The sequence below is a fragment of the Bacteroides sp. OM05-12 genome, assembly GCF_003438995.1.
In the GTDB taxonomy this organism is placed as follows: domain Bacteria; phylum Bacteroidota; class Bacteroidia; order Bacteroidales; family Bacteroidaceae; genus Bacteroides.
Genome location: NZ_QSUN01000020.1, coordinates 1 through 57671, shown reverse-complemented (window position 1 = coordinate 57671; position 57671 = coordinate 1). Strand labels below are relative to the sequence as shown.

46 protein-coding genes and 1 tRNA gene (1 of these 47 running past the window's edge) are annotated in these 57671 nt (G+C 41.3%); 23 read left to right on the top strand and 24 right to left on the bottom strand.

Annotated elements, in window-relative coordinates:
* The 4 genes from hflX to DXB63_RS13660 all read left to right on the top strand — a co-directional run.
* Nucleotides 1–898 carry the 3' portion of a GTPase HflX gene (gene hflX / locus DXB63_RS13675; RefSeq protein WP_122126971.1) on the top strand. 356 nt of this gene lie to the left of the window's left edge, so only the last 898 of its 1254 coding nucleotides appear in the window; its start codon lies beyond the left edge, outside the window; the stop codon is at nucleotides 896–898.
* A 3-nt stretch (nucleotides 899–901) separates the two neighbouring features.
* Nucleotides 902–2899, top strand: coding sequence for a DUF4954 family protein (locus DXB63_RS13670; protein WP_122126970.1), 1998 nt, complete (start codon nucleotides 902–904; stop codon nucleotides 2897–2899).
* A gap of 6 nt (nucleotides 2900–2905) precedes the next feature.
* Nucleotides 2906–3298: a DUF2721 domain-containing protein gene (locus DXB63_RS13665; protein ID WP_122126969.1), complete on the top strand. Its 393-nt coding sequence runs from the start codon at nucleotides 2906–2908 to the stop codon at nucleotides 3296–3298.
* A 94-nt stretch (nucleotides 3299–3392) separates the two neighbouring features.
* Nucleotides 3393–5027: a fumarate hydratase gene (locus tag DXB63_RS13660; RefSeq protein ID WP_122126968.1), complete on the top strand. Its 1635-nt coding sequence runs from the start codon at nucleotides 3393–3395 to the stop codon at nucleotides 5025–5027.
* Nucleotides 5028–5566: 539 nt separating this feature from the next.
* On the opposite strand, the gene DXB63_RS13655 is transcribed toward DXB63_RS13660, so the two are convergent.
* The 6 genes from DXB63_RS13655 to pyrH form a co-directional block, all read right to left on the bottom strand.
* Complete coding sequence (locus tag DXB63_RS13655) at nucleotides 5567–6880, bottom strand: TolC family protein (protein ID WP_122126990.1); 1314 nt, start codon at nucleotides 6878–6880, stop codon at nucleotides 5567–5569.
* A 14-nt stretch (nucleotides 6881–6894) separates the two neighbouring features.
* Nucleotides 6895–9927, bottom strand: coding sequence for an efflux RND transporter permease subunit (locus DXB63_RS13650; protein ID WP_122126967.1), 3033 nt, complete (start codon nucleotides 9925–9927; stop codon nucleotides 6895–6897).
* A gap of 13 nt (nucleotides 9928–9940) precedes the next feature.
* On the bottom strand, nucleotides 9941–11032 hold the full coding sequence (locus tag DXB63_RS13645) for an efflux RND transporter periplasmic adaptor subunit (protein WP_122126966.1): 1092 nt from the start codon (nucleotides 11030–11032) through the stop codon (nucleotides 9941–9943).
* A gap of 107 nt (nucleotides 11033–11139) precedes the next feature.
* Nucleotides 11140–12072, bottom strand: a complete 933-nt coding sequence (rsgA, locus tag DXB63_RS13640) for a ribosome small subunit-dependent GTPase A (RefSeq protein WP_122126965.1) — start codon at nucleotides 12070–12072, stop codon at nucleotides 11140–11142.
* Between the two features lie 68 nt (nucleotides 12073–12140).
* Nucleotides 12141–12701, bottom strand: a complete 561-nt coding sequence (frr, locus tag DXB63_RS13635; RefSeq protein ID WP_122126964.1) for a ribosome recycling factor — start codon at nucleotides 12699–12701, stop codon at nucleotides 12141–12143.
* A gap of 132 nt (nucleotides 12702–12833) precedes the next feature.
* Nucleotides 12834–13544 (bottom strand): UMP kinase, encoded by a 711-nt coding sequence (gene pyrH, locus DXB63_RS13630; RefSeq protein ID WP_122126989.1) that lies wholly within the window; start codon nucleotides 13542–13544, stop codon nucleotides 12834–12836.
* A 414-nt stretch (nucleotides 13545–13958) separates the two neighbouring features.
* Between pyrH and DXB63_RS13625 the strand changes: the two genes are divergently transcribed.
* The 8 genes from DXB63_RS13625 to DXB63_RS13585 all read left to right on the top strand — a co-directional run bounded on the left by DXB63_RS13625 (nucleotide 13959) and on the right by DXB63_RS13585 (nucleotide 21472).
* Nucleotides 13959–14663: a hypothetical protein gene (locus DXB63_RS13625; protein WP_122126963.1), complete on the top strand. Its 705-nt coding sequence runs from the start codon at nucleotides 13959–13961 to the stop codon at nucleotides 14661–14663.
* A 17-nt stretch (nucleotides 14664–14680) separates the two neighbouring features.
* Nucleotides 14681–15520, top strand: a complete 840-nt coding sequence (locus DXB63_RS13620) for a hypothetical protein (RefSeq protein ID WP_122348277.1) — start codon at nucleotides 14681–14683, stop codon at nucleotides 15518–15520.
* Between the two features lie 11 nt (nucleotides 15521–15531).
* A complete protein-coding gene (locus DXB63_RS13615) occupies nucleotides 15532–16002 on the top strand; it encodes a hypothetical protein (protein WP_178300668.1) in 471 nt (156 codons plus the stop codon).
* Between the two features lie 98 nt (nucleotides 16003–16100).
* Nucleotides 16101–17006, top strand: coding sequence for a DUF6175 family protein (locus tag DXB63_RS13610; protein WP_122126961.1), 906 nt, complete (start codon nucleotides 16101–16103; stop codon nucleotides 17004–17006).
* Nucleotides 17007–17018: 12 nt separating this feature from the next.
* The gene (locus tag DXB63_RS13605; RefSeq protein WP_122126960.1) at nucleotides 17019–18305 is read left to right on the top strand and encodes a tetratricopeptide repeat protein; all 1287 of its coding nucleotides are present in this window, start codon (nucleotides 17019–17021) and stop codon (nucleotides 18303–18305) included.
* 15 nt (nucleotides 18306–18320) lie between these two features.
* Nucleotides 18321–19628, top strand: coding sequence for a hypothetical protein (locus DXB63_RS13600; protein ID WP_122126959.1), 1308 nt, complete (start codon nucleotides 18321–18323; stop codon nucleotides 19626–19628).
* 28 nt (nucleotides 19629–19656) lie between these two features.
* On the top strand, nucleotides 19657–20262 hold the full coding sequence (locus tag DXB63_RS13595) for a hypothetical protein (RefSeq protein WP_122348275.1): 606 nt from the start codon (nucleotides 19657–19659) through the stop codon (nucleotides 20260–20262).
* 526 nt (nucleotides 20263–20788) lie between these two features.
* A complete protein-coding gene (locus DXB63_RS13585; protein ID WP_122126956.1) occupies nucleotides 20789–21472 on the top strand; it encodes a hypothetical protein in 684 nt (227 codons plus the stop codon).
* Between the two features lie 8 nt (nucleotides 21473–21480).
* On the opposite strand, the gene DXB63_RS13580 is transcribed toward DXB63_RS13585, so the two are convergent.
* From DXB63_RS13580 to DXB63_RS13570, 3 genes are read right to left on the bottom strand one after another with little or no spacing between them, the layout of a single operon-like run.
* Nucleotides 21481–22230 (bottom strand): biotin--[acetyl-CoA-carboxylase] ligase, encoded by a 750-nt coding sequence (locus DXB63_RS13580; protein ID WP_122126955.1) that lies wholly within the window; start codon nucleotides 22228–22230, stop codon nucleotides 21481–21483.
* On the bottom strand, nucleotides 22217–22573 hold the full coding sequence (locus DXB63_RS13575; protein ID WP_122126954.1) for an MmcQ/YjbR family DNA-binding protein: 357 nt from the start codon (nucleotides 22571–22573) through the stop codon (nucleotides 22217–22219). Before DXB63_RS13575 ends, DXB63_RS13580 begins: the two co-directional genes overlap by 14 nt.
* Before the next feature lie 14 nt (nucleotides 22574–22587).
* Nucleotides 22588–22953 (bottom strand): YraN family protein, encoded by a 366-nt coding sequence (locus tag DXB63_RS13570; RefSeq protein WP_122126953.1) that lies wholly within the window; start codon nucleotides 22951–22953, stop codon nucleotides 22588–22590.
* Nucleotides 22954–23023: 70 nt separating this feature from the next.
* On the opposite strand from DXB63_RS13570, the gene DXB63_RS13565 reads away from it, so the two are divergent.
* Both DXB63_RS13565 and DXB63_RS13560 read left to right on the top strand, forming a co-directional pair.
* Nucleotides 23024–23257 (top strand): hypothetical protein, encoded by a 234-nt coding sequence (locus tag DXB63_RS13565; RefSeq protein ID WP_122126952.1) that lies wholly within the window; start codon nucleotides 23024–23026, stop codon nucleotides 23255–23257.
* Nucleotides 23258–23260: 3 nt separating this feature from the next.
* The gene (locus DXB63_RS13560) at nucleotides 23261–23695 is read left to right on the top strand and encodes a nucleoside deaminase (protein WP_122126951.1); all 435 of its coding nucleotides are present in this window, start codon (nucleotides 23261–23263) and stop codon (nucleotides 23693–23695) included.
* Between the two features lie 25 nt (nucleotides 23696–23720).
* Here DXB63_RS13560 and DXB63_RS13555 read toward each other — a convergent pair whose 3' ends face one another.
* The 3 genes from DXB63_RS13555 to DXB63_RS13545 all read right to left on the bottom strand — a co-directional run bounded on the left by DXB63_RS13555 (nucleotide 23721) and on the right by DXB63_RS13545 (nucleotide 25470).
* Nucleotides 23721–24002, bottom strand: coding sequence for a DUF4834 family protein (locus DXB63_RS13555; RefSeq protein WP_122126950.1), 282 nt, complete (start codon nucleotides 24000–24002; stop codon nucleotides 23721–23723).
* Nucleotides 24003–24065: 63 nt separating this feature from the next.
* A complete protein-coding gene (gene pssA, locus DXB63_RS13550) occupies nucleotides 24066–24773 on the bottom strand; it encodes a CDP-diacylglycerol--serine O-phosphatidyltransferase (RefSeq protein ID WP_122126949.1) in 708 nt (235 codons plus the stop codon).
* Between the two features lie 10 nt (nucleotides 24774–24783).
* Nucleotides 24784–25470 (bottom strand): phosphatidylserine decarboxylase family protein, encoded by a 687-nt coding sequence (locus DXB63_RS13545; RefSeq protein ID WP_122126948.1) that lies wholly within the window; start codon nucleotides 25468–25470, stop codon nucleotides 24784–24786.
* A 214-nt stretch (nucleotides 25471–25684) separates the two neighbouring features.
* Here DXB63_RS13545 and dnaE point away from each other — a divergent pair, with 214 nt between their 5' ends.
* From dnaE to DXB63_RS13530, 3 genes are read left to right on the top strand one after another with little or no spacing between them, the layout of a single operon-like run.
* The gene (gene dnaE, locus DXB63_RS13540; protein WP_122126947.1) at nucleotides 25685–29479 is read left to right on the top strand and encodes a DNA polymerase III subunit alpha; all 3795 of its coding nucleotides are present in this window, start codon (nucleotides 25685–25687) and stop codon (nucleotides 29477–29479) included.
* Between the two features lie 43 nt (nucleotides 29480–29522).
* Entirely contained in the window at nucleotides 29523–29843 is a 321-nt protein-coding gene (trxA, locus tag DXB63_RS13535; RefSeq protein WP_122126946.1) for a thioredoxin, read from the top strand.
* A 33-nt stretch (nucleotides 29844–29876) separates the two neighbouring features.
* Nucleotides 29877–30212, top strand: a complete 336-nt coding sequence (locus tag DXB63_RS13530; RefSeq protein ID WP_122126945.1) for a hypothetical protein — start codon at nucleotides 29877–29879, stop codon at nucleotides 30210–30212.
* A gap of 6 nt (nucleotides 30213–30218) precedes the next feature.
* On the opposite strand, the gene DXB63_RS13525 is transcribed toward DXB63_RS13530, so the two are convergent.
* The 6 genes from DXB63_RS13525 to DXB63_RS13500 form a co-directional block, all read right to left on the bottom strand.
* The gene (locus DXB63_RS13525) at nucleotides 30219–30428 is read right to left on the bottom strand and encodes an immunity 17 family protein (protein ID WP_122126944.1); all 210 of its coding nucleotides are present in this window, start codon (nucleotides 30426–30428) and stop codon (nucleotides 30219–30221) included.
* A gap of 186 nt (nucleotides 30429–30614) precedes the next feature.
* Complete coding sequence (gene tsaE / locus DXB63_RS13520; RefSeq protein ID WP_122126943.1) at nucleotides 30615–31028, bottom strand: tRNA (adenosine(37)-N6)-threonylcarbamoyltransferase complex ATPase subunit type 1 TsaE; 414 nt, start codon at nucleotides 31026–31028, stop codon at nucleotides 30615–30617.
* Between the two features lie 16 nt (nucleotides 31029–31044).
* A complete protein-coding gene (locus DXB63_RS13515) occupies nucleotides 31045–32598 on the bottom strand; it encodes a bifunctional response regulator/alkaline phosphatase family protein (protein ID WP_122126942.1) in 1554 nt (517 codons plus the stop codon).
* 19 nt (nucleotides 32599–32617) lie between these two features.
* A complete protein-coding gene (locus DXB63_RS13510) occupies nucleotides 32618–35461 on the bottom strand; it encodes a tetratricopeptide repeat protein (RefSeq protein ID WP_233522862.1) in 2844 nt (947 codons plus the stop codon).
* Between the two features lie 53 nt (nucleotides 35462–35514).
* Nucleotides 35515–36330 (bottom strand): metal ABC transporter permease, encoded by an 816-nt coding sequence (locus DXB63_RS13505; RefSeq protein WP_122126941.1) that lies wholly within the window; start codon nucleotides 36328–36330, stop codon nucleotides 35515–35517.
* A 20-nt stretch (nucleotides 36331–36350) separates the two neighbouring features.
* Nucleotides 36351–36770 carry a phospholipase gene (locus DXB63_RS13500; protein WP_122126940.1) on the bottom strand — a complete coding sequence of 140 codons (420 nt, stop codon included), beginning with the start codon at nucleotides 36768–36770 and terminating at the stop codon, nucleotides 36351–36353.
* 76 nt (nucleotides 36771–36846) lie between these two features.
* Here DXB63_RS13500 and surE point away from each other — a divergent pair, with 76 nt between their 5' ends.
* The 4 genes from surE (at nucleotide 36847) to DXB63_RS13480 (ending at nucleotide 41121) form a co-directional block, all read left to right on the top strand.
* The gene (surE, locus tag DXB63_RS13495) at nucleotides 36847–37617 is read left to right on the top strand and encodes a 5'/3'-nucleotidase SurE (protein ID WP_122126939.1); all 771 of its coding nucleotides are present in this window, start codon (nucleotides 36847–36849) and stop codon (nucleotides 37615–37617) included.
* A gap of 10 nt (nucleotides 37618–37627) precedes the next feature.
* Nucleotides 37628–38758, top strand: a complete 1131-nt coding sequence (gene lpxB, locus DXB63_RS13490; RefSeq protein ID WP_122126938.1) for a lipid-A-disaccharide synthase — start codon at nucleotides 37628–37630, stop codon at nucleotides 38756–38758.
* Between the two features lie 104 nt (nucleotides 38759–38862).
* Nucleotides 38863–40644, top strand: a complete 1782-nt coding sequence (locus tag DXB63_RS13485) for a helix-turn-helix domain-containing protein (protein WP_122126937.1) — start codon at nucleotides 38863–38865, stop codon at nucleotides 40642–40644.
* A gap of 168 nt (nucleotides 40645–40812) precedes the next feature.
* Nucleotides 40813–41121, top strand: coding sequence for a hypothetical protein (locus DXB63_RS13480; RefSeq protein WP_122126987.1), 309 nt, complete (start codon nucleotides 40813–40815; stop codon nucleotides 41119–41121).
* Nucleotides 41122–41307: 186 nt separating this feature from the next.
* On the opposite strand, the gene DXB63_RS13475 is transcribed toward DXB63_RS13480, so the two are convergent.
* From DXB63_RS13475 to DXB63_RS13465, 3 genes are all read right to left on the bottom strand, one after another.
* Nucleotides 41308–42483, bottom strand: coding sequence for an OmpA family protein (locus tag DXB63_RS13475; RefSeq protein ID WP_122126936.1), 1176 nt, complete (start codon nucleotides 42481–42483; stop codon nucleotides 41308–41310).
* Nucleotides 42484–42497: 14 nt separating this feature from the next.
* Nucleotides 42498–42935, bottom strand: a complete 438-nt coding sequence (locus tag DXB63_RS13470) for a hypothetical protein (RefSeq protein WP_122348273.1) — start codon at nucleotides 42933–42935, stop codon at nucleotides 42498–42500.
* Between the two features lie 66 nt (nucleotides 42936–43001).
* Complete coding sequence (locus tag DXB63_RS13465; RefSeq protein ID WP_122126934.1) at nucleotides 43002–52796, bottom strand: LamG-like jellyroll fold domain-containing protein; 9795 nt, start codon at nucleotides 52794–52796, stop codon at nucleotides 43002–43004.
* Nucleotides 52797–53096: 300 nt separating this feature from the next.
* Here DXB63_RS13465 and DXB63_RS13460 point away from each other — a divergent pair, with 300 nt between their 5' ends.
* Nucleotides 53097–53846: a NigD-like protein gene (locus tag DXB63_RS13460; protein ID WP_158563688.1), complete on the top strand. Its 750-nt coding sequence runs from the start codon at nucleotides 53097–53099 to the stop codon at nucleotides 53844–53846.
* Nucleotides 53847–53897: 51 nt separating this feature from the next.
* Here the strand turns inward: DXB63_RS13460 and DXB63_RS13455 are convergent, their stop codons facing one another.
* The 3 genes from DXB63_RS13455 to rsfS form a co-directional block, all read right to left on the bottom strand.
* A complete protein-coding gene (locus tag DXB63_RS13455; protein ID WP_122126932.1) occupies nucleotides 53898–54734 on the bottom strand; it encodes a phosphatidate cytidylyltransferase in 837 nt (278 codons plus the stop codon).
* A gap of 79 nt (nucleotides 54735–54813) precedes the next feature.
* Complete coding sequence (gene ftsH, locus DXB63_RS13450; protein WP_122126931.1) at nucleotides 54814–56826, bottom strand: ATP-dependent zinc metalloprotease FtsH; 2013 nt, start codon at nucleotides 56824–56826, stop codon at nucleotides 54814–54816.
* Between the two features lie 15 nt (nucleotides 56827–56841).
* Complete coding sequence (rsfS, locus tag DXB63_RS13445; protein ID WP_122126986.1) at nucleotides 56842–57201, bottom strand: ribosome silencing factor; 360 nt, start codon at nucleotides 57199–57201, stop codon at nucleotides 56842–56844.
* Nucleotides 57202–57478: 277 nt separating this feature from the next.
* On the opposite strand from rsfS, the gene DXB63_RS13440 reads away from it, so the two are divergent.
* Nucleotides 57479–57549, top strand: a tRNA-Gln gene (locus DXB63_RS13440).
* Nucleotides 57550–57671: the final 122 nt, after the last annotated feature.

The following is a 57671-nucleotide window of genomic DNA, read 5'->3' as shown; positions in this document are numbered from 1 at the left end:
TCTCGATATATTCGCTATGCGCGCACAGACGGCTAATGCCAAAACACAAGTGGAATTAGCGCAAAATAAATATATGTTGCCGCGTTTGCAACGTTTATGGACGCACCTTGAAAGACAGGGAGGCGGTTCCGGTAGCGGTAAAGGCGGTTCTGTAGGATTACGCGGACCGGGTGAAACTCAGTTGGAGATGGACCGCCGTATTATCCTTAACCGTATGGCATTGTTGAAAGAACGTTTGGCTGAAATTGATAAACAGAAAGCTACGCAGCGAAAGAATCGGGGAAGGATGATTCGTGTTGCTTTAGTAGGATATACGAATGTCGGTAAATCTACTCTGATGAATCTGCTTTCTAAAAGCGAGGTCTTTGCCGAAAATAAATTATTTGCGACTTTGGATACTACGGTACGGAAAGTAATCATAGAGAATCTTCCTTTTTTACTTTCTGATACGGTAGGGTTTATCCGTAAACTTCCTACGGATCTGGTAGAGTCCTTCAAATCAACATTGGATGAGGTGAGAGAAGCCGATCTATTGCTTCATGTAGTGGATATTTCTCATCCGCAGTTTGAAGAGCAGATTGATGTGGTGGAGAAAACTCTTACGGAGATCGGTGCCAGTGGAAAGCCCAGTATGATTGTATTTAATAAAATAGATGCTTATACTTATGTGCGAAAGGATGAGGATGATCTCAGTCCCCGTACTAAAGAAAATTGGACGCTGGAAGAATTGATGCGTACATGGATGGCGAAGATGAATGATAACTGCATCTTTATTTCCGCTAAGGAAAAGATAAATATCGAAGAGCTTAGAGATATAGTGTATAAAAAAGTAAAGGAATTGCATGTACAGAAGTATCCTTATAATGATTTCCTTTATCAAAACTATGAAGAAGAATAAAAGATGAAAGCATACCGTTCGCTTACCGAAGATGAAATCTTCAAATTGAAAAGTCAGTCTTGCTTGGCTGATGACTGGAGTAATGTATTGGTAGATGTGGAGTTTACTACCGAATATGTTTATCACACTCGTTTCTCGGGAAATGTGAGGCTGGGAGTGTTTAACGGGGAGTTTGTTCTTCCGGGAGGTATTAAGAAGCACGCCGGGCTCCGGCATGTTACGTTGCACAATGTGACAGTGGGAGATAATTGCTGCATTGAGAATATACAGAATTATATTGCTAATTATACGATAGGAAACGATGCGTTTATTGAGAATGTAGATGTTATTCTGGTAGATGGGGTAAGTAAATTCGGTAATGGAGTAGAGGCTTCTGTCTTGAATGAAACGGGAGGCAGGGAAGTGCTTATCAATGATAAACTTTCGGCCCATCTTGCTTATATTCTGGCGCTTTACAGACATCGACCGGAATTGATCAACCGTTTAAAGGAGATTACGGACTTTTATTCTAATAAGCATGCTTCGGATGTAGGTACTATCGGCAGTCACGTAAGGATTATCAATACCGGTTCTATCAAAAATGTTCGGATAGGAGATTTTACCCATATCGAAGGTACTTGCCGTTTGTTGAATGGTAGCATAAATAGTAATAAGAAAGCTTCGGTTCATGTGGGGTATGGTGTTATCTGTGAGGATTTTATCATTTCATCCGGCTCACATGTGGATGACGGTTCCATGTTGGCGCGCTGCTTTGTGGGACAGGCTTGCCAGTTAGGACATAATTATTCGGCTTCAGACTCTCTCTTTTTTAGTAATTGTCAGGGAGAGAATGGTGAGGCTTGCGCTATTTTTGCAGGACCTTACACGGTGACACATCATAAGTCTACATTACTTATAGCCGGTATGTTTTCGTTCATGAATGCAGGTTCGGGTTCGAATCAAAGTAATCATATGTATAAGCTTGGGCCTATTCATCAAGGGACTTTGGAGCGTGGGGCAAAAACAACTTCAGACTCTTATATCTTGTGGCCGGCGCGTGTGGGAGCATTCTCTTTGGTAATGGGACGCCATGTCAATCATGCGGATACGTCCAATCTGCCTTTCTCTTATTTGATAGAGCAAAAAAATACGACTTATCTTGTTCCCGGAGTCAATTTGAGAAGTGTAGGTACTATTCGTGATGCACAGAAATGGCCGAAGCGTGACAAGCGTACGGACGAGAATCAGTTGGATTATATCAATTATAATTTGCTTAGCCCTTATACGGTACAGAAGATGTTTAAAGGGCGTGATATGCTGATGGCGCTCCGTCAGGCATCCGGTGAGCTTTCTGATACCTATTCCTATCAAAGTGCGAAGATCAAGAACTCTTCTTTGAAGAATGGCATCCGTTTTTATGAAATAGCGATTCATAAGTTTTTGGGTAATTCAATTATCAAACGTTTGGAAGGCATTGACTTCCGGAATGATGATGAAATACGTTCCCGTTTACGCCCGGATACGGAAGTCGGAGCGGGAGAGTGGGTGGATATTTCCGGTTTGATAGCCCCTAAAAGTGAAGTGGACAGGCTCATTACTGCCATTGAATCCGGTGAAGTAAATCGCCTGAAAGATATAAACGCCTGTTTTGCGGAAATGCACAGTAAATATTATACGTATGAATGGACATGGGCATATCAGAAAATAGAGGAGTTTTATGGTGTGAAACCGGAAGAAATGACAGCTCAGGATGTGATAGATATTGTACTCATGTGGAAAGATGCTGTCATTGGGTTGGATAAGATGGTATACGAAGATGCTAAAAAAGAATTTTCTTTATCGTCCATGACGGGATTTGGTGCTGACGGTTCACGCAGGGAGAAGAAACAGGATTTTGAACAGGTGAGAGGTGACTTTGAAAGTAATCCTTTTGTTACCGCCGTTTTAAAGCACATTGAAACGAAGTCGGCTTTAGGTGATGAGTTAATAAACCGTATGAAGAAACTGATTGATAAAGCATAGAACAAGATGGAAGAATTGACCCTGACAACACCCGCCTTACTCTTTTCTGCCGTGTCACTTATCTTATTGGCGTATACCAACCGCTTTTTGTCGTATGCCCAGTTGGTACGTACATTAAAGGAGCAATATGTGAAAGACCATTCGGAGGTTGCAGCCGCCCAGATAGATAATCTGCGTAAACGTTTATACTTAACCCGTAGTATGCAGATACTTGGCATTTCGAGCTTATTCTTCTGTGTCATCACCATGTTCCTTATCTATGTGGGTTTCTATCTATGTTCGGTTTATGTGTTTGGGTTAGCCCTGTTACTATTGATTGGTTCTCTTGGTGTTTCGATATGGGAAATTCAGATTTCCGTCAAAGCATTGGAGATACATTTAAGGGATATGGAGAAGTGAAAGCCGATGCCTTTTTGTTCTGATTAAGGAAATATTTCAATAATTGTTTGTACCTTTGGCATCACTAACTAACATTCATTAAAGTAATAAAGATATGGCAACACCAGAGTTTAAGTATCAGCCTATGTTTGAACATGGGAAAGATGACACAGAGTATTATTTACTCACGAAAGACTATGTTTCTGTAAGCGAATTTGAAGGGAAACCGATCCTTAAAGTTGCTAAAGAAGGTTTGACTGCAATGGCAAATGCTGCTTTCCGTGATGTTTCGTTTATGCTTCGCCCTGCGCATAACGAGCAGGTTGCTAAGATTTTGAGCGATCCGGAAGCCAGTGATAACGATAAATATGTAGCATTGACATTCTTGCGTAATGCGGAAGTGTCGGCAAAAGGTAAACTTCCTTTCTGCCAAGATACAGGTACGGCCATCATCCATGGAGAAAAAGGCCAGCAGGTATGGACGGGATACTCTGACGAAGAGGCTTTGTCGTTAGGCGTTTATAAGACATATACGGAAGAAAATCTTCGCTATTCTCAGAATGCTCCGCTGACAATGTACGATGAAGTGAATACAAAATGTAACTTGCCTGCCCAGATTGATTTGGAAGCAACGGAAGGTATGGAGTATAATTTCCTTTGCGTAACAAAAGGAGGTGGTTCTGCGAATAAGACTTATTTATATCAGGAGACGAAAGCAATCCTGAATCCGGAAACATTGGTTCCGTTCTTGGTTGAGAAGATGAAGACATTAGGTACGGCAGCTTGTCCTCCTTATCATATCGCATTTGTCATTGGCGGAACTTCTGCCGAGAAGAATCTTTTGACGGTGAAACTTGCTTCTACTCATTATTACGACAATCTTCCTACTACGGGTAATGAGTATGGACGCGCTTTCCGTGATATTGAACTGGAAAAGAAAGTTCTTGAAGAAGCGCATAAGATTGGTTTGGGCGCACAGTTCGGAGGTAAATATTATGCTCATGATGTACGCATTATCCGTTTGCCCCGTCACGGAGCTTCTTGTCCGGTAGGTTTGGGCGTATCTTGTTCTGCCGACCGTAATATCAAATGTAAAATCAATAAGGATGGTATCTGGATTGAAAAGCTGGATGAACATCCGGGACGTTTAATCCCTGAAGAACTTCGTCAGGCAGGTGAGGGTGATGCCGTTAAGATTGATTTGAATCGTCCGATGGCTGAAATCTTGAAAGAATTGAGCAAGTACCCGGTAGCTACCCGTTTATCATTGAACGGTACTATTATTGTAGGTCGCGATATTGCTCATGCAAAACTGAAAGAACGTTTGGATCGTGGTGAGGATCTTCCGCAATATGTTAAGGATCATCCTATTTACTATGCAGGTCCGGCAAAGACTCCGGCAGGTATGGCATGCGGTTCTATGGGCCCGACTACAGCCGGACGTATGGACCCATACGTAGATCTGTTCCAAAGTCATGGCGGTAGCATGATTATGTTGGCAAAAGGTAACCGTAGCCAGCAAGTGACAGATGCTTGTAAGAAGCATGGAGGTTTCTATCTGGGTTCTATCGGCGGACCGGCTGCTATTCTTGCTCAGAACAATATAAAGAGCATTGAATGTGTGGAATATCCGGAACTGGGTATGGAAGCTATATGGAAGATTGAAGTAGAAGATTTTCCTGCATTTATTCTTGTTGATGATAAGGGAAATGATTTCTTCAAACAGATTAAACCTTGCAGCTGTAAATAACAGAATAGGGAAAAAAGACTGAATAAGCAAGCTATAATCGAGGTTGTCAAAACTATCTCAATTCCCCTGCTTGAGCGGGGGTAGGGTGTGTGTGACTTTTCTAACGGTTTAATAATCAAAGAAAAATCACACACCCCTTAATCCCCGCTCAAGCGGGGAAACTTGGATGCTTTGACTTTTGACACATTCCGGTGTCTTTTTATCATAAGGAGGATTACCCGATAACTCTTGGGGATAGTAAAACCTGTTTTTCAACATACGGTCCTTTGTTTGCAAACGATAGGAGTTTGTGAACAAAGGACCGTATGTTTATTTTCAGAGGACCGTATGCTTGTCTACAAATGTCCTTAATGTTTTTTTCAATCAACCTAATGCTTTTTTTCAATCAACCTTATGTCTTTAAAAAAATATTAAGGTGTTTGTAGGTAAAAAACAGTATAAAAAACAAATCAAAAAAGGGATATCTGTGTTCCTCTTCCCTACAAGTATCGGGTGAACCTATAAGGACGATTGAAGTTGTACTTATATCTCCTGTTGGTTTATTGATTCAGGTAATTCAATACTTTACCGCTGATTTGCATCAAGGAGATTTCGCAAAGCTTCGTGTCATATTCTGCTGTAAGAATACGTTCTTCGGCATCTAGCAAACTCTTTTGAGCTTCACGCATTTCAATACCGGATAGATTTCCCAGTAAATAACGTTCCATTGCTATGTCATGATTCTCTTTGGCGGCTATAATATTTTCCCGTTCCAGCTTCAACATTTCTATATTGTTGCGGTATGCTTGCCAAAGGTTATACAGATCGGCTTTTAAACTCTGTTCTATTTGTTGCTGTTCCAAACGCATATTGTTGATTAGGACTCGGGCATTTCTCTTTTCCCTGCGGCGGTTACCATCGAAAATATTAAATCCGAGTGTGACTCCGAAGTCAAGTCCCAGATTCTGTTTCCTGTCCGTAGCTCCTAATTCGTATTTGTTGAAAGTGTATCCGTATCCGGAGTTCAGTTTCAGGTATGGGTAGTTGCGTGAATTGACTGCTTTAAGGTCAAGACGGGCCAATGTCTTGTTTTGTTCGGCTTTGATGAGATTTGCATTGGTCTGCATCATTGATTCCATCAGGTTGGCGAATGCCAGTTTCTCATTCACATCGATAAGTGAATCTCTGATAACAAGATGCTGGTCTACATCCGTATTTGCCATCAATTCATTTAGACGTATTCGTGAAGTGTGCAATAGTTCTTGTTGTTTCATGTATTGCGCGCTGTCGGCATTGAAATCTACCCGTGCCTGCTGCAAGTCGAGGCGTGAGAAGCTTCCGATATTGTAACGTTCCTCCACAATGCGAAGTCGCTCTTTAGATAAGGACACGGCATAGCGGAAGTTTTTCAGTCGTATTTTTTGCTGGATGAAGTTGTAATATTCGGCTGTTAGTTCCGCAACGAAATCTTCGATACTGATTCGTGTATTTGTTTCGCCCTGCTTCTCTAGTTCTTTCAGACGCTGGTAGTTTGTTACAATATTGAAACCGTCAAAGATAGTCCAGTTTAGTCTCACTCCTACATTGACCGTTTGGTCGTAAACGCCATTGTCTGTACTTGTTGCCTCTCCTCTGGGCGTGCTTGAACGTACATTGTCAAGATTGCCGTTGTAACCTGCGGAAAGGTCGAGTGTGGGAAGGTAGCCGGCATTTCCGATGGTTGCGTTATTTTTGCTGATTTGTTCCTCGTTGCGTGCAATGAGAATAGAATAATTATTCTTCAACCCGATATCCAGACATGACTCGAGGGTCAAAACCTTTTGTGCCTGAGCATGCATACACAAAAGTAAGAAACAAGACAACAGATATTTCATATTTTGCATAGGTATCATGATTTTAGCTTCTTTTTACGGTTGGTTGATATATAGCTGTACATGGCCGGTACGATGAAGAGTGTGAGGAAAGTAGATACTAACATTCCCCCTACAACGGCAACTCCCATGGCAACACGTCCGTTGCTGCCTTCTCCCGTGGCAAGAGCCAATGGTAATAATCCCAAAACAGTGGAAGCACTGGTCATCAGAATAGGACGGAGACGTTGCAGAGATGCTTCGATGATGGAATCTTTCTTGCTTTCTCCCGCCTCTTGTTTTTGATTGGCAAACTCGACAATAAGAATACCGTTCTTGGCAACCAACCCGATAAGCATAATGATACCGATTTGGCTGAAAATATTCATTGTCTGCCCTGAAAAGTACATAAATACCAATGCACCGGCTACTGCCAGCGGTACGGTGAGCATGACAACCAAAGGATCTTTGAAACTCTCGAATTGTGCCGCCAGAATAAGGTATATGAGGAATATAGCCAAGCCGAAAGCAAATAACAAACTCGATGAACTCTCACGGAATTCTTTTGAGTCTCCCGATAAGGCTGTACGGAACGTTTCATCCAATGTCTCTTTTGCTATCTTATCCATCTCATCCAAACCCTGTCCTATTGTTTTTCCTTCTGCAAGCCCTGCCGATATGGTTGCGGAAACGAAACGGTTATAACGATAAAGTTTTGGCGGGGCAGTGCTTTCTTCCAACTCAATGAGGTTGTCCAATTGAATCATTTCTCCTTTATCACTTCTTACGTAAATAGACTTGACATCGGTCGGAGTATTGCGTTGCTGGCGATTTATTTCACCCAATATTTGATATTGCTTACCATTCATATAGAAATAACCCATACGTTGACCGCTTAATCCGTATTGAAGTGTTTGGGCGATATCTCTGGTAGAAATGCCTAAAGAGCTGGCTTTATCACGGTTAATATTGAGCCGCGCTTCCGGTGAACTGAATTTTAAATCCACATCCGCCATCTGGAAAGTCGGATTCGCATTTACTTTCGCCATAAAATCGGGTAGCACTTCTTCTAGCTTTTCTATGTTAGTGGCTTGTAATACATACTGGATCGGCATACCGCTTCTACGGCCTCCAAAGGTACTTTGTTGCTGTACGAAAGCTCTTGCCATTGTTTTCGTTTTAACGGCACGTGACAGTTGCTCGGCAATATCCATCTGGCTTCTATGGCGTTCCATGATGTCTATTAATGAAATTCTCACATTACCGCTTCCGCTGGATACGCGGGCTGTCGTTGCTCGGGATTCGGGCACTAAGGAGTCTACCAGTTGATTGATGTCTTCCGTATAGTCTCGGATATATTCGTATGTTGCTCCTTCAGCTGCCCTTGTGTTTATGCTGATTGAGGAACGGTCTTCCAGTGGAGCCATTTCTGAAGGAATTTGATTCCAAAGTAAATAGATGATGACGAGAGTTAGTAATACTAAAGGAATGGCAATCACTCTTTTGTTTAGAAAAGATGTTAGTCCTCTTTTATAATATTTATTCATTCCTTCAAAAAACGGTTCTGTTTTTCGGTAAAACCAATTTTGTTTTTCCCGTCTGATCAGCAGTTTGGTTGCAAGCATTGGGGTAAACGTCAATGCTGCAAAAGTAGAAATAATGACAGCTCCCGAAATAACGAATGCAAACTCACGGAAAAGCCGTCCGGTCATACCACTCATGAAGATGATCGGAAAGAATACGGCTATTAACGTAATGGAAGTTGAAACAACGGCAAAAAAGATTTCCTTTGCACCTTCAATTCCCGCTTCTTTGGGTTTCATTCCTTTTTCGATTCGAATGTAGATATTCTCGGTCATTACAATGGCATCATCCACCACCAAACCTACGGCTAATACGACTGCTAACATTGACAGTACATTGATGGAGAACCCACAAACATACATGACAAAGAATGACCCGATTAATGAAACAGGAATAACAATGCAAGGTACAAGAGTGACGCGCCAGTCGCGTAAGAATAAAAATATGATAATGATTACGAGAACAAATGCTTCATATACCGTGTCCTTTACTTCTGTTATGGAAGCCCGGATGAATTTAGTGTTATCAAATCCGAAATTGGTGATGACATCTTCGGGTAAATCTTTCTTCATGGCCTCAAGACGTTCATATACGGCATCGGCAATTTCTATATGATTGGCTCCCGGCTGAGGAATTACAACCACGCCGACCATCGGTACACCGTTCATCTTCATATAGCTTCGCACATCTTCCGGTCCGAGTTCTGCACGCCCTATATCACTGAAACGAATCGCTTTACCATCAACTTCTTTGATGATGAGGCGGTTGAACTCTTCGGCTGTGTGCATTAAACCCATTGTGCGGATGGTAAGCTCTGTATTGTTACCCTCAATACTTCCGGATGGAAGCTCTATGTTTTCTTTATCGACAGCATTTTTTACATCAATCGGTGTAATGCCGTAACCGGACATCTTTATAGGATCAAGCCACAAACGCATGGAGTATTTCTTCTCTCCCCAAATCGAGACGCTACTTACGTCCTTAATCGTTTGTAACTGCTCTTTTACAGTAAGGTCTGCTATTTCGCTTAGTTCCAATAAGGAACGTTTGTCACTTTGGATAGATACCATTAGAATAGGAGTAGCGTCCGCATCAGCTTTGGAAACAGTAGGAGGGTCACAGTCTCTAGGCAAGTAACGTTGTGCGCGGGATACCTTGTCGCGAACATCATTGGCGGCAGTCTCCAAATCAACGGATAGTTCAAATTCAACGGTTATACGGCTTTGTCCTTCCTGACTGACGCTGGAGAGGGAACGTATCCCCGGTATACCGTTAATATTTTGCTCCAATGGTTCGGTAATCTGATTTACTATAACTTCCGCATTTGCACCCGGATAACTACAGTTCACTGAGATAATGGGATTGTCTACAGAAGGATATTCCCGGACACCGAGATAAGTGTATCCGATGAAACCGAAGAGTAGTATAATCAAAGTGAGTACAGTTGCCAATACCGGTCTGCGTATGCTTAATTCGGATATATTCATAAGTCAGATGGCATTATTTAATATTGTCAAGCGTTATATTCAATCCGGTCCGGAGTTGTAATGTTCCGGAAGTGATGATAGTATCTCCAACGTGCAACCCATTGATGATTTGCACTTGTGTGTCTGTTCTCAATCCGGTTTTTACTTCTACCGGCATTGATTTGCCGTTTTTGTATAGGTAGACTTTGCTTTTACCCATTTCCGGAACGATAGCTTCCGAAGGAATGGCGATTGCGTTCGGTATCTCATGCATTTTTATTTTAATGCTGGCAAAACGGCCCGGCAATAGCTTGGTTCCTGTATTGGGATAAAGTGCCCGGACGGAAAGTGTACGGCTCGCAGGGTCTACTTTGGATTCTGTGGCATAGACAGTTGCATCAAAATCTTTTAGATAACCGTCTAAGGAGAATGTCAGCCTTGTCCCTTTTTTTATTTCTTTGGCATATCTTTCCGGTACGGAGAAGTTTATTTTAAGAGGTGATATTTTGGTTAGTTTGGCTACGATGGTAGTGGGAGAGGCGTATGAACCGACACTGACTTGCCGTAAACCGATGATGCCATCGAACGGGGCTCGTAGTTCGGTTTGTTGTATATTGGCTTTTATAAGGTCAATATCTGCGTTAAGTGAAGCAAGATCGGTTTTTACTTGTTCATAGGCTTCCTTGCTGACCGCATCTTTCACTAAGAGGGCATTTTGGCGGAACACGCGGTCTTCTGCCAATTTCAACTGGGCTTGTAGTTTCTTTAATTGCGCTTGTAAGGGGCGGTCGTTGATTTTTGCCAGTAATTGCCCTTTTTGCACGGTAGAGCCTTCCGTGAAGTTTATGTCCGTTATCTTACCGGATGTCTCGAATGATAAATCCACCTCTTCATCAGGAATAAGGTCACCATTTGTGTAGATGTCATCGGTCATAGCTTGTGTGCTGATGATTAAAGCATTTACATTTAGTGCTTTATTTCCGTTCTTATTGGATTTGTTTACTACTTTTTCAGGAGAGGCTGCCGAATCATTTCGGGTAGGTTGTATGATGAATGCATAAATACCCCATCCCGTTAAACCGATGCAGATGAAAGCAATAAGTCCCCATTTTGTTTTCTTGTTCATCTTTGATATTAAATTATAGATTCAGTATCATTACTGGAAAAATAACAATTAATAAATTTTAGACCGTTTCAATGATAAAAGGTTTATTCGAACAAGGCAAAATAATGTTAATAGGCGGCCCGGTATTTGCCTTCTTCTTTATCTTCCAACATATTTAAATAAGAAGAGTATCGGGATTCACTTATCAGATGTTCCTCTACGGCCTTTCTTACGGCACATCCCGGCTCATGAGTATGCGTGCAGTTATTGTATTTGCAGTCTTTGGAAAATTGAAATATTTCTTTGAAATAATGTCCTACTTCTTCTTCTTCCATATCGAATGTGCCGAAGCCTTTGATGCCGGGAGTATCGATTATGTATCCGTCTCCATCTATAGGGAACATCTCTGAAAAGGTGGTTGTATGCATCCCTTTATTATGGTAAGTCGAGATAGCTCCTGTTTTTATGTTTTGTTCCGGTAGTATGGCATTGATTAGGGTGGATTTCCCTACTCCGGAATGACCGGCAAACAATGTTACTTTGCCTTGCAAATCTTTTTTTACCGCGTCAATTCCTTCACCGTTTAGTGCTGAGATCTTAAAACAAGGATAGCCAATGTAGGTATATAAAGAAATAAGATTATCCAAATAATGAAGTTCTTCTTCGCTATAAGAGTCTATTTTGTTGAATATTAATTTTACAGGTACTCGGTATGCTTCTGCGGAAGCGAGGAAACGGTCGATGAAGATGGTTGAAGTTTCCGGATAGTTGATTGTTACGACCAACATACATTGATCAAGATTGGCAGCAAGAATATGTGATTGTTTGGAGAGATTGGAGGCCCGTCGAATAATATAGTTCTTTCTGTCTTCTATTTCAGTAATGAAAGCAGTTCCTTCATTGTTAGCTATAATCTGTACATGGTCGCCCACCGCAATAGGATTTGTACTCCGAATTCCTTTTAAACGGAAGTTACCTTTTATCTTACATTCAATTTCTTTACCTTCTTCAGTCTTTACAAGATACCAGCTACCGGTACTTCTTATAACTAATCCTTTCATTAATTGCGTATTGGGAAAATGATTAAGGATGTAGCAGAATACTTTTGCCACATCCTTGTCATTACTTATTAAACAGTCATAATCTCTTTATCTTTTTCTGCAAGCATTTCATCAATTTTCTTGATGTACTTATCATGAATCTTTTGCAATTTGGCTTCTGCGTCTTTCTCGCTATCTTCGGGCAGACCGTCTTTCAATCCCTTCTTTAATGCATCTATACCATCTCGGCGGGCATTTCGAACACTGATTTTAGCCGTTTCACCTTCACCTTTGCACTGTTTTGACAGTTGTTTACGGCGCTCTTCTGTCAGAGGAGGAATCCCAATACGGATAATTTCGCCATTATTTTCGGGAGTGATACCTAAATCGGAATCAATGATTGCCTTTTCTATGGCACGAAACATACTTTTATCCCAAGGTTTGATGGCGATACTACGTGCATCCGGAGTTGTTACCGCTGCGACATTACTGATGGGAACCAAGCTTCCATAAGAGTCTACTCTGATTCCATCTAATAGTCTGGTACTTGCTTTTCCTGCACGGATATGAGCCAATGCTTCTTCCAAGTACATGATGGCCATATCCATCTTCTCTTGTGCTTCGTTGATGCAAACGTTTACGTCAATCATAATTTATGCTTTTTATTAGTTATTCTTTCTATCTTCAATGGAACAAAAATAAATGATTTTTTGGTCTTCTGCAAATACTTAGACGTATTTCATGTTTATTTTCATGCTTAAAGATATGCGAATGTTTGTCTTTTAATTATGAACTAATGTACCGATTTCTTCTCCGAGGATAACTTTTTTGAGATTGCCTACTGTATCCATGTCGAATACGACTATGGGTAGATTATTCTCTTTGCACATGGTGGTAGCCGTCAAGTCCATAACCTTTAACCCGCGATGGTAAATTTCATCGTAAGTGATTTCTTTGAACTTGGTCGCGGTTTTGTCTTTTTCGGGATCTGCCGTATAAATTCCGTCTACGCGCGTACCTTTTAACATAACATCGGCTTCAATTTCTATGCCTCTTAATGAAGAACCGGTATCCGTCGTGAAAAAAGGGTTGCCTGTTCCAGCGGACATAATAACGATTTCTCCGTTTTCCATGCATTCGATAGCTTTCCACTTGTTGTAAAACTCTCCGATGGGTTCCATACGTACCGCAGTAAGTACTTTGGATTTAACTCCGGTAGAACCGAGTGCGGAACTTAATGCCAGGCTGTTAATAACGGTTGCAAGCATTCCCATTTGGTCTCCTTTTACGCGGTCGAAACCTTTGGATGCTCCGCTAAGCCCACGAAATATATTTCCTCCTCCGATGACGATACCTATTTGTACGCCCAATTCATGGATTTCTTTGATTTGTGCAGCGTATTCCGCTAAGCGTTTTTCGTCGATTCCGTATTGTTTTTCTCCCATCAGGCTTTCCCCGCTTAATTTCAGGAGAATTCTTTTGTATTTTACCATAATAGTTTTGAATTTATTGGTTACAAACATACGAATTTCTTATTTAATAATCGGTGTAAATGTTTTGCTTTTTGTTGTCTGTTGATTTTTCTTCCAAATAGAATTTTAACTCGTTCTTTATACGTTGTTACATTTCTAATAAATATGCTAACTGTTTATTATTTTTCCGCATCACCGTTTTCAGTGATTATTTTCATATATTAAAAAATATTATGATATAAATGATAAAAACTTCTTCTTTTTTATTCCCAAAATATAAAATAATTAAAAAGTAATAATTATATTTGTCCCGACGAACAAGCTACTATGCTCTGAATGAACTTTTATTTGTTAAAAAAAGAGCAGTATGTTTAACGATTTCCTCGGGGATTATAACACATTTAATATTTAAAATTTAAAAGTTGATTTATTATTATGAAAAAGTTTTTATTTATTTTGGTAGGAATGTTTTTATTGCAAACAACCTATGTTGCAGCACAAGAAATGACAAAAGAGGAAAAGAAAGCTGCTAAAATGGAAGCAAAAGAGGCAAAGAGAAAAGCGAAAGAAGAAGCAAAGGAAATGAAAGAACTGGAAAGTGCGGAAAAAGCAGAGGCCAAAGCAGAAGCTAAGGATATGAAAATTGCTAAATTGCGCGCTGACTATGAGAAATTCATGGAGAACTATAAGCCGATTGAACCTAATTCAGGTTTGGCAAATGTAGATAGCTTCTTCGTTCATACGAACGAACTTTTTGCAAGAATGAAAGGTGTTGAGGAAAATATAGGTTTTATTGAAATTAATACCCGTTACGAAGCTGATGAGGACGGTGATACAATTACGATAATGGATATAAAGAACAAGCAGACAGGTGAGGAAATTAAAAAAGCAGATGCGTTGAAGACATATAGCATGGCTTCTTTGGAATTGACGACAGCTTCGCTTCAAGCAACAAATCTGGCTTTGGAAGGCCCGCTTGCTTTAACTGATTTGGCTTCCGACCCGTTAAAGGCAATGACTTTAGGTAAGAAAATTAAATCATCAATGAAAGCTATTAAAATGTCTGCTCAATTGATTCCATTGATTCAAAGAGGAATTAAGGAAAATTCTGAGGCATTGAAGCAAGCTAAAAATAACTAATAGATTATTATTAAGTGATGAAAAGAATATTAGGAGCTTTTTTGTATTTGGTCTGTGGCGTTTTTGTTGCGTTACAAGCTCAAGATTTAAATAAAACATCCTTAGTTTTACGTATGGGTGATTTTAAATCTGTAGAACCTCTCCATGAGAGGTTCTTGGATATGATTAAGGCCAAAGTTGGTGAGGTTGCTACAGCATCCGGTCGATTCACGGTTTTGGATGATGAAATGGCAAGTGCAGAAAGCCAATATATGATGCGTGAAGATTTTATGGACCTCCCGGATGAAAAAAGAAGAGAAATTTTGGAAGGTTTATTAAATGATTATACATTGCATTGTAATATTACCAAATGTAAATTTACAAAGAAAACAGGTGGTGCAAACGGCTATACTTGTGTGGTAACCTTAAAGCTATCTGTGGTAAATGCTGCTTCTGATAAGGCTGAGGTTGCCGATGAAAGGTCTTTTGTCAGCAACTTTAAGAATATGATTGTGAAAAACACAAAAGATGCAGCATTGGACGACGCTCTGCAATCCATGACTGAAAAAATGACGAATTACTTCGTTAATAATTTTGCAGTATATGGTACCATAACAAAGTATGATGGAAATGAAGTTGTTATTAATTGCGGACAGAATCAAGGAATAAAGAAAGGCGATACTTTCCAAGTGAAATATGTTACAATGGCAAAAGACGGGACGCAGACAAATGTTCCTGTGGGTATCATTAAAGTAAAGGAAATGATGCCGGACGGTACATCCACATGTGGCATTAGTGATGGAAAGGATGGAATAATCGAAAAATTCCAAAATTCGTCCAGTACTAGCTGGTTGCAATGTAAATTGATTCTTAAATAAAGTAGTAAGCTATGAAACTGAAAATTTTATTTCTCTTTTTTGCTTTATTCTCAACAGGTTATCTGTGTGCTCAGAAAGTGAAGCCGGTAAACTATGGTGGTTCTGTCAATCTGGTGAAAGAGATTGATGCGAATAATGTAGTGATTCGTGCTTTAGGTTATGGAAAAAAAGAAGCAAATGCCCGTGAAGATGCTGAGATCAGAGTAATGCGTGCGGTTTTATACGTAGGGTTTCCCGGTCATAACAAAATGATTAGTGAGCCGGAGTCTTCCGTAGAAGCTAAGCATGCGGATTTTCTTTCAAATTTCTTTGAAGGAAAACGCTACAAAGATTTTATTACGAGTGTTGTATCTGTCGGTAGTTTGGCAAAAGTGAAGGGACAGAAAGTGAAAAGTATGCCGTTTGACATAACTGTAAACTTAAAAGCTCTGCGACAGAACCTGATCGAAAATAAAGTAGGAGGAGGACTAGGATTTAGATAATTTTCCTTTGATATAAATGTTTGGGAGTCTTGTCTTACATAGAGTTTTTTATGCAAGACAGGACTTTTTATTCTTTTTTAATCAATAAAATATAAGATATGAAGAAACTTATTTGGTTAGTGTTTGCATGTATGTTGGCTTTGCCCGGATATTCACAGGAATCTGCAACACGCGGTACGGCTAATAATGTGAGACAACCTAATGTTATTGTTGTTCCTTATGCAAAAGAGGGACAAGATGTGCGTCAGCTAATAGAGAATAATCCGTTGGTCAGTAGGGCTGTTAGTAAAGTGAAAGAAGAATTCGGCAACCGTGGGTTTACGACGAAGGATTTCGTTACTCTGCTGAAAGCAAGTAAAAGAAATGATATAATTTCTGCAACGACGGGTGCGAAGAGTGACCCGGTTAAAGATGTCGTGTTAGAATCAAAAGCAGATATATCTGTAGAGGTGAAAATCTTTGTGAACAAGCACGCGAATGGTTCTTCGGAAGTTAGTCTGGAACTGCAGGCTGCAGAAGCTATTAGTGGTGAATCTTTTGCTAATGCAAGTTATACGAGCGATAAGTTCATAACGCAGGATTCTTTGAAATTAGCGGAGAGAGCTTTGGGTAAGGTGAACGATGACTTTTTCACTCAACTTCAAAACGGTTTCAATGAGATGATGGAAAAAGGACGTAATTTGAATGTAAGAATCGAATTGGGTCCTAATAGCGGCATTGATCCGTATACGGAAATGAAGACGGGAAATGATTTGGAAACGGAACTTCAGGATTGGCTTTCCAATAATTCTTATGGAGGCAATTATGATATTAACAGTTCTGATATGGTGATTGACATTTCCATGAAAGTGCCTATTTATGACCAGGTAAGTGGAAAACCTTACAATGTAACGAAAGTGAGAGGACCATTGATCTCTTTCTTAAAAGGATTGCTCACTTCCGAAGAACATGAACCTAAAACAAAAGCTAGCTCCGGTCAGCAAATTTGGATTGTTATTCAATAATACTGGTAGAGTATGAAGAAAATAAAGATTTTATTTATCCTGATATTGGGATTATCTGTACATATCCACGCTCAAGATGCGATTAATTTTACTGCGGTAGAACCTGTTGAGGGCGATATGAGTCAGCAAGTGGCGAACGCTTTAAAACTGAAAGTGGAGCAAATCCTTTCTCGCAATGGTGCCGGAGCTACGTCTATGTACAATGCCTTCGTGGTTGAACCTCAATTGAACCTTTTAGAGGAGATGAGTACAGAAGGATTAATCCGTAATGTATCTCTGATTAAGGCAGAGTTGACTTTGTTGGCGAAGAATGCATTGGATGGTAGTTTGTATGGTAGTATAGTTGTCCCCATCAGTGGTAACGGTAAAGGCTCAAAGGACGAAACATTACGTGCGCTCATAGCCAATGTTAAGGCTACGGATTCGCAGTATGCCCGTTTTATCCGTAACGCCCGTCAAAAGGTTATTGATCATTATACACAGAACTGTGGAACAATTGTTCAGAAAGCTCAGGTGATGATTAATACGGGAAAATGTAATGAAGCGATAGCTTATTTAGGTTGTGTTCCGGAAACAGTACCTTGCTATGAACAGGCTTCCGAAGCATTGGTTCAGGCATATGGACTTGCGAAGAACACGGAATGTGAGTCGCAAATATTAATGGCCCGTAACTATTTGATCCGTCATAAATATGATGAGGCGTTAGATGTCTTGACAAAGATTCCTCAAAGCAGTAATTGTAATGCAGAGGCACGTGCCTTGACAGACTCCGTTCAGAAATATATCAATATTCCTCCGGAAGTAATTGAGGTGGAAAAGGAAGTCATCAAAGAGGTCCCCGTAGAGAAGGTTGTAGAGAAAGAAGTTATCAAAGAAGTTCCGGTAGAAAAGATTGTTGTTAAAGAAGTACCGGTTGCTGCTCCTGCGGCTTCTGCTCCGGCTCTTAATGCCAAGATTAATATTTCTTGTCCGGATTTGGAATTTGTACTTTTGTCTTGTACAGGCAGTGAAAGTCAGCAACGGATTACAATAACGGGGCGTATCACTAATAAATCACGCGATAGAGACGGTGGAGAAGTCCGTATTATGAGTGCCATAGATTCGGATGGAAACACTTATTCCGATTGCAGCTCTACCGTTGGGTATTACAATACCAAGAAAATGCCTTATGGTATACCTTTGAAAGAATCTTTCTATGTAAATAAAGTATTTGACCGACTTGGATCTTTGGTACATGTCGAATTAAGGATTCGTGGATGCGAGGTTATTATCAAGGATTTGCCGGTAGTGTGGAAATAATAAAAAAGAAAGATTATGAATAAAAGAATAACGATAACGTCATTTTTGCTGGTAGTGCTTTTGTCTTCTGTCTCCGCCCAATTTAAAGTGGTGGAGAAGAGTGCAAAGAAAGCTCCTGTCTGGTATCAGAAGATGGTAGAAGACTATTTGATCGTTTCTGCTCACGAACCGACTTTGGAGGCTGCTCAGGCTGCTTGTTTGCAGGAAGTTAAGAAGCAAATAATCCAGGCTGTCGCTCAAAACATTACTTTTGCGGAGTCAAGTAATATGAATCAGAAGCTTGAGAATGATGAAATAACCGAGTTTGTTGATACTTATAGCTCCAGTACGGATGTAAAAGCAGCAACAGTTCCTTTTGTGCAAGGTATTTCATTGTCTAAAGTCGAAGAGTTTTATTGGGAGAAGTTGCAGGATAAAAAGACGAAGCAAGTGTACTATGATTACTCTATCAAATATCCTTTTACTCGTTTGGAACTAAAGAAGTTGGTGAAAGATTTTGAAACAAGAGACAAGAAATATGAAGCTCAATTGGTGGAATTGGAAAATCATTTGAACGAAATAGAATCCTTAGAGGATATTCAGGCTTCTATTTTGAAGATTGATCCCTTGGACGAGTATTTCTTTGATTCTATGCGTAAGAAACGGGTTTCTTCTTTGCGCCAGTCTTACAAGCAGTTGTATAATATGATTTCGATTCAAGGCAATACGACAAGGTTTGGAGAATATGAGTGTCATTTGGTTTTGCAGGGCAATCCTATTGCCATCTCTACAATGCCGAAATTGAAGTCCAACTGTGCTTCACAATTGGCAGCCCGCAGTGAAGATGGTGGCAAGACCATCCGTATTCTTTATGATGCGGCCGATTGTTTGGAAACCGAAGAGAATTTCGTTGAGGCTACTTTCCGATTGAACAACAAGCCGGTCAGTCATAAATTCTATATTGACGTGAAAGGTCAGAAGATGACGGTAATGCCCGAAGGTAAGGTTTATCTGACGGCAGAAGCAGAGACGGACTCAACTTTGACCAATGTAAAAGTCCGTATGACTTTAAATTCCCGCTATGCCAACTCTTTTACTGTTCAAAATATCGCTCTTGAGGTTCCGGGACTTGTCAATACTTTAATCAAAAATGATATAAATGTTCCTTATCAGGGTGTCGGTACATATGTTTTTGAAACAACCGCCGAAGGTGATTGGAAAAGAGCTCCTATTAACGCCTATCGTATAGCCTTCATTAAAGGTTCTATGGAAATAAGAAATGATCAAAGCGGGGAAGTTTCCCGTATTCAAATTAATTTGCCGTATGTGGCGAATTGGAAATAGAAGTATTAATTATAAAATCGGAAGAAGTATGAAGACAATGAAGTTTATTTTATCTTTGACAGTCGCAGTTTTGTTGATGGCAACTCCTGCTTTTGCACAGCAAACAACGAAAGAACTTAAAAAGGAATTGAAAGCAAAAGCCAGCAAAGATATTCGTAAAGAAGCTAAACAATACGAAAAAGATGGTTGGCGTTCGGTTGCCGGAAGCTTGCCTGTCGCAAAACAATTAGAACTGGCTCAAATGGCTGCAATTGAAAAAGATGAAGATGGTGGTAATCGTTATTACATCGGTCGTGGAAAAGGTATCGGCGGTAACTATAAAGCAGCAAAGGCTGTGGCATATAATCAGGCAAAGATAGACTTGGTGACGAGTGCGATAAGTGATGTTGAAGCCAGCGAGAAAAGCGATATGTCAAATGAAGATCTCGGTGAAGGAGATGTTATCTCATCAGACGATATGGATAAGAGCAATAAGATTCAGTCTGAATTTTCTATTAAGGATATCATTCCGGTAGTAGAAATTTATCGTGAGTTAAGCAAAGGACGTTATGAAGTGGAAATGACAGTGAAGATGGATGCTGCCGACGCAAGAAAACGTACTAAGCAAGCTCTGTATTCTAAAAAGAATAAGTAATCTTTTCAAGATTAGAGAGGAAAAGGGAATGCTCATTTATTCGGCATTCCCTTTTCGGTTTTATCAGGTTATATGATTTCTGTTAGCGGATATTTTAGCATACGGTCCGTTGTTGACAAACGATAGGAGTTTGTCAACAACGGACCGTATCTTTGTTATCAATCGACCTGATGTTTTTTTTAATCATCTCGGTAATTTTAAAAAACATCGGGATGTTTGTAGAAAAGTATCCGGGTAGATTTTTACAGACTTTACCGGTGCTTTTCTGCTTGTTGACGCAATTTTAAATTGGTTTTATTTGCCTTCACCTCTTCACTATTTGTAGATAAGGGACTGACTTGCAGTTGATAAAAGTGAAGGTACTTTTTTGTTGGGAATAGAGGGATGAAAATTGATGTTTTCTTCTTTTTTTTGTAATAAGTATAAACAACTGCATACATTCATTAAAAGAAATAAAGATGCAAATGATTCCTCTGTTTTTATACTTATCTTTGTAGGACTAAAAATTAGACTAAAGGAGGTTTAAATGAAGTTTCGTTACATTTTATTGGTGTTATTGATGCTGATGCCGGTTTTCGTACAGGCTATGTCTGACAAAGACATTATGGAGCAGGTAGAGTATGCTATTGCCAATGAAGATTGGGAGGTAGCGGAAGAAAATTATCGTATAGCCGTATCGGAAAATACGGAAGAAGCTGAGCTTTTCTTTTGGAAACATACAGCGAATGATACCCTTTTTAGCAGTAAGATGGCACTTATATTGGGAGACCATTATAAGCGGGCATGCAATTATAATAAAGCTCATGTATTTTATGACGAACTGATAAAGCTTCAACCGGATGATATAGACGCTCTTTTGGCTTGTGCCGACTTGAAAGCGCAAAGCGGAAAAGAAAAAGAGGCTTTGGAGCTTTATGAAAGAGTGTTGTCTTTGGATGTGAATAATTTGCCGGCTAATATCTTTATCGGGAATTATTATTATTACTATGCGGAAAAGGAGCGGGCGGAAATAGAACATTCCTATTCAAAACTTCGTGTGCCCACTAAGATGCAATATGCACGTTATCGTGAGCATATCAATGATTTGGTAAATTCCGACTATGCAAAAGCAAAAGGGTATTTGCAGCGCGTGATTGCTCTGTTCCCCTCTTTTGAAGTAAAGAAAGTGCTCGATAAGATTCGTATGGTTGAAATGGAAAATGCGCGATAACTTTCCTCTTATAAGATGTAACTGATTTCCTTGAAAGCATAAGAGCGCTCCATGCCGTCTTTATCGGCAACGACCAATAGTCCGGATGGCTCAACCCTGATGATACGTGCGGTGAATTTACCGTTTTTATCTGAAAACCCTGCGAATACCTCTTTGCGGAATAATGCGTTGTAATATGTTTGGGATATGCTTTCCATATATCCGGATTGTATCTTCTTGTAATATGAATCCAAACGGCAAAGAATGTTTTCAAGGATGGAATTGAGATCATGCTCTTTTCCGGTTATTTGTTTGAGTGATACTGGGTTGGGGGCAGAACTGTGGAAAGCTTCCTGATTAATGTTAATGCCTATACCTGCAATACTTTGAGATAGGTAACTGCCTTGTAAATCGTTCTCTATCAATATTCCGCATATCTTTTTGTCATTCCAGTAAATATCATTCGGCCATTTGATGCTGAAACCACTGCCGTACGTATCCAATTCTTCTTTTATGCTTAAAGATACAACCTGGGATAAGATAAACTGTTCGTTGGCTGGTAGGAAAGACGGAGTCAGCAGTAGGCTGAATAGCAAGTTTTTCTTCTCTTCGGATTCCCATGAATTACCCCGTTGCCCTCTGCCTGCTGTCTGAAAGTCTGTGGATATCACAGTGAACTCTTCCGTAGCCTGTGTGTTGCATAATGTCCGCAAGTAACTGCTGGTAGAGTTCGTCTCTTTTAAATGTATCCGTTTAAAAGGAAAATCAGGATAGTGCATCGTATTCGGCTTTTAGTTTTTTCGTGAATTTCTTTATTACTTCTTCGTAAGAATGGTCTATCAAATGTTTGATGAGCGTTTCATTCACATCACTGTTCAGTGAAACTTGGTTCCAGTATTTTTTATTGAAATGAAAAGCACCGTCTATCCCGTTATAACGTTCCCGAAGCTCTATGGCATATTCTGGTTCGCATTTCAGGCAGATATGGTTACTTCCTTCCAGGTCAATCAGAATGAACATTTTCCCCATCACCTTGATTACAAGAGTCGTATCATCAAAAGGCAGACATTCTTCCGTACCTTTCTTCTGCAAACAGTATTCTCTTACGGTTTCTATATCCATCGTTAAATTCTTTATTACCAAATGGGCGGATAAAACGCTTCTTTGATATGCTCTATTTTAAAATTATTTTTATCTCCTACTACTGTTATAATGTCAAAACGAACTTGGCAGTCCAGGCTGAAACACCTGAGATAAGCATCCGTCGCCGATACGATTCTTCTGATTTTCTTTGTGTCGACAGCATCCTCCGGCATTGCGTATGCCGTATCTTTACGGCTTTTTACTTCCACAATAATAAGATTATTTCCTTTTTCTGCCACAATGTCCAGTTCTTTGCGTCCACTTCGCCAATTACGGTGCCGGATGTGATAGCCGTGTTCAATTAGAAATTCGGCAGCGGCGTTTTCCCCTTCATTTCCGAATGTATTGTGTTCTGCCATAAAATGTTTTTGCAAAAATAAGCTTTTTATCTTTTGAAATTACAGAAGTAAAACTAAATTTGCAGAGAATATGAGAAAGAGTGTGAAGAAACGTGTTAAAGTGACACCTGCAGAGCCCCGTCGGCATACAAGGATGGTATGTTTGATGAGTGAGGAAGAACAGCAGATTGTGGATCGTTATCTGGAAAAATATAAGATAACGAATAAGTCGCGTTGGCTTCGCGAGACTATTTTGATGTTTGTCTACAAGAATATGGAAGAAGACTATCCGACACTTTTCGGAGAACATGATATGCGTCGTTGAATTATGCTGGATGATACTTATTTTATGAAACAGGCGTTGATGGAGGCTGATAAGGCTTTTGCGCGTGGCGAGGTTCCTGTCGGGGCTGTTGTTGTGTGCAGGGAACGCATCATTGCCCGGGCGCACAACCTGACGGAAACGTTGAATGACGTCACCGCTCATGCCGAAATGCAGGCTATTACTGCTGCTGCCGATGTGCTTGGCGGAAAATACCTGAATGAATGTACCCTTTATGTCACGGTAGAACCATGTGTGATGTGTGCCGGTGCTATTGCTTGGGCGCAGACCGGTAAACTGGTATTTGGTGCTGCGGATGAAAAACGGGGATACCGTCGGTATGCTCCGGAGGCTTTGCATCCTAAAACAGTTGTGGTGGATGGTGTCTTGGAGTCTGAATGCGCCGATATGATGAAGAACTTCTTTCGAAATAAACGTTAGCCGTGTTGTTTAACCATCTTATAGGTTATTTCCGATCATCTTTTACTTCTTCAAAATCTACATATTCTCCTTCATCGTCATCGAATATTTTCTTACGATTGTGTGCTTGGGAGGATGAGTCATTATTGTAACTTTCCTTTTCATTCCGGCGATAAGAGTCTTGATAAGTACGGTTTTGTTGACTGTTCTGTGAAGTCGTTCTGCGTCCAAAGCCGAAAATCAGTCTTAGCACGCCTCTTATGAGAGACAAGCCGATGACGAGCACTATTATAATGATGAAAAAGAAAAGTCCCAATATCGTTGACATAAGTTTATTCGTTTAATCGTTTCTTCTGATGATGGTAATACAACAAGTATGCCATAGTTTTGTTTATCCTTTCTTTATTGTCACAACAGAAAGGAAGATATACCATGCTATAACCGCCGCAAAGCCACTTACTCCAAAAAATACGAGCAACGGGATACAAACGAGAAGAAATATGAAGCTGACTTTATTATCTTTCCATGTCAGGTTTTTGAACTTTAAAGAGAACATGGGTATTTCTGAAATGAGAAGATAGGAGAATAAAACCACCAGAATGAAAAGATAGATGGCATTGAAAAAGTCGGATATAAGAACATCATGCGTTCCGGCTATCAGTGCTCCCCAAAACAAAGCATTGGCAGGGACCGGCAGTCCGATGAAAGAACTGGTTTGTCGGGTATCGATATTGAATTTGGCCAGTCTTAATGCTGAGAATACCGCAATAAGGAAAGCAGTGTAGGGCATGAAGTCTTTAATTCCCATAAGCATTTCCGGATAATGTACCTCTTTAAATAAAGAGAATACCATTAACGCAGGTGCAATACCGAAACTGATATCATCTGCCAATGAATCCAGATCCTTTCCGATGGGCGATTTGGCATCCAATAAACGGGCAAGCATTCCGTCGAAGAAGTCGAATACGGCGCTTAGTATAATAAAACCGATTGCTAATTCGTATTTAGCTTCAAAAGCCATTACGCTGGCAATGCATCCCGAAAACAAATTCAGGCAGGTAACCGTGTTTGGTATGTGGCGGGTGATACAATTTGCCATGATCTTTTCTTTATTTCAGTTTTGCAATGACGGTTTGATTACCGATTGTCAGTTGTCCCATACGGACACATATTTCAGTACCTAAAGGTAAATATACATCCACTCGCGAACCGAATTTAATGAATCCCATGTGTTCGTCGATATAACATTCTTCTCCGGGTTCGGCGTATGTCACGATTCTTCTTGCCATTGCTCCTGCTATCTGGCGTGCCATAATCTCTACACCTTCGGGAGTTTCGATAATAACCGTTGAACGTTCATTTTCCGTACTGGCTTTAGGCAACCACGCTTTCATGAATTTTCCGTTCTGATGAGAAACGTGTTTAACTGTGCCGTCTACCGGATACCAGTTGGCATGCACGTTGAGAATACTCATAAAAATAGAAACCATTATGCGTTTGTCATGAAAATATTCATGCTCTTCCACTTCCTCGATAACGACAATTCTTCCGTCTGCCGGGGCTACGACTATTTTCTCGGTTTCTTCTCCGAATAATCGGATTGGGCATCTGAAGAAGTTAAGCACTAATCCGTAAACGATAGCACTGGTAGCAACTACCAAATAGAATGGAATTTTACATTCAAATACATAAAAGAAGAAAGCGTTGACGGCAATAAGCAGGATCAAAGCTCCCACCAGAATATGTGTACCTTCTCTATGTATTCTTATCTTTTTTAATTTCTTTAGTCGACCCATGAGTCATGAATATATATTTTATAGTCTGCAAAAATAAACTTAATTTAAAAATGTAGCAAATAAATGCGGTTAGAAATACTTTTTTTAGCTTCATTTCCATAAAAAAGTGTGGTTGTTCATAACTTTTGTAACTTCATTTTGCTCATATATTAAAAGTGGAGTATCTTTAGACTCTTTTTGAAGCAGAGTGTAAAATACAGTTTTTGAAATATATATGCAAGATTTTGTTCATTTACATGTCCACACCCAATATTCTATCCTGGATGGTCAGGCGAGTGTCTCAAAGCTCGTAGACAAGGCGATAGGTAATGGGATGCGGGGGATAGCTATAACCGATCACGGTAATATGTTCGGCGTGAAGGAGTTCTTCAATTATGTAAATAAGAAGAACAGCGGCACGAATGGTGAGATAAAGACCCTGAAGAAGAAGATTGCTGCGATAGAGAAGGGAGAGGTGGAATGTGAAGATAAGGATGCCGAACTTTCTGCTTGTAAAGCGCAGCTGGAAGAGGCGAAAAAGAAACTTTTTAAACCGATTATCGGTTGTGAGATGTATGTGGCCCGTCGGCGTTTGCAGGACAAAGATGGTAAACAAGACCAAAGCGGTTATCACCTCATTGTATTGGCAAAGAATGAAAAAGGTTACCATAATTTAATTAAGTTGGTCTCTAAAGCGTGGACAGAAGGTTTTTATATGCGTCCGCGTACGGATCGTGTGGAACTGGAGAAGTACCATGAAGGACTTATTGTGGCATCTGCATGCTTGGGAGGTGAGGTCCCGAAGAAAATAACGCAAGGTCTGTTGAATGATGCGGAAGAAGCAATCCAATGGTATAAAAACCTTTTTGGAGAAGATTACTATCTGGAACTGCAATTACATAAGGCTACTGTTCCCCGTGCCAATCATGAAGCATATGGATTACAGTTAAATGTAAACAAGCACTTGATAGAATATGCCAAAAAGTACGATATTAAACTTATTTGCACCAATGACGTTCACTTTGTAGATGAGGAGAATGCAGAGGCTCATGACCGCCTGATTTGTTTAAGTACGGGGAAGGATTTGGATGATCCGAACCGTATGCTCTACTCCAAGCAGGAGTGGATGAAGACAAAGGAGGAGATGAACGAAATCTTTGCTGATGTACCTGAGGCATTATCTAATACGGTGGACATTTGTGACAAGGTAGAGTTCTATTCCATAGACCATGCGCCGATTATGCCGACATTTGCCATCCCGGAAGAGTTTGGAACGGAAGAAGGATATCGGCAAAAGTATTCTGAAAAAGATTTATTTGATGAGTTCACCCGGGATGAGAATGGCAATGTAGTCTTGAGTGAAGAAGATGCGAAAGATAAGATAAAGCGTTTGGGCGGTTATGATAAACTGTATCGTATTAAGCTTGAAGCGGATTATCTGAGGAAATTGGCTTTTGATGGTGCGAGAGAACGGTATGGTGAGGATATGAACGATGAAACGAAAGAACGTTTGAACTTCGAGCTTCACATTATGAAGACGATGGGTTTCCCGGGATACTTCCTTATTGTGCAGGACTTTATCGCTGCCGGACGTGCCATGGGAGTTTCAATCGGTCCGGGACGTGGTTCTGCCGCCGGTTCTGCCGTTGCTTATTGTTTGGGGATTACAAAGATAGACCCGATTAAATATGATTTGCTGTTTGAGCGTTTCTTGAATCCGGACCGTATTTCTTTGCCTGATATTGACGTGGACTTCGATGATGACGGTCGCGGGCAAGTGCTTCGTTGGGTAACGGAGAAGTACGGAGCAGAGAAAGTAGCCCACATCATTACTTATGGTACGATGGCTACCAAGCTAGCTATTAAAGATGTGGCACGTGTGCAGAAACTGCCATTGTCCGAATCGGATAGATTGGCGAAATTAGTTCCTGATAAGATACCCGAAAAGAAACTGAATCTGCCGAATGCGATTGCTTATGTACCTGAATTGCAGGCGGCGGAAGCATCCAATGATCCTTTGGTAAGAGATACCATTAAGTATGCCAAGATGCTTGAAGGCAATGTTCGTGGTACGGGTGTGCATGCTTGCGGTACGATTATCTGTCGTGACGACATAACGGACTGGGTTCCCGTTAGTACGGCCGATGACAAGGAAACAGGCGAGAAGATGCTGGTTACCCAATATGAAGGCTCTGTCATCGAAGATACGGGATTGATAAAGATGGACTTTTTGGGACTGAAAACCTTGTCCATCATTAAAGAAGCGATTGAAAATATTCGTCTGAGCCTCGGTATTGAGCTGGATATCGATAAGGTCTCCATAGAAGATACTCCTACCTATAAACTATATAGTGACGGTAAAACCATCGGTACATTCCAGTTCGAGTCTGCCGGAATGCAGAAATATTTGCGTGAATTGCAGCCTACTACGTTCGAGGACTTGATAGCCATGAATGCTCTTTATCGTCCGGGTCCGATGGACTATATTCCGGATTTTATCGACCGTAAGCACGGACGTAAACCTATCGAGTATGACATCCCTGTGATGGAGAAATATCTGAAAGATACGTATGGCATTACGGTCTATCAGGAACAGGTCATGCTTCTATCCCGTTTGCTTGCCGACTTTACGCGTGGAGAGTCCGATGCGCTTCGTAAGGCGATGGGTAAAAAGCTGCGTGACAAACTGGATCACATGAAGCCTAAGTTTATCGAAGGAGGGAAGAAGAACGGTCACGACCCGAAAATCCTTGAAAAGATTTGGGGGGACTGGGAGAAGTTTGCTTCCTATGCTTTCAATAAATCGCACGCTACTTGCTATTCTTGGGTGGCTTATCAAACAGCCTACCTGAAAGCCAACTATCCGGCGCAGTATATGGCTGCTACAATGAGCCGGAATATCTCAAATATTACCGAAATCACGAAGTTGATGGACGAATGTAAGGCTATGGGAGTCCCCGTGCTTGGACCGGACGTCAATGAAAGTAATCTGAAGTTTACCGTAAATAAGAGAGGAGATATCCGTTTCGGTATGGGAGCCATTAAAGGAGTAGGTGAAGCTGCCGTACAGGCGATTATCGAAGAACGCAATGCGAACGGTCCGTATAAGGGGATATTTGATTTTGTGCAACGTGTTAACCTAAGCGCATGCAATCGAAAGAATATAGAGAACCTGGCTCTTGCCGGTGGATTCGACAGTTTTACGGAGTTAAAGCGTGAACAGTATTTTGCCGTAAACAGTAAGAACGAGACATTCCTTGATACATTGATACGCTACGGTAATAAGTATCAAATGGATAAAGCTGCTGCCGCGAACTCTTTGTTCGGTGGCGAGAACGTAGTCGATATTGCTACTCCTGAAATTCTTCCGGCTGCGGCATGGAGTGATTTGGAACGCTTGAACAAAGAGAAAGAACTTGTAGGTATCTATCTTTCTGCCCATCCGCTGGATGAGTATTCCATCGTATTGGAAGAGGTATGCAGGACACGCATGGCCGACTTGGCGGATAAAGCGGCACTTGCCAATCAGGATTTGACAATGGGCGGCATCATTACCAATGTACGTGAAGGCTATGGCAAGACAGGCAAACCATACGGTATTGTTCGTATGGAAGACTATTCCGGATCTGCCGAACTACCTTTCTTTGGCAATGACTGGATTGAATGGAGAAACTATTTGGCGGTTGGAATGTTCTTATTTATAAGGGCAAAGTGTCAGCCCCGTCAATGGAAACCAGAGGAGTTGGATATTAAGGTGACTTCTATTGAGCTGCTTACCGATGTGAAAGAGAAAAGTATTGAGAAGCTGACGATTCTTGCCCCTCTTTCAGCATTGAATGAGGAACTTATATTGGAACTGTCTTCTTTGATTAAAGATCATCCGGGTAATGCGGAGCTTTATTTTAAGGTGAAAGATGCCGATGGTCAGATGGGAGTAGACCTGATGTCTCGTTCCTTAAAGATTTCCGTTCAAAAAGATTTAATAACATATTTAAGAACGAAAGCAGAACTTGATTATAAGATAAATTAGTATATTTGCATCATCTGAAAACAATTAAAAAGAAAAATAGATTATGGCTTTAGAAATTAAAGATTCGAACTTTGAAGAGTTGTCACAGAACAACGAACTTTTGGTGGTAGACTTTTGGGCTCCATGGTGTGGCCCTTGTAAGCAAATTGCTCCTTATGTAGAGGAATTGGCAAAAGAATACGAAGGTAAAATGGTAGTAGGCAAGTGTGACATTGATGAGAATCCGGATCTACCGGCACAATTCGGTGTTCGTAATATCCCTACCATCCTATTCATCAAGAACGGTGAAGTGGTTGATAAATCAGTCGGTGCATTGCCAAAGAACAAGTTGCAGGAAAAGTTCGAGGCATTGGCATCTAAATAAGAGTATAAGTATACATTATTAAATAAGAATATTATGGGACTTGAAGACGATTTCTTATTGGAAGACGCAGATGATGAGAAGACGATTGAGTTTATCAAGAATTATCTGCCTCAAGAGTTAAAGGGTAAATTCTCTGATGATGAATTATACTATTTTCTCGATGTAATGGTTGATTATTACTCTACGAGTGGGTGTCTGGACGCTCAGCCTGATGCTGATGGATATATCAATATTGACCAAGATGAAATCGTGGACTATATTATTCGCGAAGCCAAGAAAGACGAGATGGGTGAATATGCTTCGGAAGATATCCTTTGGGTAGTCCAAGGAGAGATGGAGTATGGAAACTCACTTGGTCAGGTAGAATAAAGAACGTTATCTCTTATAAAACAAGAACACGGCTGTTCCCATTAGGACGAATCCTAATACGCCATAGAACAGCCGTGTTTTTTTTCTTCCCAGACTCCGTGTCAGAAACTGCGCATTCTGTGCGGAGAAAAACCATTCCCAGTCAAGCAAAGCCGCCAATAGGGAGATGATACCTGTCAAGGCGAATAAAATCTGTACGAAGTATTGTGCAAACATAAAACGGTACGGGGGCTTTTATAGTTTCCTCGGTAGGAGGCATTAGTTTCATATATTGTGGAACTCTTGTTTCATATTTTATGAAACTTTTGTTTCTTATTTTGTGGAACAATAGTTTCATATATTATGGAACAAAAAGTTCCTAAGGGAGAACCGAATGAAACAAACGGTTCCCGTTGACTTTTCTTATAGGGTTATCACACGGCTTCCGTCTGCTTGTTCTTCAATCGTCACTTTAACTGCATCCATCGGTAGAAGCTCTTCTATCAGCTCCGGCCATTCGATGAAACAGAGAGCACCGCTGTAGAAATAGTCTTCATAGCCAAAATCGAATGCTTCCTCTACTTTGTTGATACGGTAGAAGTCGAAATGATAAATCAGCTCTCCGGCTGTTTCGGAACGATATTCATTGATGATTGCAAATGTGGGGGAGTTGATGACGTCCGTCACGCCCAACTCTTCGCATACGGCTTTTATGAAAGTAGTTTTACCTGCACCCATCTTTCCGTAGAAAGCGAATACGGTATTGTCTCCCATTGCTGCGATGAACTGTTTGGCAGCATCATGGATGTTATCTAACGAGGTAATCTTTATTTCCATCTTATTTAGTGTTTAATTATCTTTTATTTTTGCTTTGCATCGTGATGATAGGAATAATCATCTCTTCCATTGAGACACCTCCGTGCTGGAATGTATCTTTATAATAAGATGCATAGTAGTTGTAATTGTTGGGATAAGCGAAGAAGTCGCCGCCCGTAGCGAAGATGTAGCTGGTGCTGACATTCGGGCTGGGCAGTTGTGCTTTCAACGGTTCTTTTATCTCGAACACCTGTTTGGGGTTATAGCTTAAATTCTTTCCCAACTTGTATCGCAGGTTGGTATTCGTATTTCTGTCTCCTATTACCTTTATCGGATTGTCTACGCGGATACTGCCGTGGTCGGTCGTCACGATGACTTTGTAATCGCTCTCTGCCAATGCTTTAAACAATTCATTGACGGATGAATGGCGGAACCATGAAAGGGTGATGGAACGATAAGCCGCTTCGGTGGAAGCGAGTTCGCGCATCATCTTGGATTCGGTTCGGGCATGAGACATCATATCTATGAAGTTGAGGACAACGACATTCAAGTCATTCTGTTTCAAACGACTGAATTGATTCACCAAACGTTCTCCCGCTCCGGAGTCGTTAATCTTATGATAAGAGAAAGTATCCTTGCGGCGGTATCGGTCTATTTGCGTCTGTACGAGGGGTGCTTCATTCAGATTTTTGCCTTCTTCTTCATCTTCGTCCACCCATAATTCGGGAAACATCTCGGCAATCTTGTTGGGCATCAATCCGGAGAAAATGGCGTTGCGGGCATATTGCGTAGCGGTCGGCAAGATACCGTAATACAGATCTTCCTCGATGATGAAAGAGTCTGCAAACTCATTGCTTATCAGTCTCCACTGGTCGTAACGGAAATTGTCGATAACGATGAAGAATACTTTTTCCCCTGCATCCAGTAGCGGGAATATCTTGCGTTTGAACAGGTCGGGGCTCATCATCGGACGTTCGTCCGGGTTCTGCATCCAGTCCGTATAGTTCTTTTTAATGAATTTGGTAAAGGCGGTGTTGGCTTCGGACTTCTGCATCTTCAACATTTCCGCCATATTGCTGTCTGTTCCTTCCAGTTCCAATTCCCAAAAGACAAGCCGCTTGTACACTTCCTTCCAGTCATTATACGTAAGCGAGTCGTTTATCTGCATACCTATCTTGTTGAAGTTTTGCTGATAACCGCTGTTTGCCACTTCGGTGATGATATCTTTCTTATGCAGGTTTTTCTTCAGTGTCAGTAATATCTGGTTCGGGTTGACCGGCTTTATCAGGTAGTCGGCAATTTTGGAACCGATAGCCATATCCATGATGTTTTCTTCTTCGCTTTTGGTTATCATCACGACGGGCACGTTCGGGCTGACTTCTTTTATCAGAGCCAATGTTTCCAAACCACTGATGCCGGGCATATTCTCGTCCAGGAAAATCAAATCGAACGTTGTCTCTTTACAAAGGTCGAGCGCATCTTGTCCGTTGGTTACCGTGCTCACTTCATATCCCTTGCTTTGTAGAAATAGGATGTGCGGTTTCAGCATATCTATTTCATCGTCCACCCAAAGTAAATGGTCCTTTTTCATTTTCCGCCTTTTTAATTGTTTAGTAATCTTCTTCCTCTGCCTGGTCTACACCTTCGATAAGGATAGGCTCATCCAGCATGATCCCTTCTATTTCCGGTTCAGGAATGTCAGAGAAGTGTTCGTTATAGAATTCCGCATAATCATCAAAACTGAAATACTTTTGTAACAGTTCAAAGTTGGATGCAGAAATAACGATCGCTCTCATTCCGCTTAATTTGCGTGCCATATCCTTGTCCGAATAAAGCAGCTTCATATATTGGTATGCTTCGTCAAAGTTAGCAAATTCTTTGGTCTGCAACATTCCGATACCGTTATCATTAACAAATGAAAGATCGAAATTCTTGATAATAAAGTTAGAGAAATTATAATGCGCCATTTCATAAAGCAGCATATTCTCATTGATCTTTCCTTCTTCGTATGCCAGAATAAACAGATAAGGAGTGTTTCGCTCGTCACTGAACTTGAGCGTCAGGCTGTCTGCCGGAAGTTCTCCTTCCGTTTGTTCTATCTTACGACGTTTCCATATAGAGCCGAATGCACTTCCGTCCGCAGCCAGCAGGCGTCCTTCCTGTAAGCCTTTGACAATATTGCCGGCTATTTCGCTGATTTCGTTCTTCGGATATTTCTCTACGATTTCTTTCAGTGCCTCCATAAATCCTTTACGGTCGCCGGACTGCAGTAATCCCATTGTATGCAGGAACATGAACTTAGGCATATGTTGCCCCATGGCATATTTTACTTTGGCAGTCTCATAGTTTGCATCGACAGTACGGTAGTCTCCCTCCGTGAAAGCCTGATAGGTAACTGCATATAACGAGTCTTCCAGATGTTTTCCGTACAGAGCATTGCGCGCAAAGTCCGGGTCGGATATTGTCAAGGCATATTTGCTGTCGGGGTATCGCGAGATCAGTGTATTCTTATACCCTTCCGCTTCTGCCGTTCGTTTCCAACGGGAGTTCATCAAGTAGAGATTGTAATACACTTCATCCAAGTTCCCAAAGTCGGGGAACTGTGTATAAAGTCTCGTAAATGTCTGTTCCGCCAGTGAGAAGTCTTCCAGCTTATCCTTGTAAATCATTCCCATATTGAAAAGACCGTCGGACAGTATGTCGTTGGACTCTTGCATTGCTTCTTCCGTAAGCGGGATTTGTTGCAGATAGAACTCCGGATTCTTATTATCCGTAACGACTGTATCCGTTGGAATAGAATCGTTTCCGGCTTCTAGTGCGGCAATGGAATCCGTCTGTTGCTCATCCGCCTCGTAGTCGATAGCTGCAAATTCTTCGTTGGCTATGACGGTCTTGTTACGGCGTCTCCAGTCGTCTTCCAACTTTCTGCGTCCCCATTTACGCTGGAAGTCGTTCTTTCCTTGCGTTACAAGTTGCTGATTATAGAAATACCATGATTTGTCTCCCGTACTTATGGTCGGAGTGTTAGGTTGGTTTTTATTCCCGAACGGTTGTTCGCCCATTGCCTCCTCGCGTTTGTTCATTAATTCCTGACGCTCGGCTTCTTTGCGTTCTTCCTCCTCCTTCTTTTTAACGTCTTCGATGATTTTCTCTACAATCTGCAATCTCTCCGCTTCGCTAAGTGTGGCCAAGTGCTGCAAACTGTCTTGCAGCTCCACGCTGACAACGTAAGTCACCAGTTCATCGAGTACTTCGGAGCGTTTATTTACTTTGGCATATTCCGGATAATCCTTATCTATCAATCCGATAGCTTCCGAATAACATTTCTGGGCTTCCACATAGTTGGCTTGCGCCCAGTAAATGTCTCCCAACCTGAGCAGGATAATACCTTTCTCAATGCCGTTGCGTGTACTTTTCTCTGCACCGAGGTGATATTGTTTTATGGCGTTTGCCGTATCCTGCTTGGTGATATAGATGTTACCGATGGCATAATATATCTGATCCTGATATTCCGCATTCTTTTTATTGCGTGCCATGCGGTGTAACAGTTTAATAGTCTTTTCCGCTTTACCGGGAGGGATTACTTCCGTCTGCTTGATTCTTGCATTGAGTTCAAGCTCGTATGGCGGATTTTGTTTGATAGCCTTGGCATAGGCTTGGTAAGATTGGGCAAAATCACCGGTTTCCTCATAGATTTGTCCTAGTAGGTAATACTCGCGTGCTTTCTGCTTTTTCCGCTTTTCATTTTTGATTGTTGTAATCAGATAAGGTATTGCTTCCTTGAATCGCTTTTGCCGGAGCAGATAATTTCCGTAAGCGGCAGAATGCGATGGTTCCAATTCTTTAGGCAGACTGTCGTTGTTTATCTTTTCCAATGCATCTTCGGCATCGTAGAACCAGTCCATCTCTGTATAGCAACGTGCCATCCAGATGCGGGCATCCGCTACAATCTTGGGATCGGTGGCATATAGACGTGAGATATATGAGAAGGTGGCGGCTGCTTCCAGAAACTCTCCTTTCTGGAATTGGGCTTTACCCATCAGCATCCATGCGTTATGTAAGAAAGGATTATATTCTTTCTGAGCCATCCAACGTTTGTATTTCGGGTCGTTTCGCTTACTCGGTTTGCGAGGCGGTTTTTTCTTGATGGAGTGTAGCTTGATTGCTTTTTGCGATTTCTCTACAGCACGGTCAAAATTGGAGGCTCCCATGCCGACCGTCTTTTTGTTTCCGATGGGATAGAGCGGAAGAATCTCCTGATAACTGTCCTTATTGCCGTCTTCTATCGCCTTCATTCCTTCTTTATAGGCTTCATTCCCATTGAAATATACATTAAAACGGGTAGTAAACGATTGCCAAAAACGTGTACCGGCCGTGTTCTTTTTAGTAGAACAGCCCGCGGCAATCATTAATATTATCAGACATCCTATCCAGTATATTCCGTATCTTTTCAATCTTTTGCAACTTTATGAGATATGACTATAAATAAAACACAAATCTTCCCGTTTTATTGTTTGCGCAAATTTATAAAAATAGTTTTTCCCACTTTGCAGATTGCATAAATAATAATGGAAAAAAAGATAATTGATGCTCCTGACGGTACATTAAGAGAATATGAAATGAATAATCCTCCCAAACACCCGATATAACCGATCAGAATGGAAAGCCAAATGATACGTTTAAATTTGAAAGTGAACAGGTTGGCAGTCATTTGCGGAATGGTCAGCAGGGATATGGCGAGTACGATTCCTACCATTCGCAAAGAGAGTACGATGGTAAGAGCGATAAACATCATTAAAATATATTCGAACACTACGACGGGAATACCTTGCGAACGGGAAAACTCACGGTCGAATGCAATGGAAATAATAGGATGGAGAAATAGGGTGAAGAACAAAGCCAAAGCACCGGACAACAAAGCCAGTAAAAGAATATCGGTTTTCGTTATGGTCAGGATATTACCGAACAGGTACGCAGACAAATCCGGTGCAAAACCGGGTGAAAGGAAACTGAACATAATGCCTAGTGCCATGCCCAATGTCCAGAATACGGCAATGGCGGAATCCTCACGCATATCTTTCCGTTTACTGAGCCATTCTACGCCGAATGCGGAAAATACGGAAAAGATTGCAGCCGAAAGAATAGGGGAAATGCCCGTATAAAGTCCCAGACCGATACCACCGAATGAGGCGTGCGTAATGCCACCACTAATAAAGACAAGTCTTCGGGTGACGATATAAGTGCCGATGATGCCACAGGCGATACTGGCAAACAAACTGCCTAACAATGCGTTCTGAAAAAAAGTATATTGTAATAAATCCATCAGACAATGTATTTAGAATCTTAATGAAACCGCCTTTCGCCGACTACCAGAAAAACTTCATCTTTCAACTCATCCGGCAGATTAATGCCCCGCAGTTGCAGACTTCTGTTCCATCCGGCTACATCTGTTTCCTGCATTGTATAGAATACATCCCTGAACTTTTCTATCTGTTCTTCTGTATATTTATCGGAAGGGATGCCGGCGTATTCATCCAATTCTTCGTCGTCATAATATTCTATCGTTTTGCTTACGGCGGCAAGCAGGCTCTCTTTCTCACATACGGCATGCTGTCCGCAACATTCTCCGTCTACCTCTTTTACTTCAGGAAAACTTTCCAGTTCTCCTTTAGCTATTTTCTTACGGATCTGTCGGTTACGATAGCTGCCTAAAATTAATGCCACTGTAGCAAGAACGAGAAGACTAATAACCAATATCCACATAAATAGTTTTTATTTTGCTGCAAAGTTACTGATTTAATTGTATTTTTGCGATGATTTAAAGGATATATATACAATAATGAGAGAAGATAACAAACCACTGATTTTGATTTCGAATGATGATGGCTATCAGGCCAAAGGTATAAATGAGCTGATAACTTTCTTGCGCCCTTTAGGGGAGTTGGTGGTAATGGCACCGGATTCAGCCCGCTCGGGAATGTCTTGTGCCATTACGGCGGACCGCCCGGTAAGATACAGCCTTGTTCGGAAAGAAGAGGGTCTGACGATCTATAAATGCACAGGAACTCCGGCAGATTGTATTAAGCTCGCTGCTTTTGATGTGCTTGAACGTCAGCCGGATGTGATTGTCGGAGGTATTAATCACGGAGATAACTCTACCGTTAACGTTCATTATTCGGGAACGATGGGAGTGGTTATCGAAGGTTGTTTGCGCGGTGTACCTTCCATTGGCTTTTCTCTTTGTGATCATGCCGCGGATGCCGATTTCTCTCCATTGAAAGATTCTGTCCGTCGTATTACGGAAGGAGTTCTCCGTAACGGTCTTCCTGTCGGTGTTTGCTTGAATGTGAACTTTCCTAAAGGGAAAGATTTTAGAGGAATACGTATCTGTCGGCAGACCGTAGGCAAGTGGGAGAATGAATGGGAGAAACGTCAACGTCCGCATGGAGGTGATTATTTTTGGCTGACCGGTAACTTTGCAAATGGCGAGCCGGAGAATGAGGATACCGACCAATGGGCACTTACTCATGGCTATGTGGCTGTCACGCCTACCCGGATAGATGTAACAGCCTATGATATGATAGATAAATTGCAGGCTTGGAACTTATAATATATAAGGTATGAAGTATTATTTGATTGTAGGGGAAGCGTCGGGTGATTTACATGCTTCTAATCTGATGCATGCGTTGAAGCAGGAAGACCCGGAGGCGGAATTTCGTTTCTTTGGCGGTGATTTGATGAGTGCACAGGGCGGTATTCGTGTGAAGCATTACCGGGAATTGGCCTATATGGGCTTTATCCCTGTGTTGTTGCATCTGCGCACAATCTTTGCCAATATGAAATATTGCAAAGAAGATATTCTCCGTTTTGCTCCCGACGTCGTAATACTTGTGGATTATCCCGGCTTTAATCTCTCCATTGCTAAGTTTATCAAGAAGAATACCCGGATACCGGTTTATTATTATATCTCTCCGAAGATATGGGCGTGGAAAGAGTATCGTATCAAGAGCATTAAAAGGGATGTGGATGAAATGTTCTCTATATTACCTTTTGAAGTGGATTTCTATAAAGGACATCAATACCCGATTCATTATGTAGGCAATCCGTGTGTAGACTCAGTGGCAGCTTTTAAAGAGGAACATAAAGAAACCAAAGAAGATTTTCTTGCTAAAAATGGTTTGGGAAATAAACCCATCATTGCTTTGCTTGCGGGTAGTCGGAAGCAAGAGATAAAAAATAACCTACCTTTGATGCTTGAGGCCTCAACTGCTTTTCCTGATTACCAGTTTGTGTTGGCGGGCGCACCGGGTATTGAACATGAATATTACAAGCAGTTTATAGGTGATGCGGGAGTGAAAGTAGTTTTTGACCGTACCTATGCATTGCTCTCGTATGCTGATGCGGCTTTGGTAACATCCGGTACGGCAACTCTTGAGACGGCCCTTTTCCGTGTACCTCAAGTCGTTTGTTACTATATGGCAGCCGGCAAATTTATTTCTTTCCTGAAAAAGATGGTATTAAAGGTACAATTTGTATCTTTGGTTAATTTGATTGCAGGGAAAGAGGTCGTGAAAGAATTGGTAGCGGGTACTATGACTGTAAATAACGTAAAGGAGGAATTAAGTAAAATCCTTTATGATGAGAAATACCGTGCAGATATGTTGCAGGAGTATGACCGTATTATCCGGATATTGGGTTCGGCCGGAGCTTCGGAACATGCAGCGAAAGAGATGGTGCGATTGCTGAAATGATGATAAGTTATTCTCTTGGGGAGAGAACTTATATTTGAACTCGTGTTATAAAACAACCGGACTTTTGAAACTAAATATAAAACTTACGTTAATTCATTACAACAATGAAGACTAAAACTTTTCTATCCGTATTCTTATGGGGATACCTTGTATGTCTTACTATGCCGGCTTTAGCGCATAATCCCCTTCAACATCAAAAGGATTCTTTACGTCGGGTAATCGAGCAATCCGAAGGAATTGATAAACTAAGGTCGTATAACAGATTGTATTATCTATACATGTCGGAGATTGCCGACGACCGGAAAATGGATACGCTGCTTACATTGTTCGATCAGGCGGAAGCCGAAGCCATTAAGCAAGGCAACGCAAAGATGCAGGGGATGGTATATGGAAATATCATCATATCCCACATAAACAGGAATGAATATGACAAAGTCATACAGAAAGCACCTGACTATCTTGACTTTTATATAAAGAATGAGCAATGGAGACTATATAATCAGATACACATGCAACTAATCACTGCCTACAATTTGAAAGGAGATTATAAACAGGCAGCGGAAGAAGCGGAAAAAATGTTTAACAGTGCTAAGGAACGGAATGACAAAGCCGGAATGGCGACTGCGCTTTATGCCACTGCCATTACTTATAGTATACAGAAAAGATGGAAAGAGGAAGAACATTGTTTCAGAGAGTGTATCAGTCTATTATGGGAGGTTTCGGGATATGACAATATACTGACTCAATCCTATGCGTTTCTGTGTAGTTCGCTTCGGGCGCAAGCACAATATGATGAGATACTGCAACTTGTACCCGAATATGAAAAGGCTATTGCGCGATTTGAGAAAGCTACCGGAAGGACGCAACCTGAAGCGTGGGGAAATCTCTACGTGGCATTGATGGATGTATATATAGATACAAAGGACTATGATAAAGCCGGAGAATATCTCACTAAATTGGAAAATATTGTCAGCAATAACATTTCACAATATGAATTGGCCCGGGCAAAGGCTTTGATTTACCAGTCGCGAGGAGATTATCGTAAGGCCCTTGCTGAAATTGATAGTGCCGCGGTTGAAGTACAAGAGTCGGGCTTCGACCTCAATGCCGTCAGAAAGATAAAGATGGAGATACTTTGCCGTATGGGGCGTGTGGATGAGGCATTCGTGCTGATGGATGAATTTATTGCTGCGAACGATACCTTGAAAGATGTGGAGATCAATGCCAAATTTGATGAACTGCGTACTCAGTATGAGGTGGAGAAACATATTGCGGAGAAAGAACGCAATTTCCATTATTTTCTTTTTACCCTTGGCATTTGTTTGATTCTGGTCTTGCTTTTGGTTGGTGTCTTCTATTATAACCGGATTATCACAATCAAAAATCGCAAGTTGTATGAACAAATAAAGGAACAGGATCGTTTGGCAGACAAATTGTTCCTTCTCTCACACAGTAGTGATACACCGACTTCATCGGTGCACGCTGATGTGACTCCCGAAGCTACAACCGGTACTTGTGATGCACCTGTCGTTAGTAGCGAGCAATACAACTTAGTTGAACGGTTACAGGAGTATTTACTTACCGGCGATAACTTTTTAAATGCCGATATTAGTCGTGACGAAATCATATCTGCACTCGGTACGAATAAAAATACACTTACTGAAGCTGTTAAATCGGTTACGGGAAAAACTCCGATGAAATATATGCGTGCCATGAAGATAGAAGAGGCCCGTAAGATGCTTGATAAGCATCCCGAACTTACGATAGAAGCGATTGCTTTTAGTTGTGGTTTCAATATACCGAGCACTTTCTACCGTTTGTTCCGGAAACAATACGGTATTACTCCGGCAGAATATCAGAAAATGGCAAAGTCTCAAAAGAAATAGGAATATATTGGTTGGATAACTTTAAAGCACGGATTAATTCGTGCTTTTTCTATATCCGGAAGACCCGGAATATGAATAGTGACAGAATGCAATAACGTTAGGATAAAATGCAAGTCTGTTGCTTTGCTATTTCCCCATCTTTGTAAAAAGAATGAAAGGATGGAATATATGGATGATTACATATTCTTTATTTCTTTGGGCATAATCTTTTGTTCATTGATAGCTGTGCTTTTTATATATAAATACTGTCTGCAAATAAAGCGGAGATATAATTATAGTATTGTGAAAAGTATTCGTGAGCAGGAGCGTGTAGCCAAAGAACTGGAACGTATGCGTATTGAAAAGAAGGCCTTTGAAAAGGTTCTTAAAACAAAGCTAACGGAAGTCGTTGAAATTTCTGACGAGGTGGTTGAGATAGACAAACAAACCGGTCATGAAAGACATATATTACATATCGACATAACCTATTTCCTTTAACATGAATTTTAAGGCAGGAAACAATGCGGCGTTAAACGGATTGGTATCCGCAAATCATGTCCTTTAAAAGGATATCAGGATGATTAAAAATGAACATACGGTCGATTGAAAACAAAGGTACGGTCCTTTGTTTGTAAACGATAGGAGTTTGCAGACAAAGGACCGTATGCTGAATATTAAGGGACGTTACTCTTCAAAAACCGTCACCAGTACCACTCTGTTCCAGTCTCTTTTTTTATAAGGTTGTCCGTTCACCCCTATTCCTTGAGCTTGGATACGATTCTCATCTACTCCATATTCCTTCATAAGAATGTCACGTACCCATACTGCCCGTTTCATTGACAGATGGAGATTGTAAACGGCAGTACCTAACGGATCGGCATATCCGTCCAAACGTATTTTTGCACGAGGATTCTGTTCCAGATACTTCACTATATTGACATATTGCATTTCTTGATTTCTTTTAGGCACATAGCTATTGAGATTAAAACGAATAGACGCCAATGTAAAGGGTTTGTTGAATACCTCTTTTTCTACTTCCACACGAATTTCCTTGTTTACTGTTATTGTATCATTTATCACACGGATTACTTCTTGTGGTATGTATTGTACACGAGGCTTGAAACCTCTTTTCTTGAAATGATAGGTTACTCCCAATGTCACCGCACAGTTATTTTCGTAGAGTCGTCCGGCAATACGCCCGTCAAATTGATCAGGCATAACAGCTGTTTGCATCTCAAGGTTAAGATCGAAATCCTTTGTCAGACGATATTTACCCATGATGGAGAAGTTGGCGGTGAGGGCGTTGTTCTTCGGAGTTCCCTTGTAAGGAAAGAGGTGCATATAACCTAAACCTACTGCCGGAATCACGTCCCACTTGCAATCAGTCTCTCCGTGACGGAGCAAGTTAAGCAGGCTGAATTGAAAATCGGCATGGAGGTTCATATAGCGCAAAAAGTGACGGTAGCTTCCATCCGGGCGTATGGTTACCTCATTGCGTACGGGGTCATGGGGACCGTAAATCAGACCTCCATGCAAGGGATTGCCCAGATAGATACCATTTACAGTGCTATATCCGTTGAAACTGTAGCCTTGCAATTGTAGTCGGAGTCCCCAATATTCGGAGAACCATTTTCCCCCGGTCAGTGAGAAAGACGGAGTTATCCGATCACCGAAGTTCAATGAAGAAGCATCTTTGGAAAACAGAACTTGTGCGCCTGCTCCGGCTTCCAGATACCAATTGCTCCCTATGTCGTCCCATTTATTTTCAGGTGTTTGCCCGGTCTGTTCTTGCGCGGACAGCTCCTGAAACAAGCCGAATATGAGGCTGCCGACAAGAATCGGTATTATTCTTTTTTTCATCTTTCTTCATTTAATTATTTGTTGATAATCGAAAGAGGCAACGTAACCGGATTATCTGTCGTTCCGTATACTCCGTCTGCCTCAAAAGTGATAATAGCATCGGTCGTGTACATATATTGGTTTCGTGAGGAGTAGTAGCGAATAGAGATTTGCGGCTGTTCGCCGGGCGATCCCTTTATCAGAAGATAGTAGATGTTGTCTACTAAATACGCCAAGCCTCTGCATTCCTCTCCTACAAAAGCGGCCATTTGATCCTCCGGCTGCATATAGGTAGCAAGATTGGCGGGGAGAACAACAGTTGCGGTCATGGAAACCGAATAATCGGGGTTAGCCTCTGCTCTCCATACAGGAGTTGGGAATACAGTGAAAGTTTCATCCTCCTTGCAACTATTCAGGTATATGCCCAGTGTACACAAGATAATGATTATTATTGATTGACTTATCTTTCTCATATGTTTCATTTTATAAGTGGCTGTCCCGGGAAGTTTCCTTCACCGGGACAACCTTGTGAATATTAACTACTTCTTCTCTACTTTGAGGATGGTTGTCTTTCCGTCCACAGTCACATGTATCAGATAGATACCTGTTTCACACTCGTTTCCTTCTGCTGTTTTTCCGTTCCATTCGGTGATGTGCAGACCTTTGTACACTGTCTCCGTCCGGTTCATCAGGATTCGTCCGGAGATGTCATAAACGGCAAGTTGCAGTTCTCCGTCTTCTTCGGCTGTAATGCGAATGTTAAGTTTCTCAACGAAAGGATTAGGATAGAATGATACATTTCCTTCTACCGTACTGAAATCGAGTATTATTGGCAGCTCCGTAGTTCCTTGAACCGTGTTGGACTGATAATTAACGGCATTGTTGGCACGTGCGATTATCTTTCCGTTACGTTCAAGGCTGAAAGTTACTACGTCACCTGTTTCGGAACCTGCTACGGTAATGAACTGCATATCTTTTGTTGCAGTAGTTACATTTTCACCGATACCTCTCAGTTCGCCGTTGACGTATGCCAGCACTCTGTCTGTCGGTTCTATATCCGTTCCGGTAGCAATAATATTCATATTCTCGGCATAATTATTGTTTAGATAAGCCTTCGGCATTTCTTCCAAACTACGGGTACGAGCTTTACTACGGGTATTGCTTAGTGAACCACTGGTTGACGGATAAATGAAACTCACATCTTCCGCTTCCTTACGGAAGAGCATATATCCCTTATTTGCTTCTAGATAAGTGAGGTTACCTATCCATCTTGTACCGGAGTACATTGAGAATTGATTCTGTGATTTCACGATATCCCCCTTTTGGGCGTCATAGCCTGCAAGAGCTTCCGTCACCGTAAAGTTGATGCCCGGCAGATAACCGATATAATTCCAGTTATTACCTTTCACCATAATCGGTGTCTCTTTCGCATTGATGGCATTTCCACTGAGACTCAACGTTTGTTCGGCAGATGTCTTTATCATAAATAAGGATGTGTTGTCAAGTCCTCCGTTGGCACTGAGAGAACCGGTCCACTTATTACCGTTCGCAGAATAAGAATCAAAGTAATCCTTGTTCTTGATGATGTCGCCATTACTCCATTGCCCGTATTTCATAGCCGATGTTACATTAGTAAGAGCCGGACTCGATAGATTGAAAGAAACCCAGTTCCATCCTTGTGCTAAAGCTACATTCTGGTAGAATATTTCCTTACCATCGAAGAGTACCGGTTCGTTGGCAGACCCTATAATTTGGTCATTGATAAAGGTAATTGTCCGGTCCGGCGTTGCATTATACATTTTACCGGTGCTGGCATCCCACATGCGGAATTCCAGATTATTCTCTTGTACAGTATTACTATATACTGTAAGGAATGCATACCATAGGTCTCCAATCTTGTCATAGCTGCTGTTCGCCACTCCTCTGCATTGTCCGTCTACAAACACTGCCAGCATATCTTCCTTGTCTGCGGAGAATACGTTGTTGAAACGCATCTTGCCGAACACGGTCATGTTATACTTGAAGTCGGCAGGATTCACGTTCCAGTCGGGTTTTTCGCCTGTCACCTTGACGGTAAGTGGTAATGCTTCGGACACGTTATTGTCGTTGCGTAAGTAAATCACTTCGTCATACGAACCGATGTTCAGTCCTTCATTAAGAGTGAACGTGATATCCAGCGATGCCAATGGGTCTATCGTGCCGCTTACCGGAGTCACTTCCAGCCATGCCGGTGTATTCTCAATAGTGAAATGCTGTACGGAACCGCCCTTGTTCACAGCCTTTACCTTGAATTCTTTCGCTTCATAAGCTGCTTTCTGAATGTTCACTTCACTCTCGCTCCACTTCAACTGGTTGCGGTCGATATAAGCACTCCAAGTAATCGGTGATAAGATTTCGTTTCCATTCATGTCGCGTACACCGTCCACTGTAAAGGTGACAATGCTCTTTTCCACTCGGTCCCAAGTTTCGTTCAGGTTGATAATCAACGCATCATTATTCACAACGAAGTCATAGAGAAGTTTCGATACCGGACCTTTATCCTTCACCGGTGCGCTTGCTGTTGTTTCAGTGTCACCACCATAAGTTACAGCATCGGGAACACTTATCATCGGGTCTTTTTGTACCTTCATATCCTTTAGCGTGAATTGTAGTTCCTTTGTACCTTGCCAGTCAATGTAATGTTCAAAGGGGTAGTAGGCGAGCAATCCCTTCTCCGTGCCGTCCAGACGTTCGTTGTTGCCGTTTGCCACAAGAGTTTCATTCTTATAAAGGTTCCATATCCGGAAGTCGTCTATGGTTCCCTTGAAATAGTTATCTACAATAACACCTGTAGCATTAGCATCCGAAGTCCATCCTCTTGCACCGAGGTACATATAAGCAGCGGCTATGCCACCGATGTCCTGTGACTCAAAATAAGTATTCAGCACGCCGTCCATCAAGATTTGTCCGCGTCCTGTCGTACGGCTTACGGTAAGGGCAAGGTGATGCCAGTTATTGTCCAGATAATCACCTTCTGCAACTGCTTTCACTTCGTTGTTATGGAACGTGAGCACACCGCTTTCGAAACCAATCGAAAAGAGGTTGCGTGAACCGCCCATGTCTTGTCCGTCACCACGTCCGTTTGCTACGAGGGTAGCGTTTGTCTGTCCCGGTTCGGCTTTGAACCAGAACTCAATAGTATAGTCCATCGTATTGTCCACTACTACGGAACTTCCCGTGTTCAACCGGATGTACGTATTGCCGTCAAAATTCGCTGCACGACCTTCGGGAAGCGACCATTCACAACCGTTCATCTCAAGATTTGCTCCACGTGCCTTATCGAGTAGTGTGGTTCCCTTGGTCTCGTTCATCGGATAGTAAGCCAACAGATTACTTTCCGCACCCGACAGCAAAGTCAGGCTGTTTGTCTGAATACGTCCGGAGGTAAGCACCTTGTCCCAAATACGTGCATTGTGCATCTTTCCGGCAAAGTTACCGCTGCCGTTCACATTGCATCCGAAAGTGTAACTGCCTTCTCCGGCATATGTACCCACGGCTGCATTACTGATATATTCCACGAAATTATAGTAAGCGGTTACCTTTCCTGTCTTATCGTATACCAAAGCCACGTGTGCCCACGTACCTTGTTCATACGGTACGGCATCGGTACTGATAATTTCCGTACTGCCTACCCGTGCCCTCAGATGGTTATTCGCTGTGATACCGAGTTCCAATGCCTCATTCACATTTCCTTGGCTGAAGAAAGTCGCCTCGCGCGGTTCATCGGCCAGTACCCACATTTCCACGGTGATGTCCTTCCCATTCCAATTGCGTTCGAACTCAGAGGAGAGGAAGTCATTCTTTCCGTCCAAGCGGACAGATACGGAGTGGTCGGTCTGTGCGCCGTTACGGACGCCCGTCACTTCGAAATTGTCGTCCGTCAGATATCCTTCGGCTATCTTCTCATTGAAGTTGAGTCGGATGTCATCGTTGATGGTCAGCACGCCGTTTGCCGGTTGTGCGCTGCCGAAGAGTCGCGGATTATACATATCTTTGATACCGCTGTGTACTTCGGACACGTTCTCCACCTCCACATTATTTATGAGGCAGACACCCACTGCACGGATATCGTAGTATTGGTCTTGCATATCATCCAACATCCACTGGTACTTGATTGTTCCTGCATCTCCGGCATTTATCATTTCGGCATTCAGACCATTTGCTATCGCCTGATTGTATAGTACCAGGTCGTTATAGTAGTTCATCAGCGTTGTCCAGTCCTCATCGGAAGCGGATGCTGCCTTGTACTGCAACTTGATACGGTTGAAGTTATCATAGTTCACGTCGAAACCGTCAAGCTGTACCTCCATATAATGTTTGATTTGTCCATTTACCAGTTTGGTAGGTAGCTTCGTATTGTACGTCCAGTTATTGGATGGCCTCTTGATTCTTACATCTGTACACGATGGGGTGAAATGTACGCTGAACGTCACAGTGTCGGCAATGTTGGTCTGATAGCTCGTCGGATCGCACTGACATTGCGATTGTAGGGTGAGTTTCAGGTCATCATAATTCATCACAGAACCTTTGCTTACTTCAAGCGTCTTCACTAATGTCTCTCCTGAGGGAACAAGGAACACGCGGCCGTCTCCGATAGCGCTACCGTCAATAGACATTCTTGCACCGTAAGGATTTGTTCCGTCCACCATCTTGAGTACGTACCACATATCCTGTTTTGCTTCCGAGTTGTTGCGCAGGAAGAGTTTCAGGTAAGCAGGCTGTCCGGAAGGTACATTCTCTATGAAATTCTTCTCTACATCTATCTCAGGTACTTCCAGTTGCACGGTAGCCTCATTAATGACATGTTTGCCCGGTTCAAAGTATTTTGTTTTATATTCTCCTTCATAAGGACAAGAAGTAGCCCCGGCCCTTGTTTTGAAGATGAACGTAGTAAATTGACGGTCGGGATTTGTGTGCATATCCGAGAATTTCACATATTCGTCAAGCACACGATAACCGCTTGACCGGCATACGTCCACAGATAGATAATCATCTCCATCTCCATCTTCCGCCAACACGAATCCGTTGCAATGAGAAGCTTCATCTGTGGAAACAAACTCACCGCCGTTTTCCTGTGTCAGTGTTTCGTTGATTTCCGTAAATACTCCCTTTTTAAGAATGTTCGTGCCTATTTTTACTAAAGCACTGGCTCCGATAACTATCTTGAAGTTTACATTACGCGTAAAAGTATATGAAAATGACTCGGAATACTCTACCTGCGAAGCAGAATGGAAAGAATAGTTTTGCAAAAGCGTGGCGTTCACCTTATCTTCCTCATTCTCTGCCATACGTTGTATCCAACGGTCAATAGACTGATTGAGAGTTAATATGGTATCGTTTTCCGTTTTGTCGGTTTCTTTCGGGAAATAGATTTTATAGCTTTCACCTTCCGAAATATCTATCAGGTTTTTAAGGTCGAAAACCTCATCCACATTACTTTTCCCGAAGTTCTTATCATTGCGGGGAAGTTTAGACACATAAACCTGTTCCTTAGTCTGGTCAGCTAAAGCCTGAGCCTGTTCGGGGGTCAATTCATCCGGTGCATGAAGAATACTGTTCCGTATACTCTCCAGATTGGGAATCAAAGTCTGTTCGATGTATATTTGCGGATAAGCAAAAAGAGTTCCGTAATTCTGATAGATACCCAATCCGGTGCTCTTTACCAATAGCCAGTCGTCTGACTCAGGATTACCTAAAAGCACTTTATATGCTTCGGCTCCCCCATCGTTTTGGAATTTCTCTTTCGACACAATGGTAACATTGTCCGTTGCACCGAAAATGATATTAGTTGAGAAGCCTACGTATACATCTGCATCGGCTCCTACATAAAGCGGGTCGTCACTGGTTTGGAAACGTGTAGTGGTAGTGGCGGTTTTCTCTGATGTGTTAGAACCACCCGCTTCTTCAGTGTGTCTCAAACCTATTCTAAGTTCATTATCGAATTCCGTCTCTGTTATAGTACCTGCAACCGGACTACCCGCATAAATTAAGGTTTTTGTACCTAATGAAAGTCCCGCATCCTCACTGCCTTCTTGAATGATATTTCCGGTATAAGTAGAAGAACGATGGATGCTGGTTCCTTTCTCCAGATAGGAGTAACTGCGACTACCCGGAGGGTCGCGGAGTACGAACATTACATCATCCGGTCCTTGGGTCACAAAGTTGTTGCCTGTAGAAATGGCTCCTACAATAATCGCTTCAAATCCTCCCGCCCAATCGATAGAGGTGGAATTTTCGCCACCGTAAACAGCTTTGGCGGTCACTGAGCGAAGTCCTGAAGTCAACTCCGGATTACCGATTCTCATTGTATCCAATACAATACCTTTCTCATTCACTGCAAGTTCCGGCTGGCTTTCGCCTGTCAGTCCGTCACCGTATGTTATTTTTGCATCTGTAGTAGGTACTTCATCAATGCTTCCATCGGCTTTCGGCTTACCTTGGTCATCCATATATACGTATCCTTCAAACACTTTGGCTTTGAACACGTAGCTCTTGTATTGTTCAAATACCGGTTTGGACAGTGCATATTTACCGGTTGCTTCGTTGTAGATGGGTACGGTATAGTTATTTTCCGCAAGTGCCATCTGGAATTGTTTTTCTTTTTCTCCGAAGTAGGGTAGCTCTTTACCTGTATTGTCCAACTGTGTGATGCGTATTGTGGGAGCATAACGCTTGATAAAGGTCTGTGACTTGTTGTAACGCACTGTGTCCGTATGTTGTTCGTATACGCCCTCTACCGATATGGAGTCAATGTATTCGTAAATACTGTTTTCCGTAACAAAGGCGTTTGTCAGGTTGATTTCCTCACCGTAGCCGGGGATACTTGCCGCATCGTGTCCCGGAATATTGAGAATCACCTTGAATCTTTCAGGTATTACATCCACCGCAAACTCTCCCGTCTCCGGGTTGGGAAGGATTGTCACCTCACTGGTTCCGTAAGTTACCTTACTAAAGAATGTACCTTTTATGTACGATGGCTTGTGCAATGGGATTTCCATCGTATTCTCTTCTAAGGAAAGTTTATATTTATCATTCACATATTGTAAGACTACTTTCACACTGTCGGCAAGGTTATTCTTCGACAACGAATGTCCGAGTGGATACGCCTCTTGAACGGTTCCTCCGGCTACACGCCCGATATAACGTACGGTAGTGATGTCCTCTAGTTCCAGACCGGTCACTATATCCTGATAATTGCGGTCTGTGCCATCACTATTGGTAATCTTGCCTTCGTTGGCAAATATATGGTTCGCCTTTGTTGCTTTCACCTCGTGTGTACCTACGGGTACGTTGATAGAGAAAACGCCGTCTGCATTTGTGGTAATGACATTTGCTTTACTGTCCATGGATACGATTCCGTCAATTAGGAAAGAAACGCCTTCTACCGGTATATTACCACCTCTATACGTCACTTTTCCTGTTACAACGAAAGAAGATTTGTCTGTGAAGTTCACCGTATGGCTCTGTGAATTGGCATTGAGCAGACGGAGTTCCTTTTCGGACTCAAACTTATGGATTCCCAGACGTGGAATAATCATATAGGTTGTTCCGTTACCGGTGTAAGGGATGGCACGAATGGAATAAGAACCGTCTGTGGCTGTGTAGCCTTTATAACCCAATTGGCTGATGGTAGGGATGATTGAACCGTCTAAAGTTGCACCGTTCACTGTACCGTGGTTTTCATTATAGCTGAGACCTTTATAAGAGGTGTCGAAGAAACTGCCATCTATTGCATAGTCAAATGTGTAATATGCAAGCAGACCTGTTTCGCCTCCGGTCAGGTAGCGGGTGTAGTCGCGGGCAATGGCGATGCTATCTAAAGCAATGCCCCAGATACGTACATCATCAATGTTACCTACGAAGCCATCGCCACCAATGGTTACCTCACCGTCTGTTCCGGTGACAAGTCCGCCTCCGGACAGCATATTCAGTTTACTTTCTGCAATGCGTTGACCGTTGGCATAAATCATTGCCGAGTCTGCTGTTGCCACGGCAGTTAGATGTACGAATTGAGAGGACTCGGTGTAAAACTCCAAACTGTTTTGAGAAGTCAATGTGGCTGTGCCTACGATGAACATCGGTTTCCCATCTTCAATTCGAAGCTCATACATGTTTGCTTTGCTAATAATATTTCCTTTTTTTACTGTCGTATTCACCCATGCTTGTAGAGTAATACTGTCAGTGTTGGTTTTCAGTAAATCGGTATTGGTGACGCTAAGGTTATCCATAGCGTTGAAGTGGTAACTTTTTCCGGTGATTCCCGCACCTTCCGATACTTCGGCACGCACTTCAACATCATTTACCGCTTGTCCATTTTCAAAAGTGATTCGTCCGTAGATATCACCTGTTGGAGTACGAAAGCCGACGAAAGTGTCGGACTCTTTGCCTTGTGCACCATTTCCGCAATTGGTAATGGCTACTATACGGTATTCATAGAGAATGCCCGGAACAGATTTTATATCGCTATATTGATAAATTGTCGACACGGCGTTGCCGGGCATCTGGTCTATCTGTTTGAATTCATTCCCACTTCCATAAATGCGGCTTTGAATAGAAAATACCTCTATGGTTTTCCCATCAGTTTCCCACTCTAATGCTATATGGTCGGAATAATAACCTTTGGAAGCGTTCACTTTTGTTATCTCTCCCATATTCTCGGTATAGAGTTCCTTTTCACTTCCTACGGTTTTCGGTCTTTGCGTGTTGTATTTATCAGAACCGGGTTTGACAAAAATCTGATAGCTGTATATATCACAGGTAGACGGTAACGATACCGAGCATGCTTGTTTCTCCATTTCCTCGTCGGTGAGGGCATAGTCGGTCTCCTTACCTGTTTCTTTACGTATCTCCCGGAGGATAATCTGGGTATTGGTACTTTTTACATTGCCTTCAGGTTTGTATTTCCATTGTATATGCACTCGTTGGTCTTCTCCGATTACAGCGGTGGCTGTATCGATTTCCATGTGTATCATTTTTACAGGTACGCTGGATTCACGTACATAGCCCCAGTTCCATTGGCTGGGTTGTGACCTGCGCAGGCGATAGTAAAAAGTTCCGTTAAGATTCTCATCGACTGCATCATTTATATATTCATAGTTTGTCTTATTTTTCTCATAAAGTACTGAACCTATGTTGACGGGATTCTCGAAATTGGGTTTATCGGAACGTTGTATTTCAAATTGGTCACTTGCGCCAACATATAAATTGTTCAATTGCGATTCATCAACGAGGGGGACTTCCCATTTTAATGTTATTTTTCCTTTGTCATCATATGAGGTAATAAGTTCTTCTGGGAATTGAAAACCTTGCTGTGTTATGTCCTCATAGATAGGCATATATCCTCTGCTTCCAACATTCAGATCATTGGGTGTGGCTAAAAAACGGATTTGTAAATTGAGAGGAGCATTTGTTACTGCTACTTTTGTAACACCATCATTGCCAACAGATTCGAAAGAAGCGGAGACAGATTTTCCTGTCTCACGGTCTATTACATCAAAACTTTCGCGAGAGGGATTTCCTGTGCTCCCGAAAGTTTTAGTATTGATAGCATATTCTATATATCCTGGTTGTTGACTGAATGTTACGGTTGGGGTAATATTCTTCAGAGTATACGTCTGAGTTGTTTCTTTATGTAAGGAGCTGGCATTCTTCTTATCCGTACTGTGTGTATATCTCACACTTACTGTAATTTTGCAGTCTACTTTGCTCTTTATTACTTCCGGGTTGGAATCATAATATTCGCCATAGGGATAAACCTTAAAAGTTGCACTGCTCTTTTTTTCAGAAGAATTATAAGTTCCGGCCATCAGAGTAAAGTTGGTTAGTACAAACTGAAAATCGGAACTGCCCTGCTGTAACTCAACTCTGGCTGCTCCATCCTCAGCTTTGCAATAGACTTGTCCGTTATCTCCTGTCCACTGACCGGTACCGATTTCTGTTGCATAAAAAGATACGCATCGCTGACCATTAAAGCTGATTGTAGATGTCGTTCCATCTGTTTCTCTTACGGCTGCCTCATCAGATGTTCCTATTCCTCCCGGATTATAATACGTAGGTACGGTAACAAGAAAATATCCTTCGCTCTGGAGGTTGGCAGTATTAATGGTAATATTACTCTCCAAGAAATAGGCATATCCGTTCGTGCCACTATATCCCCATACCTGCTGTATGGACAAAACAATCATTAATAATAAAAAAACGGACCATGCTTGCCTGTTTGTCCGGCTCTTGCATTGTCTGTCGGAAAAGCATTTTTCTTTTCTTTTGAAACTCCACCTGTTTTGTTCTTTTTCCATATTACATAAATCTTTAGTTAATGTGCATTTATCTATTTTTATTCTTATTTGCAAAGGTTACTAAATGCAAAGAAAACAGGTTTGCATTTTGTCCTGATCTTATTGCGTTTTGTCATTTTATGCGGTCTCTTAGGCATATCAATCGATAGAAGAGTAGTAGTTGACGGTAATCCGAACTCAAGAAATTACTGATTTTTCATAGATATTACAAGAACTGCCGATTTGTTTTAAACATAGATGTAAATCTGTTGTTTTGGTTCATATATGGAAGTATGTATTCTATTTAAACCTAAAAGAATTATGAAGAAATTATTAATGTATTTAGCCTTTGCGCTAATATGTATGGCAGTGGCCCCTATTCTGCAATCATGTGATGATGAGAATAGCCAGTATCCTCTTGGAAATTATATTATAGCAATGGCTACCGTTGCGAAAGAGACGGGCACTGTCTATCCTTATTTTGTATTGGACAATGGAAAGACTGTTTGGGTGGCAGCTTCGGCTGTGGAGTATGAAGGTCTTGAACCCGGACAACGGGTTATTGGCAATTTTACGATTTTAGATGATAACCGTGATGGCTTTGATTATTTTGCCCGTGTGAATAACTATACATTGGTGCTGACAAAAGACGTCATTAATCTTACGGAAGCGAATGAAGATAGTATTGGAAACAGTAAAACTACTATCTCCGATATGTGGATTGGTGCCGACTATCTAAACGTAGAGTTCTTGATGGTATATCCGTCTTATGAGAAACATATGGTTAATTTGGTTAATAACCGGATAATACCTGTGGATGATGACGGTTATGCACATTTGGAGTTCCGGTATAACAATATGGGAGATAGTAACGGTAAGCTGATTCCGGGCATTGTTTCTTTTGAGCTTGGAGAATATGGTCCATCCAATAAAACATTGAAAGGATTAAAAGTGAAGATTAATTCGATAAAATACGGTGATAAAGTTTATACTTATAATTATTCCGATGAGAAAAGTACGGAAGAAAGTAGAAACTTTTCTAGTGGGGTAAATAGTGAAGGGCTAAAGTAACGAACAGTTTAAAAGAAAAGGGACTTTTAGGAAAGCCCCTTTTTATGGTATTTAGAATAAAGTGAAAGCGTATAAATAAACTACTGCGGCAGGAATTGCCATTAACGCGCTATCGAATCTGTCCAGCATTCCACCGTGTCCCGGTAGAATGTTCCCGGAATCTTTAATTCCTAATTGTCTTTTGAATAAAGATTCTGTTAAGTCTCCCCATGTACCGAATATAACGACAACAAGTGCCAGACCTATCCATTTGATAAGAGGCATGAAGGGGAAAAAATGTGCGAGAACGAATGCTGCAACTATGACGAAGACTGCTCCTCCGATAGAGCCTTCCCATGATTTCTTAGGAGAAATGCGTTCAAACAAACGATGTTTTCCTATAAGAGAACCAATACAGTAAGCTCCGGTGTCATTAATCCATATAAAGATAAATATAGATAGAGGAAGAATCGGGTTGTAACTTACCGCTTGAATGTCCGGATCGGTATGAAATGCCAATACATTGAGCATGGCAAAGGGTAATGCTATATAGCATTGACTTAGCATAGAGTAAGCCCAATTATTTATAGGATTCTCTTTCTTTAAATATAGCTCGCTAATCATCAGATAGAGAAGCAGGAATAAGTAGGGGATAAATACTTCGGATTTACCATTTAGACAGAAATAAGTGAAAGCGAAAAACAGATAAGCGCCTCCAAGAGTAGTTATAGTCCTGTTTATGTTCACATTTTCTGTTGTATTAACAAGGTGACCGAACTCCCGTATCGTTAATGCGGAAATACAAACAAATAAGATTGCGAATGACAATGGGCTGAAAAGAATACTGCCGACTAATACTGCAACGAATATAATACCGGTAATCGCCCGTTTTAAAAAATTGCTTTTCACAATGTGCTGTTTTAAATTAGTATTTAGCTCCGAAACTATTTCAATATCATAAAGAGATAGTTTCGGAGCACTAAATTATTTATTCGGTTTTGTTGGAACCTTCTGAAACTTTTTCTTCTGTTGTTTCTTCCCCTTCATTTTCTCCGATTACAGTCTCATTTTCTTTTTCTATCGGTTCGGAGTCGGAGAGAATCTCTTCAGAGCGTGAAGCCCAAGGACGTTTTCCAAAAATACGTTCTACATCTTCTGCAAAGATAACTTCTTTGTCCATAAGCAGCTGAGCAAGCTCATTATGTCCGGCTTTATGTTCTGACAAAAGAGATTTGGCACGGTCGTATTGCTCGTTAATCATGCGTTTTACTTCTTCGTCTATCAATTCTGCCGTTTTCTCACTGTATGGTTTGTTGAAAGAGTATTCCTCATTATTATAATAACATAAGTTCGGAATCTTATCGCTCATTCCGGCATAGGCAATCATGCCATAAGCCTGTTTAGTGACACGTTCCAAGTCGTTCATTGCACCGGTGGAAATCTTTCCGATAAATAAATCCTCGGCAGCACGTCCGCCTAAAGTGGCACACATCTCGTCGAGCATTTGTTCTTTTGTCGTAATTTGTCTTTCTTCCGGCAGATACCAAGCTGCGCCCAATGCACGTCCACGTGGCACGATGGTTACTTTAATCAATGGATTAGCATGCTCCAAGAACCAGGAAAGCGTAGCGTGTCCTGCTTCATGCAAAGCGATTGTACGCTTTTCGTCGTTGGTCATGATCTTTGTTTTCTTTTCAAGACCACCAATGATACGGTCTACTGCATCCAGGAAATCTTGTTTTCCAACGAATTTCTTACCGTGACGTGCTGCAATAAGAGCTGCTTCATTACAAACATTAGCAATATCGGCACCGGAAAATCCCGGAGTTTGTCTGGCAAGTAAATCCACATCTACGGTATCGTCTATCTTGATCGGACGTAAATGTACGCCGAACACTTCTTTTCTTTCATTTAAATCCGGTAAGTCTACGTGAATCTGGCGGTCAAATCGTCCGGCACGGAGCAATGCTTTATCCAGAATATCCACACGGTTGGTTGCTGCCAGGATAATAATACCACTATTGGTTCCGAAACCATCCATCTCCGTAAGTAACTGGTTCAGCGTGTTTTCACGTTCATCGTTACCTCCCATACTTGGGTTCTTGCCGCGTGCACGTCCCACTGCATCAATTTCGTCAATGAAAATGATACATGGAGATTTTTCTTTTGCTTGTCTGAAAAGGTCGCGTACACGGGAAGCACCGACACCGACAAACATTTCTACAAAGTCTGAACCGGATAAGGAGAAAAACGGTACATCTGCTTCTCCGGCTACTGCCTTGGCAAGCAAAGTTTTACCGGTTCCCGGAGGTCCTACAAGCAAAGCACCTTTAGGAATTTTACCTCCTAAATCCGTGTATTTCTGCGGTTGTTTCAGAAACTCAACAATTTCTTCAACTTCTTGTTTTGCTTCTTTCAGTCCGGCTACATCTTTGAAGGTAACTTTGTTTTTATTATTTGGATTCCCTTTATCAAAAAGTTGGGCTTTTGACTTGCCAACGCTAAATACGCCTCCTGTGCCTCCATTGTCACGTCCCATTCTCCGCATAAAGAAGATCCATATTCCAATTAGGAATAAGAATGGCATTAGTTGCCAGAATATGGCGCCGAAATAGTTGTTTTTCTTTTCATAACTGACAGAACCGTTAAAGTTCCCCGATTCTGTTTCTTTTTCAAGGAATTTATCCAATGTCTCCATTGAACCGACTTCTACATTAAGTACAGGATTCTTCCCGACCTTACTAGGTTCTTCTTTGAATACTTCCCGGATGTATTCCGGTTTCAAATACATTTCCACGGAATTATCGTTATAGGCTACAATCTTGTTTGCATAACCTTTTGTTACATAGTCTTTAAATTCCGTGTAAGTAATACTTTTACTTGATACTCCTCCCTGATTGGTGAAATATAGGGCGATAAGCATCATCATAATAACCAAATACAACCAATTTAGATTGAATTTAGGCATATTTACTTTATTCGTTTTCTTATTGTTGTCCATAATTTTACATCGATATTAATCAATATCCGGGATATTTGTCAGTTTGGCATCAGCCCATAAATGTTCAAGGTTATAGAAATCTCTGATTTCTGGCAAAAATATATGCACTACTACATCTGAATAATCCATAGCCACCCATTGGGCATTTCGTAAACCGTCAATACAGCTTGGCTTGGTATCAGTTTGTTCTCTTACATATTCTTTAATTGAATCTACAATAGCCGATACCTGATTAGGAGAGTTACCTTGACAAATAACAAAGTATTTGCAAATAGTGTCTTCTATAGAGGTTAAATCAGCAATTACAATGTTTTTACCCTTTTTTTCCTGTATACCTTCTGTTATTTTTTGTACTAAGTTCTTTGTCTCGCTCATTAATACCATTAAATAAATTAATTACTTAAATCTTTTCAGTTTGTGTAACAACAAATAATGCTTCTGTATTGTTTCGCATCTGTTGTACGACAATATTTTACAAAGATACATTGATTTGTGAGATGAAAGAAAGAAACGGTTAAAATCTATTTTCTTTTTGTGTTTTTTTAGGTATATAATGCTTTGAGATGTCTTATAGGGGAATGTTTTATGAAAATAATCAGGAAAAAGTTTTGAGGTTCTATTTTTTTTGTATCTTTGCACCGTCAAAAAAGATTGGGCTATGGTGTAATGGTAACACAACAGATTCTGGTCCTGTTTTTCCAAGTTCGAATCTTGGTAGCCCAACAATGAAAGCGACTGTGAAGGTCGCTTTTTTATTTCCATTACTTTAAAGAATTAAATAAAAAAGGGACCAACGTAAAAACCTGAGGGCTTTTCCTATTATGCATATAACTTAGTTAATCTGT

Bases quoted from the DNA above. Each gene is read 5' to 3' on its own strand.
- DXB63_RS13615 (WP_178300668.1), top strand. From the start codon at position 15,532: ATGAAACTGAAAATTTTATTTCTCTTTTTTGCTTTATTCTCAACAGGT.
- DXB63_RS13500 (WP_122126940.1), bottom strand. From the start codon at position 36,770: ATGTGGATATTGGTTATTAGTCTTCTCGTTCTTGCTACAGTGGCATTA.
- DXB63_RS13480 (WP_122126987.1), top strand. From the start codon at position 40,813: ATGGATGATTACATATTCTTTATTTCTTTGGGCATAATCTTTTGTTCA.
- rsfS (WP_122126986.1), bottom strand. From the start codon at position 57,201: ATGAGCGAGACAAAGAACTTAGTACAAAAAATAACAGAAGGTATACAG.
- DXB63_RS13560 (WP_122126951.1), top strand. From the start codon at position 23,261: ATGCTGGATGATACTTATTTTATGAAACAGGCGTTGATGGAGGCTGAT.
- surE (WP_122126939.1), top strand. From the start codon at position 36,847: ATGAGAGAAGATAACAAACCACTGATTTTGATTTCGAATGATGATGGC.
- DXB63_RS13475 (WP_122126936.1), bottom strand. From the start codon at position 42,483: ATGAAAAAAAGAATAATACCGATTCTTGTCGGCAGCCTCATATTCGGC.
- DXB63_RS13460 (WP_158563688.1), top strand. From the start codon at position 53,097: ATGAAGAAATTATTAATGTATTTAGCCTTTGCGCTAATATGTATGGCA.
- lpxB (WP_122126938.1), top strand. From the start codon at position 37,628: ATGAAGTATTATTTGATTGTAGGGGAAGCGTCGGGTGATTTACATGCT.
- rsgA (WP_122126965.1), bottom strand. From the start codon at position 12,072: ATGAAAGGATTAGTTATAAGAAGTACCGGTAGCTGGTATCTTGTAAAG.
- DXB63_RS13530 (WP_122126945.1), top strand. From the start codon at position 29,877: ATGGGACTTGAAGACGATTTCTTATTGGAAGACGCAGATGATGAGAAG.
- ftsH (WP_122126931.1), bottom strand. From the start codon at position 56,826: ATGGACAACAATAAGAAAACGAATAAAGTAAATATGCCTAAATTCAAT.
- DXB63_RS13515 (WP_122126942.1), bottom strand. From the start codon at position 32,598: ATGAAAAAGGACCATTTACTTTGGGTGGACGATGAAATAGATATGCTG.
- DXB63_RS13505 (WP_122126941.1), bottom strand. From the start codon at position 36,330: ATGGATTTATTACAATATACTTTTTTTCAGAACGCATTGTTAGGCAGT.
- DXB63_RS13485 (WP_122126937.1), top strand. From the start codon at position 38,863: ATGAAGACTAAAACTTTTCTATCCGTATTCTTATGGGGATACCTTGTA.
- DXB63_RS13600 (WP_122126959.1), top strand. From the start codon at position 18,321: ATGAATAAAAGAATAACGATAACGTCATTTTTGCTGGTAGTGCTTTTG.
- DXB63_RS13665 (WP_122126969.1), top strand. From the start codon at position 2,906: ATGGAAGAATTGACCCTGACAACACCCGCCTTACTCTTTTCTGCCGTG.
- dnaE (WP_122126947.1), top strand. From the start codon at position 25,685: ATGCAAGATTTTGTTCATTTACATGTCCACACCCAATATTCTATCCTG.
- DXB63_RS13525 (WP_122126944.1), bottom strand. From the start codon at position 30,428: ATGTTTGCACAATACTTCGTACAGATTTTATTCGCCTTGACAGGTATC.
- DXB63_RS13585 (WP_122126956.1), top strand. From the start codon at position 20,789: ATGAAGTTTCGTTACATTTTATTGGTGTTATTGATGCTGATGCCGGTT.
- pssA (WP_122126949.1), bottom strand. From the start codon at position 24,773: ATGGCAAATTGTATCACCCGCCACATACCAAACACGGTTACCTGCCTG.
- DXB63_RS13465 (WP_122126934.1), bottom strand. From the start codon at position 52,796: ATGGAAAAAGAACAAAACAGGTGGAGTTTCAAAAGAAAAGAAAAATGC.
- DXB63_RS13580 (WP_122126955.1), bottom strand. From the start codon at position 22,230: ATGCACTATCCTGATTTTCCTTTTAAACGGATACATTTAAAAGAGACG.
- DXB63_RS13555 (WP_122126950.1), bottom strand. From the start codon at position 24,002: ATGTCAACGATATTGGGACTTTTCTTTTTCATCATTATAATAGTGCTC.
- DXB63_RS13575 (WP_122126954.1), bottom strand. From the start codon at position 22,573: ATGGATATAGAAACCGTAAGAGAATACTGTTTGCAGAAGAAAGGTACG.
- DXB63_RS13470 (WP_122348273.1), bottom strand. From the start codon at position 42,935: ATGAGAAAGATAAGTCAATCAATAATAATCATTATCTTGTGTACACTG.
- tsaE (WP_122126943.1), bottom strand. From the start codon at position 31,028: ATGGAAATAAAGATTACCTCGTTAGATAACATCCATGATGCTGCCAAA.
- frr (WP_122126964.1), bottom strand. From the start codon at position 12,701: ATGATTGACGTAAACGTTTGCATCAACGAAGCACAAGAGAAGATGGAT.
- DXB63_RS13545 (WP_122126948.1), bottom strand. From the start codon at position 25,470: ATGGGTCGACTAAAGAAATTAAAAAAGATAAGAATACATAGAGAAGGT.
- DXB63_RS13645 (WP_122126966.1), bottom strand. From the start codon at position 11,032: ATGAACAAGAAAACAAAATGGGGACTTATTGCTTTCATCTGCATCGGT.
- DXB63_RS13670 (WP_122126970.1), top strand. From the start codon at position 902: ATGAAAGCATACCGTTCGCTTACCGAAGATGAAATCTTCAAATTGAAA.
- DXB63_RS13625 (WP_122126963.1), top strand. From the start codon at position 13,959: ATGAAAAAGTTTTTATTTATTTTGGTAGGAATGTTTTTATTGCAAACA.
- DXB63_RS13655 (WP_122126990.1), bottom strand. From the start codon at position 6,880: ATGAAATATCTGTTGTCTTGTTTCTTACTTTTGTGTATGCATGCTCAG.
- DXB63_RS13660 (WP_122126968.1), top strand. From the start codon at position 3,393: ATGGCAACACCAGAGTTTAAGTATCAGCCTATGTTTGAACATGGGAAA.
- DXB63_RS13595 (WP_122348275.1), top strand. From the start codon at position 19,657: ATGAAGACAATGAAGTTTATTTTATCTTTGACAGTCGCAGTTTTGTTG.
- DXB63_RS13605 (WP_122126960.1), top strand. From the start codon at position 17,019: ATGAAGAAAATAAAGATTTTATTTATCCTGATATTGGGATTATCTGTA.
- DXB63_RS13610 (WP_122126961.1), top strand. From the start codon at position 16,101: ATGAAGAAACTTATTTGGTTAGTGTTTGCATGTATGTTGGCTTTGCCC.
- DXB63_RS13570 (WP_122126953.1), bottom strand. From the start codon at position 22,953: ATGGCAGAACACAATACATTCGGAAATGAAGGGGAAAACGCCGCTGCC.
- trxA (WP_122126946.1), top strand. From the start codon at position 29,523: ATGGCTTTAGAAATTAAAGATTCGAACTTTGAAGAGTTGTCACAGAAC.
- DXB63_RS13650 (WP_122126967.1), bottom strand. From the start codon at position 9,927: ATGAATATATCCGAATTAAGCATACGCAGACCGGTATTGGCAACTGTA.
- pyrH (WP_122126989.1), bottom strand. From the start codon at position 13,544: ATGGTAAAATACAAAAGAATTCTCCTGAAATTAAGCGGGGAAAGCCTG.
- DXB63_RS13565 (WP_122126952.1), top strand. From the start codon at position 23,024: ATGAGAAAGAGTGTGAAGAAACGTGTTAAAGTGACACCTGCAGAGCCC.
- DXB63_RS13620 (WP_122348277.1), top strand. From the start codon at position 14,681: ATGAAAAGAATATTAGGAGCTTTTTTGTATTTGGTCTGTGGCGTTTTT.